46 protein-coding genes, 1 tRNA gene and 1 pseudogene (1 of these 48 running past the window's edge) are annotated in these 57,671 nt (G+C 61.5%); 23 read left to right on the plus strand and 25 right to left on the minus strand.

Going from position 1 to position 57,671, the window contains the following annotated elements:
- Nucleotides 1–158 precede the first annotated feature (158 nt).
- The 4 genes from HDE72_RS25795 to HDE72_RS25810 are packed head-to-tail and all read right to left on the minus strand — an operon-like array spanning nt 159 to nt 4,881.
- The gene (locus HDE72_RS25795) at nt 159–1,310 is read right to left on the minus strand and encodes an ABC transporter permease (protein WP_183748052.1); all 1,152 of its coding nucleotides are present in this window, start codon (nt 1,308–1,310) and stop codon (nt 159–161) included.
- Nucleotides 1,307–2,485, minus strand: coding sequence for an ABC transporter permease (locus HDE72_RS25800; protein WP_183748054.1), 1,179 nt, complete (start codon nt 2,483–2,485; stop codon nt 1,307–1,309). Before HDE72_RS25800 ends, HDE72_RS25795 begins: the two co-directional genes overlap by 4 nt.
- Nucleotides 2,486–2,491: 6 nt before the next feature.
- Nucleotides 2,492–3,469, minus strand: coding sequence for an HlyD family secretion protein (locus HDE72_RS25805; RefSeq protein WP_183748056.1), 978 nt, complete (start codon nt 3,467–3,469; stop codon nt 2,492–2,494).
- Complete coding sequence (locus tag HDE72_RS25810) at nt 3,466–4,881, minus strand: TolC family protein (RefSeq protein ID WP_183748058.1); 1,416 nt, start codon at nt 4,879–4,881, stop codon at nt 3,466–3,468. The genes HDE72_RS25805 and HDE72_RS25810 overlap by 4 nt, the downstream gene beginning before the upstream one ends.
- Nucleotides 4,882–5,143: 262 nt before the next feature.
- On the opposite strand from HDE72_RS25810, the gene HDE72_RS25815 reads away from it, so the two are divergent.
- A complete protein-coding gene (locus HDE72_RS25815) occupies nt 5,144–6,025 on the plus strand; it encodes a chitosanase (RefSeq protein ID WP_311735287.1) in 882 nt (293 codons plus the stop codon).
- Between the two features lie 15 nt (nt 6,026–6,040).
- Here HDE72_RS25815 and HDE72_RS25820 read toward each other — a convergent pair whose 3' ends face one another.
- The 4 genes from HDE72_RS25820 to HDE72_RS25835 all read right to left on the minus strand — a co-directional run bounded on the left by HDE72_RS25820 (nt 6,041) and on the right by HDE72_RS25835 (nt 12,275).
- Nucleotides 6,041–7,696 carry a bifunctional aspartate transaminase/aspartate 4-decarboxylase gene (locus HDE72_RS25820; RefSeq protein WP_183748060.1) on the minus strand — a complete coding sequence of 552 codons (1,656 nt, stop codon included), beginning with the start codon at nt 7,694–7,696 and terminating at the stop codon, nt 6,041–6,043.
- Between the two features lie 63 nt (nt 7,697–7,759).
- On the minus strand, nt 7,760–9,448 hold the full coding sequence (gene aspT, locus HDE72_RS25825) for an aspartate-alanine antiporter (RefSeq protein ID WP_183748062.1): 1,689 nt from the start codon (nt 9,446–9,448) through the stop codon (nt 7,760–7,762).
- Between the two features lie 38 nt (nt 9,449–9,486).
- A complete protein-coding gene (gene aspT, locus HDE72_RS25830; RefSeq protein ID WP_311735288.1) occupies nt 9,487–11,172 on the minus strand; it encodes an aspartate-alanine antiporter in 1,686 nt (561 codons plus the stop codon).
- 215 nt (nt 11,173–11,387) lie between these two features.
- Entirely contained in the window at nt 11,388–12,275 is an 888-nt protein-coding gene (locus HDE72_RS25835) for a substrate-binding periplasmic protein (protein ID WP_183748064.1), read from the minus strand.
- A 248-nt stretch (nt 12,276–12,523) separates the two neighbouring features.
- Between HDE72_RS25835 and HDE72_RS25840 the strand changes: the two genes are divergently transcribed.
- The 7 genes from HDE72_RS25840 (at nt 12,524) to HDE72_RS25870 (ending at nt 19,973) form a co-directional block, all read left to right on the plus strand.
- Complete coding sequence (locus HDE72_RS25840; protein WP_183748066.1) at nt 12,524–12,751, plus strand: heavy-metal-associated domain-containing protein; 228 nt, start codon at nt 12,524–12,526, stop codon at nt 12,749–12,751.
- A gap of 101 nt (nt 12,752–12,852) precedes the next feature.
- The gene (locus HDE72_RS25845) at nt 12,853–13,275 is read left to right on the plus strand and encodes a hypothetical protein (RefSeq protein ID WP_183759341.1); all 423 of its coding nucleotides are present in this window, start codon (nt 12,853–12,855) and stop codon (nt 13,273–13,275) included.
- Between the two features lie 252 nt (nt 13,276–13,527).
- On the plus strand, nt 13,528–17,586 hold the full coding sequence (locus HDE72_RS25850) for a Pls/PosA family non-ribosomal peptide synthetase (RefSeq protein ID WP_183748070.1): 4,059 nt from the start codon (nt 13,528–13,530) through the stop codon (nt 17,584–17,586).
- A complete protein-coding gene (locus HDE72_RS25855; RefSeq protein WP_183748072.1) occupies nt 17,586–18,113 on the plus strand; it encodes a 4'-phosphopantetheinyl transferase family protein in 528 nt (175 codons plus the stop codon). The genes HDE72_RS25850 and HDE72_RS25855 overlap by 1 nt, the downstream gene beginning before the upstream one ends.
- 198 nt (nt 18,114–18,311) lie before the next feature.
- The gene (locus HDE72_RS25860) at nt 18,312–19,217 is read left to right on the plus strand and encodes a LysR family transcriptional regulator (RefSeq protein ID WP_183748074.1); all 906 of its coding nucleotides are present in this window, start codon (nt 18,312–18,314) and stop codon (nt 19,215–19,217) included.
- 61 nt (nt 19,218–19,278) lie between these two features.
- On the plus strand, nt 19,279–19,506 hold the full coding sequence (locus tag HDE72_RS25865; RefSeq protein WP_183748076.1) for a protein L: 228 nt from the start codon (nt 19,279–19,281) through the stop codon (nt 19,504–19,506).
- A gap of 62 nt (nt 19,507–19,568) precedes the next feature.
- Entirely contained in the window at nt 19,569–19,973 is a 405-nt protein-coding gene (locus HDE72_RS25870) for a hypothetical protein (RefSeq protein ID WP_183748078.1), read from the plus strand.
- Nucleotides 19,974–20,045: 72 nt separating this feature from the next.
- Here the strand turns inward: HDE72_RS25870 and HDE72_RS25875 are convergent, their stop codons facing one another.
- From HDE72_RS25875 to HDE72_RS25900, 6 genes are all read right to left on the minus strand, one after another.
- A complete protein-coding gene (locus HDE72_RS25875; protein WP_183748080.1) occupies nt 20,046–21,074 on the minus strand; it encodes an RNA methyltransferase in 1,029 nt (342 codons plus the stop codon).
- A gap of 17 nt (nt 21,075–21,091) precedes the next feature.
- Entirely contained in the window at nt 21,092–21,433 is a 342-nt protein-coding gene (locus tag HDE72_RS25880; protein ID WP_183748082.1) for a zinc ribbon domain-containing protein YjdM, read from the minus strand.
- Nucleotides 21,434–21,553: 120 nt separating this feature from the next.
- Entirely contained in the window at nt 21,554–22,516 is a 963-nt protein-coding gene (gene dmeF, locus HDE72_RS25885) for a CDF family Co(II)/Ni(II) efflux transporter DmeF (protein WP_183748091.1), read from the minus strand.
- A gap of 14 nt (nt 22,517–22,530) precedes the next feature.
- On the minus strand, nt 22,531–22,809 hold the full coding sequence (locus HDE72_RS25890; protein ID WP_183748093.1) for a metal/formaldehyde-sensitive transcriptional repressor: 279 nt from the start codon (nt 22,807–22,809) through the stop codon (nt 22,531–22,533).
- Nucleotides 22,810–22,936: 127 nt separating this feature from the next.
- The gene (locus HDE72_RS25895; RefSeq protein ID WP_183748095.1) at nt 22,937–23,305 is read right to left on the minus strand and encodes a YXWGXW repeat-containing protein; all 369 of its coding nucleotides are present in this window, start codon (nt 23,303–23,305) and stop codon (nt 22,937–22,939) included.
- Between the two features lie 180 nt (nt 23,306–23,485).
- Nucleotides 23,486–24,196, minus strand: coding sequence for a DUF2325 domain-containing protein (locus HDE72_RS25900; protein ID WP_183748097.1), 711 nt, complete (start codon nt 24,194–24,196; stop codon nt 23,486–23,488).
- Nucleotides 24,197–24,393: 197 nt separating this feature from the next.
- Between HDE72_RS25900 and HDE72_RS25905 the strand changes: the two genes are divergently transcribed.
- Together HDE72_RS25905 and HDE72_RS25910 are read left to right on the plus strand one after the other, a co-directional pair.
- Nucleotides 24,394–26,637 (plus strand): protein kinase domain-containing protein, encoded by a 2,244-nt coding sequence (locus HDE72_RS25905; RefSeq protein ID WP_183748099.1) that lies wholly within the window; start codon nt 24,394–24,396, stop codon nt 26,635–26,637.
- Nucleotides 26,634–27,227 (plus strand): hypothetical protein, encoded by a 594-nt coding sequence (locus HDE72_RS25910; protein WP_183748101.1) that lies wholly within the window; start codon nt 26,634–26,636, stop codon nt 27,225–27,227. The genes HDE72_RS25905 and HDE72_RS25910 overlap by 4 nt, the downstream gene beginning before the upstream one ends.
- 36 nt (nt 27,228–27,263) lie before the next feature.
- Here HDE72_RS25910 and HDE72_RS25915 read toward each other — a convergent pair whose 3' ends face one another.
- The 3 genes and pseudogenes from HDE72_RS25915 to HDE72_RS25925 form a co-directional block, all read right to left on the minus strand.
- The gene (locus HDE72_RS25915) at nt 27,264–28,790 is read right to left on the minus strand and encodes a sigma 54-interacting transcriptional regulator (RefSeq protein ID WP_183748103.1); all 1,527 of its coding nucleotides are present in this window, start codon (nt 28,788–28,790) and stop codon (nt 27,264–27,266) included.
- A 257-nt stretch (nt 28,791–29,047) separates the two neighbouring features.
- Nucleotides 29,048–30,269 (minus strand): annotated as a pseudogene (locus HDE72_RS25920) (YbfB/YjiJ family MFS transporter).
- A gap of 89 nt (nt 30,270–30,358) precedes the next feature.
- Nucleotides 30,359–31,273: a LysR family transcriptional regulator gene (locus HDE72_RS25925; protein WP_183748105.1), complete on the minus strand. Its 915-nt coding sequence runs from the start codon at nt 31,271–31,273 to the stop codon at nt 30,359–30,361.
- 96 nt (nt 31,274–31,369) lie between these two features.
- Here HDE72_RS25925 and HDE72_RS25930 point away from each other — a divergent pair, with 96 nt between their 5' ends.
- A complete protein-coding gene (locus tag HDE72_RS25930; protein WP_183748107.1) occupies nt 31,370–32,335 on the plus strand; it encodes an NmrA/HSCARG family protein in 966 nt (321 codons plus the stop codon).
- A 112-nt stretch (nt 32,336–32,447) separates the two neighbouring features.
- Here HDE72_RS25930 and HDE72_RS25935 read toward each other — a convergent pair whose 3' ends face one another.
- The 7 genes from HDE72_RS25935 to cysS form a co-directional block, all read right to left on the minus strand.
- A complete protein-coding gene (locus HDE72_RS25935) occupies nt 32,448–32,816 on the minus strand; it encodes a hypothetical protein (protein ID WP_183748109.1) in 369 nt (122 codons plus the stop codon).
- Nucleotides 32,817–33,167: 351 nt separating this feature from the next.
- Nucleotides 33,168–33,260: transfer RNA gene (locus HDE72_RS25940), tRNA-Ser, on the minus strand.
- A 110-nt stretch (nt 33,261–33,370) separates the two neighbouring features.
- Nucleotides 33,371–34,618: an aspartate kinase gene (locus HDE72_RS25945; protein ID WP_183748111.1), complete on the minus strand. Its 1,248-nt coding sequence runs from the start codon at nt 34,616–34,618 to the stop codon at nt 33,371–33,373.
- Nucleotides 34,619–34,825: 207 nt separating this feature from the next.
- Nucleotides 34,826–36,259 (minus strand): tRNA lysidine(34) synthetase TilS, encoded by a 1,434-nt coding sequence (tilS, locus tag HDE72_RS25950; RefSeq protein WP_183748119.1) that lies wholly within the window; start codon nt 36,257–36,259, stop codon nt 34,826–34,828.
- A gap of 151 nt (nt 36,260–36,410) precedes the next feature.
- A complete protein-coding gene (locus HDE72_RS25955) occupies nt 36,411–37,385 on the minus strand; it encodes an acetyl-CoA carboxylase carboxyltransferase subunit alpha (RefSeq protein WP_183748121.1) in 975 nt (324 codons plus the stop codon).
- A gap of 53 nt (nt 37,386–37,438) precedes the next feature.
- Nucleotides 37,439–38,152, minus strand: a complete 714-nt coding sequence (locus HDE72_RS25960; RefSeq protein WP_409254986.1) for a DNA-3-methyladenine glycosylase family protein — start codon at nt 38,150–38,152, stop codon at nt 37,439–37,441.
- A complete protein-coding gene (gene cysS / locus HDE72_RS25965) occupies nt 38,149–39,546 on the minus strand; it encodes a cysteine--tRNA ligase (RefSeq protein WP_183748123.1) in 1,398 nt (465 codons plus the stop codon). The genes HDE72_RS25960 and cysS overlap by 4 nt, the downstream gene beginning before the upstream one ends.
- Before the next feature lie 310 nt (nt 39,547–39,856).
- Between cysS and HDE72_RS25970 the strand changes: the two genes are divergently transcribed.
- The 5 genes from HDE72_RS25970 (at nt 39,857) to HDE72_RS25990 (ending at nt 43,231) form a co-directional block, all read left to right on the plus strand.
- A complete protein-coding gene (locus tag HDE72_RS25970; protein ID WP_260176961.1) occupies nt 39,857–40,450 on the plus strand; it encodes a peptidylprolyl isomerase in 594 nt (197 codons plus the stop codon).
- 70 nt (nt 40,451–40,520) lie between these two features.
- The gene (locus HDE72_RS25975) at nt 40,521–41,012 is read left to right on the plus strand and encodes a peptidylprolyl isomerase (RefSeq protein ID WP_183748127.1); all 492 of its coding nucleotides are present in this window, start codon (nt 40,521–40,523) and stop codon (nt 41,010–41,012) included.
- Nucleotides 41,013–41,099: 87 nt separating this feature from the next.
- Nucleotides 41,100–41,846: a UDP-2,3-diacylglucosamine diphosphatase gene (locus tag HDE72_RS25980; RefSeq protein WP_183748155.1), complete on the plus strand. Its 747-nt coding sequence runs from the start codon at nt 41,100–41,102 to the stop codon at nt 41,844–41,846.
- A 68-nt stretch (nt 41,847–41,914) separates the two neighbouring features.
- On the plus strand, nt 41,915–42,637 hold the full coding sequence (locus tag HDE72_RS25985; RefSeq protein ID WP_183748129.1) for a DUF72 domain-containing protein: 723 nt from the start codon (nt 41,915–41,917) through the stop codon (nt 42,635–42,637).
- A gap of 63 nt (nt 42,638–42,700) precedes the next feature.
- Entirely contained in the window at nt 42,701–43,231 is a 531-nt protein-coding gene (locus HDE72_RS25990; protein WP_183748131.1) for a DUF3455 domain-containing protein, read from the plus strand.
- On the opposite strand, the gene HDE72_RS25995 is transcribed toward HDE72_RS25990, so the two are convergent.
- Complete coding sequence (locus HDE72_RS25995) at nt 43,228–45,480, minus strand: NHL repeat-containing protein (RefSeq protein ID WP_183748133.1); 2,253 nt, start codon at nt 45,478–45,480, stop codon at nt 43,228–43,230. The two genes, HDE72_RS25990 and HDE72_RS25995, sit on opposite strands and share 4 nt — an antisense overlap.
- A gap of 225 nt (nt 45,481–45,705) precedes the next feature.
- Here HDE72_RS25995 and HDE72_RS26000 point away from each other — a divergent pair, with 225 nt between their 5' ends.
- The 7 genes from HDE72_RS26000 to HDE72_RS26030 all read left to right on the plus strand — a co-directional run.
- Entirely contained in the window at nt 45,706–46,071 is a 366-nt protein-coding gene (locus HDE72_RS26000; protein WP_183748135.1) for a GntR family transcriptional regulator, read from the plus strand.
- Entirely contained in the window at nt 46,068–46,943 is an 876-nt protein-coding gene (locus tag HDE72_RS26005) for an ABC transporter ATP-binding protein (protein ID WP_183748137.1), read from the plus strand. Before HDE72_RS26000 ends, HDE72_RS26005 begins: the two co-directional genes overlap by 4 nt.
- Nucleotides 46,940–47,959, plus strand: coding sequence for a hypothetical protein (locus HDE72_RS26010; protein ID WP_183748139.1), 1,020 nt, complete (start codon nt 46,940–46,942; stop codon nt 47,957–47,959). Before HDE72_RS26005 ends, HDE72_RS26010 begins: the two co-directional genes overlap by 4 nt.
- A 401-nt stretch (nt 47,960–48,360) precedes the next feature.
- A complete protein-coding gene (locus tag HDE72_RS26015; RefSeq protein ID WP_183748141.1) occupies nt 48,361–48,528 on the plus strand; it encodes a hypothetical protein in 168 nt (55 codons plus the stop codon).
- Nucleotides 48,529–48,736: 208 nt separating this feature from the next.
- Nucleotides 48,737–55,891, plus strand: a complete 7,155-nt coding sequence (locus HDE72_RS26020) for a hypothetical protein (protein WP_183748143.1) — start codon at nt 48,737–48,739, stop codon at nt 55,889–55,891.
- Between the two features lie 145 nt (nt 55,892–56,036).
- Nucleotides 56,037–57,353 carry a TolC family protein gene (locus HDE72_RS26025; protein ID WP_183748145.1) on the plus strand — a complete coding sequence of 439 codons (1,317 nt, stop codon included), beginning with the start codon at nt 56,037–56,039 and terminating at the stop codon, nt 57,351–57,353.
- A 28-nt stretch (nt 57,354–57,381) separates the two neighbouring features.
- On the plus strand, nt 57,382–57,671 hold the beginning of the coding sequence (locus HDE72_RS26030) for an ATP-binding cassette domain-containing protein (protein WP_221291409.1). The gene runs 1,840 nt beyond the window's last position; 290 of the gene's 2,130 nt are visible here — the first part of the coding sequence; its start codon is at nt 57,382–57,384; its stop codon lies off the right edge, out of view.

The following is a 57,671-nucleotide window of genomic DNA, read 5'->3' on the forward strand; positions in this document are numbered from 1 at the left end:
CAAATCAACTTGCGCGATTCGCCGTAAAATGGTGCTTCGATGTGTAACCTATGTCTCCCGACAAAGTGTTACCCATGTCTCCCGACTAAACACCCTGAGGGTCCGACCCCAGCCTTTCGCTGGGGTTACGAAAACGAAATTATTGCATACCGTCTCTGTTACACCTTGTTCAAATCGACAAGCGGCGGCGCCATCCTGGACCAGCGCCAGCAGCCCAGCGCCACGCAAGCAACCAGCAAGGCCAGCAGCCCCGCTACTTCATGGCGGATTTCATACAGCGACGCACCCAGCTGGTTCAAGGCGATAAAGCCCTGGATGCCGGCCGTCGATGGCAGCAGCCAGCGCAGCCACTGCAGCACGATGGGCATCGATGAGACAGGCCAGGTCAGGCCGGCCAGGAACAAGATCGGCATCGAGGTGGCGATCATCAACTGCGTGCCCCGCTCTCGCGTGCGGAACAACATGCCCAGCAGCATGCCGAACGCCGCTACGGCGAGCGAAAACAGTAGTAACAACAACAGCAAACCACCAAAATTGCCGCCACGCGGGTAATCCTGGAACCAGAATACGAAACCAAAGAAATAGCAGCAGTTCAGCAAAGCCACGGAAGCAAACGCCAGCAGCATGCCAGCATAGCCGCCCACCGTGCGCGGCCCTGCCAGCGGAAAACGCTTGCGCTGATACCAGGTACCGAACAGCATGGTCATGCCGATCAGCAAGGTCTGCTGCACGATCAGGGTCGCCACGCCGGGCACGACATACGCGCCATAGCCTTCCGTGACGTTGAACAGGGGCACGGCCTCAAAGACTATCGGCGAGCGCTGCTGGCCCGCCTGGATGGCCGATGGCGTGACCGCACCCAGGCGTTTGAGTTCGATGCCGGCCGACACCGTGCCCACCACTTCCGCCAAGCCGTTCAAGGCCGCCTTGTTCAGCATCAAGTACAAGCCATTGCCTGCCACTTGCGCGTGGGCGGCGCGGCCCGCCAGCACATCGGTCTGCAAGCCTTCGGGAATGATCAGCACACCCATCACCTGATTACTCCACAACAAATCCTGCGCCACAGGCAATTCGGGCGTGATGGCCACCACGTGCAAAGACGGATGGGCCATGGCAAAACGGGTCAGCTGGCGCGACATGGCGCTGCGGTCCTGGTCCACCACAGCCACCGGCACGCGCTGGACGATTTCCTTGGCATAGGGCAGCGGATAAAAGAAGGAGTACAGCACGCCACCCACGAACAGCAGGGTCAACGCGCCCTTGTCCGTCAGCATGGCGCGCCAGGTGGCAAAAAAGGCTGTCCAGATCATGTGCGTCCCCAGGCGGCGGGCAAGTTGGCGCGGCGGGCCAGCAGCAACAGACCCAAAGCGCCGCAGACTATGGCGAACGCAGCCAGTATCAGCATTTGCTGCAGACCATAGTGCCACGGCGCACCGGCCAGCCAGTATTTGCTTTGCAACTGCAGATAATGCGTGAGCGGCAAGGCTTCGGCCCAGGCGCGCGCTGGCGCCGGCATGGCCATCAGGGGAAAGGCCTGGCCAGCAAACGCGAAAGCCGGTGCCGTGATAAAGGCAGCGCCCGACAGCGACAATCTTAACGACAAAGTCGCGGCAATCAGCAGCAAGGCCAGGGCGCAATAGGCTAGCACCAGCAAGAACATGCTCATGAGCAGCCCCACCAGACTGCCCGCCACGGCCCAGCCGCGCCCCAGGCTAAAGAACAGCAAGTACAGCAGCGCCAGCAAGGTGTAGGCCATCAAGGGGAAAACCAGCTTGGCGGCCACGGCGCGCAGCCAACTGCCCTTGGCGGAAATCAACCATTGCGGCACCGTGCCATCGCGCAACTCGCGGCCTATGGTGGTGACGACGGCGATCACGATAAAGATTTGCAGCATGGATGGCATCAGCGCCAGGGTCAAAAACGCTTCATAGCTGATGTTCTCGTTGTACAAGCTATTTAATTGCGTGCGTATCGGTTCGAACTGGGCCGCTGCCTGGATGGTGGAAACGCCCTGCTTGGCCCGCGCCGTCATCTCTATACCTGCCGACAAGGTGGTCGTCACCGTGCGCACATCGCGCGACAAGGCGCCCGCATGCGAGGAAAACTGCGCGTTGTACAGCCATTGCACGGTGGCTTGCCGGCCACCCAGCAATTGCTTTTCAAAATCACCGGGTATCACCAGGTAGCCAAATACGCTGCGCTCGCGCAGCAAATGCAAGGCTTGCCCGCTCGATGCCAGCTGCTCGTGTACCTCGATACCGGGCGAGGCGTCCAGCCAGCGCGTCAGCTGGCGCGACAGTGCGGAGTTATCCTTGTCGATCACGGCAATCGGCAAGTCGCGCGCGATGCCGGCGGAAAAGATCAGCCACAAGATACCGCACAGCAGCACGGGTATCCAGCTGAGCATGCCCAGATCCCAGAAGTCGGCACGCAGGCGTGCCCACTCCCGCGTGATCGCCCCTGGCTGCTGTGGTGTCTCAGGCATGGGGTATCAGAGCGGCGGAAACACAACCGACATGCCGGGGCGCAAACCATCGACCTTGATGGCCGGGCGCAAGCGGATTTCAAACGTGCGCAAGTCGGTGCCGCCCGGACGCGCCGCGCGCCAGGTGGCAAAGTCGGGCATCACGGCCACCGAACTGACCTTGAAACTCAGTTGCTGTTTTAATGCCGGCACATTGGCCGTGTGCGTGCTGCCCATGGTAAACGCGCTCATTTCATCCTCGCGCACCTGCAGCACGACCCAGGCATCATCGAGGTTGACCAGGGTAATCACGGGGAAACCCTGCGGCGCCAGCTCGCCCGGCTGTATCTGGATCTTGCTGACCTGGCCCGTGACGGGCGCGGCAATCTTCGTTTCCGACAAGGCGATCTGCGCTTCCGTCAGCACGGCACCCACCTGGCGCGCCTGGGCGGCGGCGGCCGTCCTGTCTTCCGGACGGGCGCCCTTGTTGGCCATATCGTACTGGGCGCGGGCCGCCTGGGCCAGCTGATCGGCCGCCTGCCATTGCGCCTGTGCCTCGTCGCGTTTCTGGCGCGCAATCACGCCTTCAAGAAACATATTATTGACCCTTTCATAGGTCGTCCTGGCAATGACCGCACCCGTCTGCGCGCGTTCCCAGTTGGCTTTCGCGGCGCGGATTTCCTCGGGGCGGGCGCCCGCTTCGGCCTTTTTGGCCACCGCGTCGGCTGCCTGTGAGGCGGCGGTAGCCTGGACGATCTTGGCGTCCACTTCAGGGCTGGTCAGCTGGAACAGCAGCTGCCCTTTCGGCACTGTCTGGCCGAGCTTGACGTAGAGTTCGCCCACCCGGCCCGGCACTTTCGACGAGACATTGACTTCCTGCGCATCCATCTGGCCCTGCAAGGGCAGCCGCTGTGGCTGAAAAGCCTGGTACAAGCCCCAGCCCACGAAAGCCAGCACAACAATGCCTGTAATGAGCAACAAAGGTTTTTTAGAGGATGTACTCATGGCGTGCTGTCCAGTGGTAATTGAATATCGGCCGCTGCCGCCAGGCTGCCCAGGCGTTGCGTCTCGCCCGTGGCTTCCAGCAGTTGCGCCAGGCCCATCACATAGTTGTAAGCCGTTTGCGCGCGCTGGGTCTCGATCCTGGCCAGGTTCAAACGCGCATCGATCACTTCCAGCGACGTCACCTGCCCTTGCTTGAAAGCCACCGATTGCAAACGGATATTTTCACGCGCCAGTTCCACCGACGAGGCCGTGGACAAGAACTGAATGCGCGCATTTTCCAGCGCGCGCCAGTTCTTTTCGATCAGGGTGGGAATATCGCGCTCGGCCTGGCGCGCCGTCACTTCCACCCTCTCCTGGTCCAGCTTGGCGGCCGAGATCATCTTGCCGGTGTTGATGCGGTGCACCAGCGGCACCGCCACCACCACACCGACCGCCCAGTTCGAGCGCACCAGTTTTTCGCTACCCCGGTTCAGGTTGTAGTTACCAACGGCAAATACGGTGGGGCTGTATTCCTTGCCATGCAGACGCAAAGCCTGTTCCGTCTGGAAACGCTTGCTATCGATCTTTTTCCAGGCCGCATTCTCGCGCATGCCCGTGCTGATAAACGATTGCAAGGTACCCACTGGCAAGCTGTTCACGAACAGCGGCGTGCCAGGCCGCACTTGCACGCGTGCATCGAGCAAACGGTCGAGTGCCACCTGGGCCACTTCTTCATCGCTGCGTGCCTGGGCCTCATCGCTGCGGGCGCCGTCCAGCGCCACATCGGCGCGCAAGCGTTCGGCGCGCGAAATCAGACCGCCCTTTTCCAGCTTGGCCGCGTCGCGCTGGTGTTCCGTCACACCGGCCGTCACCTCGGCCCGCACGGCCACCACGCGCTTGGCCAGCAATAACTGGAAATAGCGCTGCGCCACCAGGGTAGCGAGCTTTTCTTCCGCCTCGATGCGTTCGGCTTCCGCTTCCCTGGTCATGCCGGACGCCAGGCCTTTCACGGCGTCGAGCCGCCCGCCCGTGTAGACGGGCCACATGCCGACCAGGCCGAAGGAGGTCAGGTTGGTGACCACTTCGCGGTTCAGGGAATTGGGTATCTCGGGAATCGGCAAGCCCGGCAGCGCCGACTCGATGCCGCCGGCCACGCCTGACAAACGGCTGGTATCGATATTCAAGTCGGTCGACAGGCGGCCGCGAAACGCCGTCAAGTCGACGGAAGGACCATCGATATTCGACAGCGCTTCCGCCTTCAGGGTCTTGGCGCGCACATCGAGCACCGCGCCCTGCACCTGACCTGAAGCGGAGGCCGCCTGCTGCAGCGCTTCATTAAAGGTCAGCGGCATGCCGGCCTGGGCCTGCCCTTGTGCGACGGCAGGCAACACTAGAGTCAGCAGCAATATGATTGCGCGTGGCGCTACATCCATGGGGTGTCCTGTCTATACATGAGGGGAAAGCACGGCAGACCTGTTGCACTTTCGCAATGGCAATTATAGCCACGGATATCCGCGGCGGCCTGCACTGTTGGAATGCGGACACACGCGTCACGGCTGCGCTGAAGCTGAAGAAAAATTCTTTTGGGAAATTGTTTCCTATGATATTAAAATCGGCAATGGCGTACCAAAACGAGCGCAGGCCAAGCTTAGCTGGCAAAACGAGACGCCACTCAACCACCATAGGGTATTGATCATGCAAAAATTCGCAGCACATCCTGGCCTGCCCCGTGCAGCCGTATTACTTGCCATAATGACATTAAGCGCTTGCGGCGGCGGAGAACAGCCCGGCGGCGATGCCGGCAATGTCTTGATTTCCAGCACAGTCGCGAGCCAGACAGATGCAAACGCCGCTGCGGCGGACGGCTTGAGCGCGCCGGCAAAAAAAGAAATCGCCATGCAACTGGTCTCGAGTTCAGAAAATTCCTCGCTGGACTGGAAGGCCCAATACGCCTATATCGAAGACATCGGCGATGGCCGGGGTTATACGGGCGGCATCATCGGCTTTACCTCGGGCACCAGCGACATGCTGGAACTGGTCACGGCTTATGACAAGATCAAGCCGGGCAATCTGCTGAGTCCATATCTGCCGGCATTGCGCAAGGTCAATGGCAGTGCATCGCATGCGGGACTCGATCCGAATTTCGTCAGCGATTGGCAGAAGGCGGCCCAAGACCCGGTGTTCCAGCAAAGCCAGAACACCCTGCGCGACAATGAATACTTCAATCCGGCCGTCAGCCTGGCCAAGCAGGATGGCTTGCGCACCCTGGGCCAATTCATTTATTACGACGCCATCGTCATGCATGGCCCCGGTGCCGATAGCCAGAGTAATAGTTTCCAGGGCATCCGCGCCCAGGCCCAGTTGAAAGCATTGCCGCCATCCAGGGGAGGCAATGAAACAGCCTATCTGAACGCCTTCCTCGACGTGCGGCGCGCACTGATGCAAAGCGAACCTGACCATGCTGGCAACCTCGACCGCCTCGATACCCAGCAGCGGCTGTTCCTGCAAAACGGCAACCTGGACTTGAATACGCCGCTGAACTGGAAGGTCAACGGCGATTCCTACCAGATCCGCTAAGCAGTCTGGCCGGCGTCAGCCTTTCTTGCCGCCGGCTTTCACTGCCTTCGCTGGCTTGGCTTTCGCCGGCTTGGCAGCCACCTTGCCCCCCTTCTCCTTCTCGAACACGGCAAAAAATTCCGAGGCCATGCCACGGATGGCGCGGCCGATATTGGCGTAATCGTATTCGTTCAGGTTGGCCAGCGACACCCTGCCCGACGGGTGGGTCGTGCCAAAACCTTTGCCCGGCAGCAGGATCACGCCCGTTTCTTCGGCCAGGCGGAACAGCGCCTCGTTCGGTTTCAGCTTTTTCAGCAGCCACTGCGAGAATTCCACGCCATGCATTTGTGCAGACAAGGATTCCATGTCCAGCAAATGGTAGTAGCGCACCGAATTGACGTCATGCACCATCGGCAAGCCCAGTTCACGGTATAGCGCTTCCTTGCGGCGCAGCACGATACGCTGCATGGACTGCTTGTATTTCTGCTCTTCATCCATCAGCGAAAACAGCGAGAACAAGGTCATCTGCGCCTGCACGGGCGTGGACAGGCCGGCCGTGTGGTTCAGCGCCACGGTGCGGCTGTCGGCCACCAGGCGGTCGATGAACTTGAGCTTGCGCGGCTCGGTGGTGATCGAGTGGTAGCGCGCATCGAGCTGCTTGCGCACGGTTTCCGGCAGCTTGGCGATCTTGTCGTCGAGCACGTTGGTTTCATGCGTGGCCACCACGCCCATGCGCCAGCCGGTCGCGCCGAAATATTTCGAGAAGGAATACACGAGGATGGTGTTGTACGGACACATGGCAAACAGCGACACGAAGTTGTCGGCAAAGGTGCCATACACGTCATCGGTCAAAATGATCAGGTCCGGGCGCTGCTTGACGATGCCGGCGATATAGTCCAGCGTTTCATCGTCGATCTTGACGGACGGCGGATTGCTGGGGTTGACCAGGAAGAAAGCCTTGACCTTGGGGTCGAGCAGCTTGTCCAGTTCCTTGCGCGTGAATTGCCAGTTGTTCGATTGCGGCGCATCAATATAAACAGTGTTGAGCTTGTAGTCGTTCAACTGCGGAATCTCGATATACGGCGTAAAGATGGGCATGCCCAGCGCGATCGTATCGCCTTCCTGGATGATATGGTTCGATTTCAGGCTGGCAAACAGATAGGTCATGGCGGCCGTGCCCCCTTCGACGGCGTACATGTCGAAGTGACCCACGAAAGGATGGTCGCCCACCATTTCGCGGTGGATATACTGGCCGACGATTTTCTCTGACAATCGCAGCATGCGGTCGGGCACGGGATAGTTACAACCCAGTATCGCTTCGCACATTTCGTAGATAAAATCGCCGGCGCTCAAGCCCAGCTGGTCACGCACATAGGACACGGCCGCCTCGATGAAATGCACGCCCGGCGTGCCTGCATGCTGGCGCACGAAAATCTCGAAGCGCGCCTCGATGCCCTCACGCGTGGGGAAGCCGCCCACGTCTTCCATGTAGACGTAGGAACGTTCGGCTTCCGTCATGGCGAACTGGCCGAACTGGAAAAAGCCGTGGCGCGGTGTGGTCGCCAGGAAATTCGGGTTGCCGCGACCTGCATTGAGCATCAGCCGGTTGCTTTGCTGGGCCGTCTGTATCAGCGCATCCTTCAATTCAAATGGGCTCAACAGGGCAAGTTTGGCTGGGTTACTGAAATCCATGGAAACAACTCCTTATCAACATCGTTGGTGAACGCTCCCGGAGGGAGGCGGGATAGAGCAAACTCAGACAAAGGCCACCACGAGCGGGCCCAGCAAGGTAAGGAAAACATTGGCCAGCGCATAGGTAATGGCGAAGGGCACGGTGGGAATCGAGTTTTGCGCCGCGTTCAATACCTCACCAAAGGCCGGATTGGCGCTGCGCGAACCGGACAAGGCACCCGCGAAGATGGCCACGTTGTCGTAGCGCAAAATGTAGCGGCCGATCAGCATGGTCAAGATCATCGGCAAGATGGTCACCACCACGCCCACGCCAAACAGGGTCAGGCCGTGTTCGCGCACGGTTTGCACGGCTTGCAGACCGGAAGTGAGGCCCACCACGGCAACAAAACCGGCCAGGCCCAGGTCTTTCAGTATCTGCACGGCGCCATTCGGCATCCAGCCAAAACTCTGGCGCTTGGCGCGGAACCAGCCGAAGACCAGGCCAGACAGCAGCACGCCGCCGCCACTGCCCAAGGTCAGCGGTATCGAGCCGATACGGGCAACCAGCAAGCCCAGCAGCAAACCGACGACCAGGCCGGCGCCCATGTAGACGAAGTCCGTCTTGGCGCTGGGCACGATCATATAGCCGACTTCGGCCGCCACCCGCTTGACGTCTTGCTCGGCGCCATAAATCGTCACCACGTCACCCGTCTGCACCACGGTGTCTGGCTGGAGCGGCAATACTTTCCCCATACGGCTCAGTTGCACGACAAAAATGCCGTGACGCACGCCAGGCGCCGTGCCGCTGCGAATTTCGCCCACCGTCTTGTTGTGATAAGCCTTGTTGGTCAGCACCATCTCGCGCCGCTGCATCACCAGCTCCATGCCTTCCTCGGCATGCACTTCGCGGCCCAGTTGCGAAGACACGCTGAGCATGGCTTCGCGCCGGCCCACCAGCAGCACGATATCGTCGGCCGCCAGCACCAGGTCGGGACTCACATCGATGATCTGCCCGTTGCGCTTGACTCTTTCTATCGTGATCGCTGCCGCAGGGTTGGCGCTTTCAATCTCGCTGACCGTACGGCCCGCGCCGCCACCGACCAAATAGATACGGCCTATCAAATCAGGCGCGGCCGGCGTCTGGCCCGGCCCCAGCACTTGCACGCCCGCTTGCAGCGCCGTTTCCGCCTTGATCGCATCTTCGCGTATGCTGCGCCCCATCAGTTTAGGCAGGATATTCATGCACACGATGATGGCGCCAAACGAACCGAAGACATAGGTGACGGCATAACCGACCGCCACATTGCCTTGCAGGCGAGCCACTTCATCGGCCGCCAGGCCCAGCTTGGCAATCGCGTCGCCGGCCGTGCCGATGATGGCCGACTGCGTCAAGCCGCCCGCCGCCACGCCGGCCGCCAGGCCCTTGTCTAGGCCAAAAATCTTTGCCATGATGACCACCGTCAACAGGGCAGTCACCGCCAGCACCACCGCCAGGACGATTTCGCGCACCGACTGGCGGCCCAGGGAATTGAAGAACTGCGGCCCGCTTTCATAACCGACCGCGTAGATAAATAGCGCAAACAGCACCGATTTGACGCCAGGGTCGATCTCCACGCCCACCTGGCTGATCAGCACGGCCACCAGCAGGGAACCGGCGACACCGCCCAGCTGGAACTTACCGAATTGAATCTTGCCGATGTAATAACCCACCGCCAGCGACAGAAACAAGGCAATTTCAGGCGACTTCTTGAATAGTTCGTGCAGCCAATCCATGCCAACCACCTTTCGTTTTAAAAAACTCTTTGATCCAGCTAAGAGACATGCACGGAGCCCGCCAGGGCCACGATCAAGGGCCCCATCAGAGGCAACACCACATTGGAAATCGCGTACGTAATCGTGTAGCCCAGCAAGGGCGTGGAATTGCCGGCTGCGTTTTGCACGGCCGACAATGCCGGCGTGCTGCATTGCTGGCCGGCGATGGCGCCCAGCAAGATCGGCGCCTCCAGCTTCAGCAGAAAGTGTCCTACCAACAGCGAGATCGAGGCGGGTATGACGGCGATCAGCACCCCCATCAATGGCAAGGACACGCCGTACTGGCGTATCAGGTCGATCGCCTGCGGCCCCGAGGCCAGGCCCACGCAGGCGATGAAGGTCGCCAGGCCGATATCCTTGAGCATGTCGAGCGCGCTTGGATGAATGCCGGGCAGCCCCGGCTTTTTCGATTGGTACCAGCCAAACACCAGGCCCGTCAGCAAGGCGCCGCCACCGGTGCCCAGCGAAAACGGTATGCCGCCCAGCTTGGCGGCAAAACTACCGATATACACGCCGAGCACGATGCCGATGCTGGCATACACGATGTTGCTGCGGTCGCCAGTGGGCACGCGCTTGCCGATGGCGGCGATGGCGCTATTCAATTCCTGGCCCTCGTTGGCGCCATACAGGCGCAGCACGTCATTGTTTTGCAGCGGCAAGTCCGGCAGGGGCGGCATGCTGTGTTCACCGCGCACCACGGCCGCCACATGCACGCCATGCGGCAAGGCCAGCTGGCGCAAGGGCTGGCCCACCATGGCTGCTTGCTGCAGCACCACTTCGATGGCGGAAACAGCCATGTTCAAGCCATTGGTGTCGGCAAATTCCTGGCCCAGGATCGCCTCGGCCGCCACCAGCGCGGGCCGGTGGCCGATCACCAGTACTTCATCGTTATTGCGCAAACGCAGGTCCGGCGTCAAAGGCAAGGCCTTGCCATGGCGGCGCACGCGCGTGATGCTGGCGCGGCCCGCGAAGATGTGTTGCAAGGAATCGAGGCGGCGCCCTGCCCCTGTACTGATACGGTAAGCGCGGCCGACCATTTCCGGCGTTGCCTGCAAGCCGTCGGCATCCGCGTCGGCGCCGCCCATTTGCGCCCACAATTTGTCTGCCTCTTCGCGCAGGTTGATGCGCAGCAGCAAGGGAAATATCTGGCTGGTGACGATCACGATGGCGATCAGGCCAAAGATATAGGTGATGGAATACGCCGTCACCACGTTCGCCTGCAAAGTGTGTATGCGTTCGGGCGACAGCGCCAGCTTGGAAATGGCGTCCGTGGCGGTGCCGACGACAGCCGATTCGGTCGCCGCCCCGGCCATCATGCCGGCTGCCGTGCCCTGGTCCAGCCCCAGAAAATAGGTAGCGAGCAATACCAGCGCCAGCACGGTCACCACTTCGATCAGACACAAGATGCCCAGGCGCAAGCCCTTGGCATTCAGGTTGGCAAAGAACTGGGGACCGCCCGCGTAGCCGAGCGCAAAGATGAACAGCATGAAAAACACGTTCTTGACGCTGGCGTCGAGGGTGACACCCAGTTGCCCGATCAGCAGCGCCACGATCAGGGTGCCGCACACACCGCCCAGCTGGATGGGACCAAAACGTATCTGACCGACCGCGTAGCCCAGGCCCAGGGCCAGGAACAAGGCCAATTCCGGCACCTGATGCAATACCGCCGCGATCATATCAAGCATACGCACCTTTTAGACAAGGTCAGGCAAAAGGCCACATACGGGGGGAACAGGGGTACCGTACAGCTCAGAAGAGAGAGTACCAAGGTGGGAGCATGTTCAATTAAAATTTTCCACGTGTCAACACATGTTCTGTTGAACTCGTATTGCGTTTGATCAATGCTGGTGCGGGTATTTACATCGAAGATTTGAGCCGCATCAATAGTTTTACAGGCAGACTAAAAATGGGAAGGGTTAAACCATAGTTCTTTTCGGTGCAAAGGCGTTTCCGGTGGCAAACCGGCATTGCGCAACTCCAGCACGCGGCGTTGTCCCAGGTTCAGGTGCTGGACGACTTTTCCGAAGTGCTGCAGGAATAATTGCTGGAAACTGCCGTCGGCCAGCGCCTTTTCCAGGCCCGTTTCCAGGTCGCGCGCCAGTTGCGGACGCTGCTTGCTAACAAAGAAATACATGGCCGCAGGGTAACGCATCACCAGATAGGCATCGATCGCCAGCGGCAAGTGCGCATGGCTGGCCAGTTCCTGCCCGGCCTCGATCACGGAGCGGGGGAAATAATCGATGCGCCCTATCGCCAGTTGCTGGAACAAGCCTTCATAATTGCTCGACGTCTCCACCCGCAAGCCATTGTCTTGCAAGATGGCCGTGTCGGGCCAGTCGCGCATCTGCCCCGCCGACAGCGTGCGCAGGTCGGCCAGGGTGCGCGCCTGGCGCAGCAGTTGCGGCTGCGCGGCGCCCACCAGCGCCACCCGCCAGCCCAGCAGCCCCCGGTCGAGCGGGATGCGCACCGGCAGCAATTGCGCCTCGCGCAGGCGGTTGGTCATGGTCCAGACGATATCGACACTGCCCGTGCCCAATTCAATTTCGCGTATGGCACGCGTTTGCACCATGCGCTGATCGGAACTGCGCAAGGCATAGGCCTTGCCCGAGCGCAGCAAAGCCAGCTGCAGCAAGGCCAGCACATACTCCAGATGGGGATCGTCTTCGCCCTGATGGCGCGGATAAATCAGGGTATTGGCACGCCCCGGCGACACGGCTGGCATGCGCGTGCCAGCGCCGGCCAGCATGGGCCAGGTGCAGCACAGCGCAAGGAAGGGACGGCGCAGCATCAGACGGTTTCCTGTTCCAGTGTCGTCAGAATTATCAGAAAGACATTATCTCGCAGCCCGCTCAACTTGTCGAATGGAATGTGAAAACCTGCTGCGCGATCCCTGGCCCCGCTTTACGCATGCGATGGAACGTACAAATGGATCTGCATCAAGAAAGCGTGAAATAGTAAAAAAATACCGTGCACGGCTGGACGGCATGCCCCAGCCTCGCCTACACTGCTTTTTTATATAAAAAGCAAGGAGAAACGATGCAAACAGCACGACTGAGTATTAGCGGCATGGATCACGAAGGCTGCGCCGACACCCTGACGGGCGTCCTGGAAGCGATCGATGGCGTACGCACTGTCAGCGTCTCGCTGGCGCACAACGACGCCACCGTGCAATACGACGAGCAGTTGGCCACGCAAGAACACTTGTTGTCGGCCGTCAATGACGCAGGTTTTATCGGCGAAGTGCAGCTGGAAGCCACCGTCTGAGCTGATGCCTGGCAAGGCGGAGCAAGTTAACTGCGGCGGACATGCGATTGCGCCATCCGCTGTAAAATGCGCCACCGCTATCGTTGGACACCCGCACCGCCATGACCCGCACGCCGCTACTGATTTTCCTGCTGACACTTTTCCTCACCACCCTGCAAGTGCAGTGGGCCAGTCCCGGCGACAGCTATGGCTACGATGCGGGCACGCTGGGCGTGCTGTCGCCGGAAGTGCTGGGCGCTTATCCTGGCGTATTGCTATTGTTCCTGCTGGCCGTCTTCGCACGCCGGCACATGCCGCTGCTGCGCCAGGCAGCCATCGGCACGGGCTTGCTGGCCGTCTACTGGCTGCTGGCAAATTACATCACGTTTGACGCGCGCGTGGCCAGTTGGAGCACTTATACGCCGTTCGAAATCTGGGGCCAGGTACTGCCCGCTTCCCTCTTCAGCATCGCCGTCTGCGGTCTGGCCCATTTCAGCGCCAGCTGGCTGATTTTGCGTCAAACGCGCGGCAAGAAAAATCACTGAATCTCACACTCAACGTCACTCTGTATCGCGGGTTTTACATACTGTCATCAGTGCGGCGGGTCCGGCACTGGCAATTCGACAAAAAAATTATCCAAAAGCCATATAAATCCCGTGTTTCGCCACGCGAATCCGTGCAGACCAGCCCTCGCTTGCTGTAAGGTATAGCTTGCGCTGGAGACACGCGACGACACCGTACGCAACACTTGGCGCAAGCAGCCCGATTCCTTTTAGCGACACCAATAAGCATCACCCATGAACGATTCCAACCCAGCCAGCCCAGCTTCTGCCTCGCCCACCCACGCGGACATCCTGTACGGTCCACCGCGGCCCGACCTGCTGCGCGACGAAGTGCTGGCTGATTTGCTGGAGGCGACGGCCCGCCGCTGCCCCGAACACATCGCCCTGATCGACGGCGAGCGCCGCCTCACTTACGCCGAACTCGATGCACAGGCCGGACTGGCAGCGAGCCGCCTGGTCGCCGCCGGCGTGCGGCCCGGCGATATCGTGGGGCTGTGGCTGCCGCGCGGCGCCCATCTGCTGCTGATGCAGGCGGCGATTGCCAAGGCAGGCGCCGCCTGGCTGCCGGTCGATGAAGACACGCCCGTCGAGCGCCTGCAAGTATGCCTCGATGACGCCAATGGCGCTGGCGTGGTCAGCTGCGCCGCATTCGCCTCGCGCCTGGCCGATGCCGGCGTCCAACGCCCCGTATGGACGGCGGAAAAGCTGCTGGCGCCTGCCGCGCCTGGCGAAGACTTGCCACTGCGCGGCGAGGTGCGCCCCGAACACCCGGCCTATGTAATCTACACCTCCGGTTCCACCGGCAAGCCGAAAGGCATCCTGATCAGCCAGCGCAGCATCTGCCACTTCCTGCGCAGCGAAAATGCGGTGCTGGAAGTGCGCCAGGACGACACCGTCTACCAGGGCTTTTCGGTCGCCTTCGACATGTCGTTCGAGGAAATCTGGATCGCCTATCTGGTGGGCGCCACCCTGTGGCTGGGCCCCAAGGAAATCTCGGGCGACCCGGAAGCGCTACCGCGCGCACTGGCCGCAAACCAGGTCACCGTGCTGCACGCCGTGCCGACCTTGCTGGCCCTGTTCGCCGAAGAGGTGCCCAGCCTGCGCCTGATCAACCTGGGCGGCGAGATGTGCCCGGAGTCTTTGGTCGAGCGCTGGTCGCGCCCGGACCGGGCCATGTTCAATACCTATGGCCCCACGGAAGCGACCGTGTCGTGCAGCCTGGCGCGCTTGCAGCCGGGCCAGACGGTCACCATCGGCACGCCGCTGCCCAATTATGGCTTGCTGGTAATCGCCGTCACCGAACCGGGTGAAGTGCGCCCATTGAGCTTGCTTCCACGCGGCGAGACGGGCGAGCTGTGCATCATCGGCCCCGGCCTGGCCGAAGGCTATCTGGGCCGCCCTGACCTGACGCTGGAAAAATTCCTGCCCAATCCCTGGAGTGTGGGCGATGATGATGCGCGTCTGTACCGCACGGGCGACCTGGCCCGCATCGATGCCGACGGCCAGGTGCTGTGCCTGGGCCGCGCCGACGACCAGGTCAAGATCCGCGGTTTCCGCGTGGAGCTAGGCGAAATCGAAGCCGTGCTGGCGCAGCAGGCCGGCGTGGGCACGGTGGCCGTCCTGCTGCGCAAGGATGACGGCATCGACCAGCTGGTGGCCTATATCGTCGCTAGCGACGAAGCGACCGGCGACGCCCTGGCGGCCAGGACCCTGCGCGCGGCGCTGAACCTGCATCTGCCGCCGTATATGGTGCCGGGCCGCTTTGAACTGCTGCCGCTGATGCCGCGCCTCACATCCGGCAAGATCGACCGGAAGGCCTTAAAAGCCATGGCGCTGTCGGCCCCGCCGGCTGGCCAGGCAGGCGAATCGGATTTACCGGAAACGCCGGCCGAAGCGGCCCTGTTCGCGGCGCTGGCGCAGCTCTTCCCTGGCCAGCCGATACTGCGCCATGCCGATTTCTTTACGGACCTGGGCGGCCACTCCTTCCTGGCTGCGCGCCTGGCGTCCAGCCTGCGCGCCAACCCGGCCTATGCGCACGTGACGGTGCGCGATATTTATCATAACCGCCAGATCGGCAAGATCGCCGCCGTGCTGGGTGTAGCGCCAGCTCTGGCCACGCCGGAAGCCGACTGGACGCCGCCATCAAACACCAGGCGCTGGATCTGCGGCGCCGCGCAAGCGGCCGCCGTACCGCTGCTGGTGACACTGCGCATGGCGCAATGGATGGCGCCCTTCTTCACCTATCACTTTTTCACGGGCGACCCTGGCGACACGGTGGCGCGCGCCATCGCCGCCTCGATCGGCGTGTTTTTGCTCGCTACCCTGGCCGAATTTGCCATAGCCATCGGCGGCAAATGGCTGATCGCCGGCCGATTGAAACCGGGCAATTATCCGCTGTGGGGGCTGACCTATTACCGCTGGTGGCTGGCCGACCGCCTGGTTGAATCGGCGCCCGCTTATCTGCTGAGCGGCTCCTCCCTCAATAGCTGGTGGCTGCGCGCACTGGGCGCCAAAGTGGGCAAGGAAGTGGTGATCGGCTCGATGACCTTGCGCGCGCACGATTTGCTGGAAATCGGCGACAACGTCAGCGTGGGCAATGCCGTCAATTTTGAAAACGCCCGCGTCGAACGGGGCCGTCTGCTGCTGGGGAAAATCGTCATCGGCAACGATGCCAGCATCAGTTCCTACGCCATCATGGAAGGCAATACCAGCATAGGCGCTTACGGCCACCTGGAAGGCCAGTCGGCGCTGGCCGATGGCGCCAGCGTGCCGGATGGCCGCATCTACACGGGTTCGCCCGCGCGCGACGCCGGCGCCTTCGATATCGCCGGCCAGCGGCCGCGCCCCGCCGTCTCGCGCTTGCGCCTGACGGGCGAAGCCGTGTTCTTTTGCTTCGGCATGATCTTGATCGCCGTGCTGTTCTTCATGCCCGTGTTCCCGACTTTTGTCTTGATCGACTGGTTCGACGAGCGCGAAATGATGCCCTGGCTGCAGGGCCGCGACGTGACGACGCAGCTGGCGCGCTACTTCCTGCTGTCCTTCCCCGCCAGCGGCGTGCTGATCATCCTCACGGCCCTGCTGTCGGCCGCCATCCGCTGGGGCGCCATGCCGCGCCTGAAGCCGGGCAGCTCGCCCGTGCACAGCAATGTGTATTGCGCCAAGTGGCTGGTCAGCCATATCCAGGAATCGAGCCTGAACGTCTTGCATGGCATTTACGCCACCGTGTTTGCACCGTACTGGTACCGTTTGCTGGGCGCCAAAGTCGGCAAGGGTGCCGAGATTTCCACCGCGCTGGGCGTGGTGCCCGACATGCTGACCCTGGGCGACGACACCTTCATCGCCGACGCCGTCATGCTGGGCGATGAACACATCGATGGCGGCTGGATGACCATGCGCGCCACCGTGATTTCGCACCGCAGCTTTGTCGGCAATGGCAGTTATATCCCGGACGGCACGGTGCTGCCCGAACACGTGCTGATCGGCGTGCACACGCTCGCGCCGCGCAATGATCAGATGAAGAGCGGCGACACCTGGCTGGGCTCCCCGCCGATGCACCTGCCCGCGCGCGAGCAGGTCAGCGGTTATGCCGAACACCTGACCTTCAAGCCGTCGCCGCTGCGCCGCCTGGGCCGCAGCCTGATCGAAGCCTTCCGCATCATCTCGCCGCACGCGGTGGTGATCGCCGTCGGCTACACCTTGGTGCTCGACATCATGCCGATGGCGGGCGCCGGCCGCTGGGGCGAAGTGGTAGCCGACCTGGCAATTGCCGGTGTCGCTTACGGCATCGGCAATTTCCTCGTCGTCGTGCTGTTCAAATGGCTGCTGATGGGACGCTACCGCAAGCATGCGGCGCCCATGTGGACGCCCTTCGTATGGGTCTCGGAAGGCGTGACGAATCTGTACGAAGGCATCGCCGTGCCGAACTTCATGCGCTATCTGCGCGGCACGCCATGGCTGCCGCTGGCCTTCCGCCTGCTGGGCTGCAAGATCGGCCGTGGCGTCTACATGGACACCACCGATATCACCGAATTCGATTGCGTGCATATCGGCGACTACAGCGAATTGAACGCGCTGACCTGCCCGCAAACGCATCTGTTCGAAGACCGCGTGATGAAGATCGACCACGTGGAAATCGGCAAGCGCGTCTACATGGGCCCGCGCAGCTCCGTGCTGTACAGCGCCAAAGTGGGCGACAACGCCCGCCTGGGCCCCTTGACCCTGGTGATGAAGGGCGAACACATCCCCGCCGGCAGCAACTGGGCCGGCTGCCCTGCGGCGCCGCTGCGCAGCTGATGGCGTTCAGCATCGTCTGGTCGGCAGATGGCGTGCTGGTGATCGCCATCGCCGCCCCGCCCTCCCGCCCGGAAGCGCGCACAGCGCTACGATCGGCTGTACGCCAGGCGGCGGCGCAATGGCTGTCGATCGATATCGACAGCATTTCAGTAGAGTCCAGCCCCGGCCAGGCACCCAGTCTGCTGCTGGCCGGCGACACGGTGGGCCTGTCGATCAGCCACGACGAAGGACTGTCGCTGGCCGCCATCCATTTGCATGGCAAGGTGGGGCTCGATGTGATGCGGGTGGTGCAGATTCCCGACTGGGAAATAGTGGCCCGCGATTATCTGGGACCGTCGGTCGCTGCCAGCCTGGCAGCCTGTTCGGCCATCGAACGCCCATTGGCGCTGGCGCAGGCATGGACGGCACGTGAGGCGACGCTCAAGTACGCAGGCTTGCAGCTGGCGGAATGGTCCGATGCGATCTTCGATTGCCGCTTGCAGACGCTGCCCGTGGCGCTACCCTACGTCGCCACCCTGGCTTGTTAATCTTCCCGCCCTTCGTCAGCGCATCCGATCTGGACGAAAATCAGTTTTGCGATAATACTGACGAGCACTCCCAATATTGCTATCAATTCCAGCATGGTCTTTCCTTTGCAGTGATGGCGAACGAAGCCACTGTAACGTGGACGTCATTGCAAAGCTAATATCAAATAAGGCGGTCAACGATCTCGAAATGGCATACGAATGATCTCCATCAAACAGTTCCGGTATTTTGTCGAAATCGTCGATGCGGGCAGTTATTCGCGGGCGGCGGAAAAACTGTATGTCGCCCAGTCGGCGCTGAGCCGGCAAATCAAGGAACTTGAAAACGCAGTGCAAGCACTGCTGCTGACACGCGATGCGCGCCATATCGAGCTGACGCCGGCCGGCCAGGTATTTTATGAACGCAGCAAGCGTATTCTGGAGGATATCGATGAAACGGTGCGCCAGACACGCCACGTGGGCCAGGGCGCACAAGGCATCATCCGTTTTTTGCATTCCAGTTCCGTGACGCTGACGCCCGCCATCGGCGCCCTGCTCAATCGATTGCTGGCGCAGTTTCCCGGCGTGTCGCTCGACATCTCGAAAGACTCGTCGGAAAACCAGGCGCTCGACATCGAGGAAGGCCGGGCCGACCTGGGCCTGGTGCGCCTGCCCACCTTGCGCAAGCATGCCAATATCATCGTGCGCGAACTGTACCAGGAAAAACTGGTGCTGGCCGTGTCGCAGGATTCGCCATTGGCGGCCCAAACCCGCACCAGCATCGCCGCCCTGCGCGATCAAGCCTTCGTCTCGATTCCGCACAAGGACCGCGGCGGCCTGAGCTATCTGGTGGCAGGCATGTGTCTGGCCCAGGGATTTTTTCCAAAAGCGGCGCGCGCCCTGTCGCGCAAGACCACGCAGCTGCACCTGATCGAGGCTAACCTGGGCATCGCCATCGTGCCCGACAGCATGCGCCTGGTCGCGCCACCCGGCGTGCGTTTTCTCGACCTGCCCGAAGAAGAATCGCCATCGACCGTGGCCCTGATCTCGCCGCGCGCAGCCAGCGGCATGGTGGCGGCTTTTGCCGATGCGTTTGTGCGCGAGATGGCGGCTGGCGCCAGCCTCTAGCGGACGCGGGTACGGGGCGTTGTATGCCAGAATGAGGCTCCGTTCACTACCAGAGGAAGCCATGGCCGATTACAAGAATCCCAGCTTTGTGGCACGCTCCATGCATCCCCGTTTCGATGAACTGACCTCGCCCGGCGAAGCCGTGCCCTATTCCGGCATCTACCGCTGCGACGGCTGTGCGCATGAAATCGTCTCGACGGAAGGCCACGTCATGCCGCCTCAAAACCACCACCAGCACACGAGCGACCAGGGAGCGATACGCTGGCGCCTGATCGTTTGCCCGCGCTGATTGACAGCGTGCGCGCACCGGCCGATACTTGACTGACATTCAATGGCCAGTGGAAGTCCCGCATGCCCGTGCCCGATTTTGAAATCCGCAAGGAGTGCCCGCCGCAGCTGTGCGATTGCGCGCGCGACGAGCTGCTGGGCGATCCACAGGCGAATATCGCCATCCTGCGCCTGACGCAGATGGAAGAAAAGCGCTTGCTGGTGCATATCGAGGGCATCGCCAGCCATGCGCAATTGAAGATGCTGCAGCAGCGGCTGCAGCAAAACCTGGGCGTGGTGTTGCAGATTACGCCGGGCGGCAATGAAGTGCGCACCATGCGCGGCTTTCAGATTGAGCTGCTGGAGCAGCCCGGCCTGTGCCGCAAGACGCGCGCGGCGATACCCGCCGCCGTGCGCCGCTGCCTGGCGGCGCACCCGGAAATTGCGTTTGCGATTTTGAATGAAAACGATTTGCTGGGTGGTGGTTAACCCAACGGCAAAGGCTGGGGTCGGACCCTCAGGGTCCGACCCCGGGGTTTGATTCTGGGGCTAGAGCGCACATTAAACCCCACGAATTTCAATCACCTTCCGCCCCTTGGCCGCCCGCGCCCGCAACTGCCCGCAGCCGCCTTCCACGTCCTGCCCGGCCGAATCGCGCAGCTTGGTCAGCACGCCACGCTCGTGCAGGGCGCTAGCAATCGCGCGCGCCTTGTCCCAGCTGGGACGCTGGAACGGCAGGTCGTCGATGGTGTTATACGGGATCATATTGAGCACGGCGTACTTGCCCTTCAGGAGCGCGACGATGCCATCCATCTCGTCCTCGCCATCGTTGACGCCTTCCATCAAGGTCCATTGATACTGCACCGGATAGCCGGTCAGGCGCGCATAGCTGTCGCCGAAATCGACCAGTTCCTGCGGGCTCAAACGGGGTGCGCGCGGCAGCAGCTGTTCGCGCAGTTCGCGCTTGGTGGTGTGCAAGGAGAGGGCCAGCGCCGGCTTGACCCGGCCTTGCGGCAAACGCTCGAAGGCGCGTGGGTCGCCGACAGTGGAAAACACCAGGTTCTTGTGGCCGATATTGCCTTCCGTACCCAGCAAGTCGATCGCTTCCATCACATTGTTCAGGTTATGCGCCGGTTCGCCCATGCCCATGAAAACGACTTTTTTCACGGGTCGCATGGTACGCGCCAGCACCACCTGGGCCACGATTTCGCCGCTGGTGACTTGCCGTATCAAGCCGTCACGGCCCGTCATGCAAAACTGGCAGCCGACGGCGCACCCCACCTGGCTCGAGACGCACAGGCCGTCGCGTGGCAGCAGCACGCTTTCCACCGTCTGGCCATCGTGCAAACCGACCAGCAAACGCGCCGAACCATCGGCGCCGGGATGGGTGCTGAGCAATTTCAGCATGCCCTGCAATTCGGCGTCCAGCGCCGGCAACGCCTCGCGCACCTGCAGCGGCAAAAAGTCTTCGGCGCGGCGCCGGCCCTGGTCATGCGATTGGGCCTGTATCCAGTCGCGCAGCACGCGCTGCTCGTGCAGCGGCTTGGCGCCCAGTGCGCGCAGGCGCTGGCGCAGGTGATCGATTTGCATGGGGATAGGTGAAAGGCTTAAACCTTCTTGACGAACTCGGTCTTCAGGCTCATCGAGCCGAAACCGTCGATCTTGCAGTCAATATCATGGTCGGCATCGACCAGGCGGATGTTCTTGACCTTGGTGCCCATCTTGACGACACCGCCGCCGCCCTTCAGCTTCAAGTCCTTGATGACGCTGACCGTGTCGCCATCCTGCAGGAGATTGCCGGCCGCATCGCGGTAGACCCTGGCGCCCTCTTCCACCGCTTCGCCCGCCGTGGCAGACCATTCATGCGCGCATTCCGGGCATACCAGCTGATTACCGTCCTCATAGGTGAATTCGGAGTTGCATTGCGGGCATGGTGGTAATGTGCTCATGGTTGTTTCTGTTCTCAGTCTGGTGAACGGCGCCTGGCCGTAAAAGGCGACAGTATACTGCCTACGCCGGGCATCAGCGGGCTTTTTTACCCGCAGATACCCGGCGCTTCTTCACCGCGATCAAGAACGGCGCACTATCTCTATCGTGCTGTGGACGATTTCTTCATGGATGGCGATGCGCGCGCGCAGCTCGCCCGCCGTCAAGCCTGGATCGCGGCTGACCACGGACAGCGCACATGAATACAGCTGTTTGCCCACCCGCCAGACGTGCAGGTCGACGATGCGTGGCGTGTCGCCGCCCTTGTCCACTTCCACCGCCTCGCGGATTTCTGCCACTACCGGGTGGTCCATCTCGCGGTCCAGCAAGACCTTGGCCGTATCCCGCATCAGCTTTTTCGCCCACAGCGCCACCAGCACGGCGCCCAGTATGCCCATCACGGGATCGAGCCAGTTCCAGCCATAAGCCCAGGCGCCGGCCAGCGCCACGATGGCCAGCACCGAGGTAGCAGCATCGGCCAGCACATGCACATAGGCCGCCTTCATGTTCAGGTCTTCGCCATGCCCCGCGTGCGCATGGTGGTCGTGATGATCATGATCATGGCCGTGCTCATGATCGTGCTTCCCGCCCAGCAGCAGCGCGCACACCAGGTTGACAGCCAGGCCGAAGGCAGCCACCGCCATCGCTTGCGGATAATGAATCGGCTGCGGCGAAAACAGGCGTTCCAGCGACGCGGCCACCATCAGCACGGCCACCACTGCCAGTAAAATGGCGCTGGTGTAGCCAGCCAGAATCTCGATCTTCCAGGTGCCGAAGGCAAAGCGCGGGTCGCGTGCATAACGGCGTGCGGCGGCGTAGGCAAAGGCAGTCAGGCCGATTGCCACGGCGTGTGAACTCATATGCCAGCCGTCGGCCTGCAGCGCCATCGAGTTGTACCACCAGCCGGCGACGATTTCCAGCACCATGGTGGCCAGCGTAATCCACATGACGATGCGCGCGCGGCTTTCCGCCTTGACGCTGGCGCCGCCAAACACATGTTCGTGCTGCCAGGCGGAGAGGTCTTCCCTGCTTGCGTGATATTGCATGATAACTCCCGGTTTTATTTTAAATAAGTACGCAGGATGCCGACGATTTCATCGGCTCCCCTGGCCCGCTGCGCATCGCTGGCGATGTCGGGACTGGCCACGTGTTCGCGCAAATGCTCTTCGATGACTTCCGCCATCAGGCCATTGACTGCCCCGCGCACGGCCGCGATCAGCTGCAGCACCTCGCCGCATTCACGCCCCTCGTCCAGCCCCCGCGCAATGCCTTCCACCTGCCCCTGGATACGCTTGACCCGGTTCAGCAGCTTGGTCTTGTTCTTGGCTGTATGCCCCATATCGCCCTCCGATAAATACTATAGGGGGGTATACTATCAGGAAAAATCAGGACGGTGTAAACATGAAAAAAGCCGCACATCACGATGATGTGCGGCTTCAATTTGCAGCGATCCCGTGAACCCGGTGTTAGCGTTCCCAGTGGCCGTGCGACCATTCCCATTCATTGTGCGCCCAGCGCCAGTGTCCCGGCACCCAATAGTGAGCCGGGCTGGGGGCGACCGTAATCTGCTCGACGATCACCGCCGGCATCGGACGCGCAACGCCCTGGTACCAATGACCGGGCTGCCATTGCCAGCCATGGTCGCGCCACGCCCAGTGGCCCTGTATCCACGCGTAGCCCGAAGCCGGCGCTGGCGGGATCACTTCCTGGATCAGCGCTGGCGCCTGGCGCACCACCGGCGGATGGTCATGCACCACCACTCTTTCCTTGACCACGGTGGTGCAGCCACTTAAGGCGATGGCAAACGCCGCCGCATAGATTAATTTATGTTTCATTTTAGATATCCTTGAACTCGGCGTTATGGAAAATCAAACAGATTTCCCCGATAGGCGGCGGTGCGGGAGCAAGCCTCCCTGCCGCCTCATGCCATTAACGGTTTAGTTCGCAGATGAGCTGTATGCAAGGCGTTTCTACTGTAAGCAGATGTAACTGCAACAGCACTTTGTTCTGGAGTATCAGGAAACCAATGTTTCCTTGCGCACAAAATGCATGGCTTGCGGCTGGTCCACCAGCACGCATTGCTTGCCGGTGCGCTTGCAATGGTCGTGTACGCGCCAATACGCGTCGTGGCTGACGCAGCCCGTCTGGCAAATCACCAGGTCGGCCGCCACCAGGCTGGCCTCCAGGGCGGCGGCATCTTCGGCGCCATCGCCAGCGCCCGCATGATGCAGGAAGCGGCCACCGGCATGCTCGATGGCCTGCTGCGCGACATACACGCCGCCGGCAGCCTGGCCCAGGTCCTGGCCCACGCAGAGTACCGACTTTTCGCGCAATTGCGCCAGCAGCTCGGGCTGCAAGGGCGCTGCTGACCTTGACGGCTGTGGCAGGGCCGATGGCGCCGGCACCCACTGCAAACGCAGCAGTTCGCGCATCAAGTCCTGCACCCGCTCGCTGAGCCACTCGACCCGCCGCGCCAGTCTCACGCGCGTGGGCAAGCCTGGCGCCGCTGCGCCCAAGGCCGCCAGCTCTTCACGCACCAGCGCCAGCTGCGTGTCGCGCATGACAACCTTGGCCTGCGTGCGCATCAGTTGCGCTTCCAGCTGCGTGATACGCGCCGCCTGTTCGGCCAGTTGCGCGCTGCAACGCGCTTGCGCCCGCCCATAGGCATCGAGCAGCACACGGTGCTCATGCGCAATCAATGCCTCGTTATCTGCCAGACTGCTCATCGTACCCTCCTCTGTCACGCCAAACGCCGCAACTCGCCTGTTACACCTCGCCTGTTACACCTCGCTGATAGATATTATAAATGGGAATCATTACTATTTGTGTATGGTCCGTGCAGGCTGTGTGGGTATAAAGGCAGGGCAGGTCTGTGAGTTTGCTCCCATGTCCCTGTCAATAATATTTATAAACGAAAATATTATTGACATTGTTAAATTTGAAATTGATAATCATTCGCTATTTGACTTACGTGGGCTACGCACGGTTTCGTCAACCATCCAGGAGGGACAGTGCCTTGAAGCAGTCCACTGCAGCCAATGAGTTTGCCATTCAGTTGGAACATTACCGGCTAGACAAATTGCTGGGCGAAGGTGGATACGGTCACGTCTATGAAGCCTGGGACCTCAAACTGCAGCGCAGCGTCGCCATCAAACGTCTGAAAACGGCGCCGGTGGCCGGACAATCCAAGCTGATCAATGAGGCGCGACATGCCGCATCGCTGGGCCATCACGCATTTGTCAAGATTTTCACCTACGAAGATGATGGACAATCACAATCCATCGTCATGGAACTGGTTCGTGGCCATACCTTGGGACCGTGCCTGCCCGATATCGCCAGGCATCAGGATCAGGCGCTCGATATCATCTCCCAGATCGCCGCCGCCATGGCCGACGCCCACGCAGCGGGCATGGTACATGGCGATCTGAAGCCTGGTAACCTGATGCTTGAGCCCGACGGTACAGTACGCATTCTGGACTTTGGCCTGGCGCGCTACGCAGATCCGCTGGCCACTCAATCATTGACGCCGACTGCCCCACTGGGAACAATCGCCTATATGGCGCCGGAACGTCTCACCGGTAGTCCGCTCCAGCCCAGCAGCGATATCTATGCACTGGGTGTCTTGCTGTACGAAATGGTGACTGGCGAGCGGCCACTGGCCAGCCTGCACGGGCTGGCGCTGGCCGCAGTACAACTACAGACCAGTTCGGATCAATGGACATTCCCGGACAATATCAGCCAGCCCTTGATCGCTCTGATCCGTGCAATGACAGCACGCGATCTGCAGCAACGCATGCCTTCCATGTCCAGCGTACTCGACCACGTCACGCGCATTCGTGCCGGAAAAGTGCCGATGCTGTTGCCTCCGTCCGTACGGAAACACTGGCAGCACTACCGGCGCTGGCTCATTGCTGGCGGACTGCTCATCGCCTGCACGCTCGGCGTGGCTGGCGCGAAATGGCTACCGGGAGACTATCGGGAGCGGCTCACTCCTTATTCCGAAGCTGATGCCATGCAAGCCGGTTTGCAGGCGCTAAGCATGGCAGACCGTGACGGTGAACTCGATACCGCCAGCACCCAGTTCAATCGGATACTGAAGCGTGAGCCACATCACGCAGCGGCTGCAGCAGGGATGTCATTAACTTATAGCATGCGCTACATCGGCGACGGCCGCGATGAGAATTGGCTGCAAAAGGCTGCTGCCGGTGCCCAAATGGCATTGCAGGAAAATGATCAGCTGGCACTGGCCCATACGGCCCAAGCCTGGGTGCTGGCCTTGCAGGGCCATGGGGAAGCCGCACTGAGAACGGTCGAGCGTGCATTGCTGCTCGATCCCCGCGACCTGCTGGCGCTGAACGCCAAGGCCAACATCTTGCTGCGCATGCGCCGCAATGATGCCGTCCAGCAGCTAATCAACGATGCCGCGCTGCGCTTTCCCGGTGAGCGCATGTTTGCCGACCTCGCCGGTATACTACTGTTCCAACGCGGCGACTATGCCGGCGCGGAACGGGAATTTCGCCGCAGTTTGCAACTCGAAAGCGACACGCCGCAAGCGTATGCCAATCTGAGCGCGGCGCTACTGCGGCAAAACCGCAGCGATGAAGCCTTGCAGGTGCTGCAACGTGGTCTGCAAGTACGCTCCAGTGGAATGCTCTACAGCAACCTGGGCACGGCGCTGTTTGCGCGCGGCGACTATGCCGGAGCCGCAAGCGCTTTCAAGCATGCTGTATCGGCCAACAAGGGCGGACCGCAAGATTATCTGCGCTGGGCCAATCTGGCGGATACCTTGCGCTGGCTACCAGGCAAAGAACACGACGCACGTCAGGCTTATCAACGCGCCATACAGCTGCTCAAACCTATCCTGGAACGGCAGCCGGACGACCCAACCTATATTACACGCATGGCAATATATGCTGCACATGTCGGCGAAAAGGATGCGGCCGACCGCGCCGACCATGGCGCCAGCCTGGCGCCCGACAATCCAGATGTGCACTTCCGTGCCGCGCTGGCCAATGAATTGAGTGGCCGCCGCCAGCCGGCGCTGGTCCATCTGGCGCGTGCCCATGCATTGGGCTACCCCACCGCACTGATAGCGTCGGAACCCGATTTGATGGCGCTACGCCGTGACCCTCGTTACATTTCCCTCACCATGGAGTACTCAAGATGACCGCTGTTACCGTGTTACCTCTTCCCGCCCCTAACCAACTATTATTGAAAATCAGTTTTGATGCCGATCAGGGGAGTTCACAACTCGACTACGAACTATCGCCAGTGCTGCACGCCCATTCCGAACCGGAGCTGGGACAGGGCCTCGGTACGGGCAGCGGGTCGATTTATTTTTCGCCAGGCGAAGAGGTCGGCCTGCAGATCATTTGCAGCGGCGATAGCGATAACCATTTCCAGTCGTTCCAGATAGTCGACTGCACCTTTATTACGCAGCCGCAAGTGGTACAGCGCGGCACAGGGCTGAAAACCTGGTTCGCCGCACCCTCGCCGTTCCTGCAGGCGCGCAGCGCCGTGCATTCCCTGCCCCTCGAGTTTCGCGCCTCGGTTGTCGATAACGGGGAATCGAACCGCCGCGCCGTCATCATGGATTGGAAAAATACGCTGAACATCGGCTACAACCCCGGCTTCTGGGCAATGTCGTTCGTGATGACAGTACGTATCATGCGCACTGCCGGTATGGTGGAAGAAGTGCGCGTGCTATCGTTCGATCCGGAAAGCGAGGTTGGGAACACCGGCACCATGAAACTCTGATTGTCGATTACCCCTGAACAGATCGATGCAACGCGCTCATGCGAGCATGCCGTGCTCGCGTAAATGGCGCCGCAACGCTTCGCTGGGGGTTTTCAAGACAGCCGCGCAACGCGCAAGATCAGCACCATGGCTAGCCAGTGTATTGCGCAGTTCCGCTTCAGGAATGGCAGCAGCTACGCGCACCAAAGGGTGATTTTCCAGCAGCTTGTACATCGATGGCCGGGACACACCCAGTGCCCCGGCTGCGGCACTGATACGCCAGCCATGTGCATCCATCGCCGCCAACACCGCATTCTGGTCCAGTTCGGCCAGCTTGATACGGCGCCCCCCACCTTCAGCGCCAAGCATGGAAGACGAAGGCGGCAAATGCGACGGCAAGCTGGCAGAGAGTGCCGCAGACGGCAGTAGTTCGGCCAGCGATGGCGCCTGGCCAGACTGTACTGCTAAAAAGGCACGCCTTAGCACATGCCCCAGTTGGCGGACGTTCCCCGGCCAGTCGTAACGGCACAGCGCCGACACCAGAGCAAAAGGCAAGGTAAGCGGTACATTAGCAGTACGCTCCTGCTCTTTCATCAAATGCACGATCAACAAACCAATATCCTCGCGGCGGCGGCGCAACGGCGGCATGGCGATGACGAAAGCCTCCAGGCGGCGCAATAGCGGTTGGTTAAAATCAGTGGCGCCCAGATCCGCGTCGGTGGCGGCGATCAATCGTACGTCGGTGCGTACCGTACCGACCGCGCCCAATTGCCGGTATTCCCCACTTTCCAGTACCCGCAACAACATAGGCTGGACAGTAACAGCTGTATTCGCTATTTCATCGAGAAACAATGTGCCGCCTGCCGCTTCGGCAAACAGGCCCGGACGCGCCTGCTGGGCACCTGTATAAGCGCCACGCTGCGCGCCAAACAGGTCGGCCGGCGCCAGTGATTCACTGAGCGTCGCCATATTGACCGCCACCAGCGGACCACCATGGCGACGGCTGGCAAGATGGATGGCGCGCGCCGCCAGTTCCTTACCCGTGCCGGTTTCGCCCAGCAGCAGCACCGGTAACTCAGTGGCAGCCACCTGCCGTATCAATTCCTGTACCCGTAACATGGCACTACCGGCGCCCAGCAGTGTCGCGCTCGGGTTCAGGCGTGGCAAGCTATCGGTCCAGTGCACGCACAGCAATACCGTCCCGCCCAGTGCCATCACGACACCAGCCTCGACGCGTGCTGCTGGTAGCACAACCGGAGCGGACAGCGGAACACCGTCCAGTTCCACGCTCATGCGGCTGTCGGGTGGGGAAAAACGCAAGCTGTCGTCAATGCCACGCTGCAGTTGCAATGCATCACGCGTGATGCTGCGCTCCCCCAGAGGCAATAGGGAGCCACCAGGCCGGGCGAACATCGGCGCGTACCGATTCAACGTCACCAGCAACGTTGACGGCGCCACCACGAACTGCTCCCCGACCCGGCTGCGATCCGGATGCCAGAGCACAGTCAAGGCCAATAGCCGCGCCAAGCCTGGTCCGTTTGCCGACAGCGCCGACGTCAACGTGGACTCCATATCAATCGACAAAACAGACTCCCGCGAAGTGACATAATTCGCATTATGGCAGGGCGGGCATGCGACTGCAATCGGCAGTTTTTCACCTACTAACTGGCAAGCGCATCGACGTAAAAATCCGCGAACATGGCGCTTTTTTCACAAGAAATGGCCAATTCCAGCCTGACGCAAGCTCAGCAGCGACCTGCAAGTGGGCGCAAAAATCAACCTCAGCCTGTTCGGCATCTTCTCAAAGGCTGGCACCGGCCGCCAGACTGGCAGCGTGACAGTCACATGCGGCCCGCCGCAAGCAAGTGACTAACAAGCAGCGCCTTTTGCCGCGATGCCAGCACGGCGCCGATCAGCAAGGCAGCAGCCGACACCATCAAGCCCCGCTCCAGGCCGGCCGGACCATCGGCGATCGCCCCGACCACGATGGGGCCGGCGATCTGGCCGAGTGCAAACACGGTGGTAAAGGCGCTGATACCAGCCGACCAGGATGCGGGTGGCAGATTATGGCGCACCAGGGCCGTGGTCGACGCCACGACGGACAGGAACACGGCGCCAAACACCAGGCCCGAGATGAAGACGATGGGCGCGGCGCGGCTCAAGGCTGGCAGGATGACGGCGACGGCCAGCAAGGCATTCAGGATCGCCAGCGACTGGCCGCCATGGTAAAGATCGAGCAAACGCGCCCAGATGCGCGCAGAGGCCACCACGGCCAGGCCCAGCATCAGGTAGAACACGGTAATCAGGCCGGCACTCATGCCCTGCTGCTTCAGCAAGGCGACCACAAAAGTCATGTAGCCGATATAGCCGACACCGAACATGCCGTAGCCAGCCAGGCCAAACACAAAATCTTTGATGGCAAAGCCCCGCGCCGCGCCGTGCACGGGCCGCTCCTCGCCTATCGCCTTTGCCGGCCACGCCATGAAGGCAGTGGCCAGCAGGCAAGCGATACCGAGCGCCAGCCAGGCCCATTGCCACGCATGGGACACGCCATGGGCGTGCGCGGTGGCCAGCGCGGCCGGCACCAGCAGCGCCGACAGCGCGATGCCCAGGCCCGTGCCGCCGTAATACAGGCCGATATAAAAACCGGCACGCTCGCTATGCAGGGAACCGAGCCGCGCCGCCAACACGCCACCGGCGATAAAAATACAGGCGCTGGCCAGGCCCGCGCCCACGCGCAGCACGAACAGCGCCGTGGTAGCGCTGACCAGCGCCCGATGCCAGCATGAACAGCGCCGCCAGCAGCGATGCGGCCACCAGCAGGCGCCACACACCCACACGCCGCATCAGCAAGGGCGTCACCAGGGCGCCCAGGAAATAGCCTAACGCATTGTAGGTATTCATGGACCCGGCCAGCAGATACGTCCAGCCCAGATCGTCGCGCATCGACGGCAGCAGCAAACCATAGGAAAAGCGCGTCAGGCCCAGGGCGATGGCGGCGGCCAGCGAGAGGGCCAAAGCGGTGGCCAGGGGATGGGGTAGCGGATGGTCTTGCGTGGGCATAGGGTTCTCTGCAAGTCGTCACGCCGCAAGCAGCGCTGCGCACATGCGCGGGTAGACATTCATTCTACCTTGATTAAGTTATCACCCAATCATGCCCTACGCATTGTCGAACCATTGAGTTCCACTATCACATCCCTTATCCAGCGATGGCCTGCATGGCCATGGCTGCGCTCGTGCCAGACCAGGCTGACCTCGAATTGTTCGGCCAGCCATGGCAGCTCGACGACCGAGAGCCGGGCAGATTCCCCCTGCAGCAATCGCCGCGGCACCAGCGCCACCAGGTCGCTGCTTGCGACGATGCGGGGCAGCAACAAAAAGGAAGCGGCCGACATCACCACTTTGCGCTGATGGCCGAAGGCCGCCAGAGCCTCGTCTATCGGTGTCGTGAAGCTGCCGCCGGACGGCGATACGATCACATGCTCCAGCTGCACGACATCTTCCATGCTGACATTGCCTTGCAAGGATGGATGGCCGTGCCGCCCGATCAGCACATAGCCTTCATCAAACAAATGGCGGCTTCTCAGATGTCCGTGACCGGCGCCGGGCGTGACCAGGGCGATATCGACTTCGCCGCTTTGCAGCTGCTGTTCCAGCTGCGCTGGCTGATAGTGACGCACTGCGATGCGCAGACCAGGCGCCCTTGACCGCAAGGCCAGCACCAGCGGCGCGACAATCGCCGCCTCGATGTAGTCGGTGCAAGCGATGGCGACCGTCATTTGAGCCTGTTCCGGATAGAAATCCCGATGGCTCTGCATGGTCTGGCGCAACTGATCCAAGGAAACACGCAAAGGCGCCAGCAAGTCCAGCGCCTTGGCCGTGGGCGTCATGCCCCGGCGGCCAGGCATCAGCAAAGGATCGTCGAACAGCTCGCGCAGCCGGTTCAGCTGCGCGCTGACAGCGGGCTGGCTCAGATGCAAGCGCAGCGCCGCCTTGGTCACATTGCGTTCCGACAGCAAGGCTTCCAGGGTCAGCAGCAGGTTCAAATCCACTCTTATGGTATCCATCTGATGGATTCCTTCATATAAAACATTCGATTTCAGTTATTCCTGGCCCCTGATCATAATCCAGATTCCCATCCATGTATCAGCAGGAGCATTCAAATGTCATTAACTACCAAACCCTTGATCACCGTTGTCGGCGCCACCAGCAAACAAGGGCGCAGCGTGGTGCGCAGCTTGCTGGCAAGCCAGCGCTACCGCGTGCGCGCCCTGACCCGCCGCACCGACTCCCCTGCAGCACAGGAACTGGCGCGGCAGGGAGCGGAACTGATGAGCGTGCCTTTGGTGCTGGGGCACCAGCAAGACTTCATCCAGGCATTCACAGGATCGCATGGCGTGTTCCTGATGACGCCGCCGATCACGCCCGACGCCGACCATAGCGAAACCCAGGAAACCGCCCTGGGCAAAGAGCTGGCCGATGCCGCCGTCGCAGCCGGCGTGCAGCATATCGTGTTCAGCAGCCTGGAAAACGTGGAAAAAATTACGGAAGGAAAAAAATGGGTGCCGCACTTCAGCGACAAGGCCAGGGTCGAGGACTATATCCGCACATTGCCAGTGACCAGCTCGTTTATCCAGATGGCATTTTTCTACACCAATCTGCTCGAGTACTACCAGCCGCGCCAGCAAGGCGACACTTTGGTGTTCCCCATTTACTTGCCAGAGGATTTCCGCGCCCCGTTTGTCGATCCATTGACGGCGACCGGCCCTGCCGTGCTGGAAATGTTTGACCACCCGGACGCCTATGCTGGCCGCACATTGCCCGTGATCGGCGACATTATTTCCCCCCGTGAAATGGTAGAGACATTTACCAGGGTGACAGGCAAGAAAGCCGTCTACAGCTCGGCCTATACGCGCGAGCAATTGCTGGCCCACTTCCCCGCGTTTGCCAAGATGGGAGGCTTTGTGGATGAAGCGACAGGCATGGTCGAGTATGCGGTGGAATATGGCTACTTTGGCCAGGGGCGTGATTTGTTGTGGAGCAGGGAAATCAATCCGGGCAGTTTGACGTGGGAACAGTTTTTGCGGGCGACTGGGTGGCGGGGGGAGGCGGTGACGTTTGGGGGCTGATTTGCGCCTTTCCATTTAACGCTTGCCGCTACTGCCTGAGATAAGTTACTGGCGTTGCTACACTTCATCACTATCACATGAGCAAAGATCAGAAGCAGGAGCGAGTACAGCATCAGCAAACGGAGCCGCCTATGCTTTTTCCTGAGCCGAGATCAAAGCCAAAATCGCACTGGTAACCATCGGATGGACGATAGCGGCATGCGACACGCTCTTTTTCACGCACGCGTCCGCCCTTCTCGATGCCGCACTCGCTCTTCCGATCCGGCCCTATCGCGTCAAACATTTCCTTGGCTGCCGATCCCCGCACATAAAACGCGATGCGCATATCGCCTTTGCCTGGCGCATGGGCATCGCCCAGATCGCCGCCATAGATGATATATTTTGCTGTCAGGAGTCGCGGCATCCAATTCCATGGTTCGACAGCATGGGCCAAGATGGTGGCAGCGAGTGTCAGCAGCAGAGGTGGCAGGTAGCGGGTCATGGCATTGCTAGCCTTTCAATGCCATTGTTATCAAATCCACGTTGGCTCTCCTTGTCGGGATCAAACTGTATCGATTTTCTATGACAGGCTGCTGCCTGATGTACGTGTAGATCAAGCTCCTGGCTGTTCGAAGTGATGGCAGCCCGCAATGGGGGCGCTGGTGACGCTGGCCGCTAGTGCCCGAGATGAGTTGAGGCCTTGGCCGCTGCGCGGCCAAGGGGCCGCGCGGAGCGCGGTAGATGGGCGATTCGGAGTGCCTCGCGCCCTGCAGGGCGCTCCGTCTTCGAATCCCACCGTTCCGTCCAGACAAATAAAAAAGCCTCCCGCAGGGGAGGCTTTTTTATTTGATTCTGGCGGAGACGGTGGGATTCGAACCCACGATACAGGTATAAGCCGTATGCATCCTTAGCAGGGATGTGCCTTCGGCCACTCGGCCACGTCTCCTAGCTGACTAATCAACTATGTCGCTTTAGTAAGTTGCGCTGCAGCGACGAACGTCATAATATCGACTGCCCCCCCTTTGGTCAAGGGCATGGGGCAATATTTTTACATTTTCAGGCTTTTTCCAGTTCGAACGCCTTATGCAGCGCGCGTACGGCCAGTTCCATGTACTTTTCATCGATCAAGACAGAGATCTTGATTTCGGAAGTCGAGATCATCATGATGTTGATGCCCTCTTCCGACAGGGTGCGGAACATTTGCGATGCGACACCGACATGGCTGCGCATGCCCACGCCGACCACCGACAGTTTCGACACTTTGGCGTCGCCCGTGATGCTGGCCGCGCCCAGTGATTCACGGTTCGATTCCAGCACGGCCAGCGCGCGCGTGTATTCGCCGCGCGAGACGGTGAAGGTGAAGTCCGTTTTACCGTCTACCGACTGATTCTGTATGATCATGTCGACTTCGATATTGGCATCGGCCACCGGTCCCAGGATGTGGTAAGCCACGCCTGGACGGTCGGGCACGCCGAGTACGGTGATTTTGGCTTCATCGCGGTTGAAAGCGATGCCGGAGATGACTGCTTGTTCCATGTTGGTATCTTCCTCAAACGAAATCAGGGTGCCTGAATTGGCTTCTACATCCAGCGGCAGCATCGGGTCGGTCAGCGACGACAGCACGCGCGTGGGGACGCGGTAATTGCCGGCGAATTCCACCGAACGGGTCTGCAGCACTTTGGAGCCCAGCGACGCCAGTTCCAGCATTTCTTCAAAAGTGATGGTCTTCAGGCGGCGCGCTTCGGACACCACCCGCGGGTCGGTCGTGTAGACGCCATCGACGTCGGTGAAGATCAGGCATTCGGCCGCCTTCATGGCGGCGGCAATCGCCACGGCCGAGGTGTCGGAACCGCCGCGGCCCAGGGTCGCGATATTGTCGTTCTCGTCGACGCCCTGGAAACCGGTAATGATGACGATCTTGCCCGCATCGAGGTCGCGTTTGACTTTTTCGTCATCGATAGACTGGATGCGTGCCTTGGTAAAGGCGGAATCGGTCTTGATCGCGACTTGCCAGCCAGCATAGGATACGGCTTGTTTGCCGATCGCCAGCAGTGCCATCGACAATAGGCCGACGGACACTTGTTCGCCTGTCGAGGCGATCATGTCAAGTTCACGGGGATCGGGTTGATCCATGATTTCCCTGGCCAGTCCAATCAGGCGGTTCGTTTCACCCGACATGGCGGATGGCACCACCACGATTTGATGCCCTGCGTCATGCCACTTGGCAACGCGCTTGGCGACGTTCTTGATACGGTCAGTCGAGCCCATCGACGTACCGCCATATTTGTGGACGATTAAAGCCATAAGAGTGAAATTTCCGCTCAAGAAGAATAAAAAAGAGGGCTTTACTCTACATGCCGCAATGCAAAATAACAAGCTAAAAAGCGCATGAGCTCATACCAATTATGCATATGCAAATACGCCGTTGATATAGTCCAGTTCGCATTGAAGAGCGCATGGCAGGCTGCCCCTGGCGTCTTCGGCAAACGGCCAGGGCTGCGGCGCTTACGCTCAGCAGGAAAGCCAGCGCAGGGCGATGCGGGGACTATCCAGCAAGCTCAGGCTATGGCAATCGTGACCAATACCAGCGGCAAACAGCAATTGTTGCGATGCACAGACCAGTGGCAGTCTTTCACGTTCCCAGGCAGGCACATCGAAGGCCTGATAATGGTATTTCAAACCCTTGGTGGGACGGTTCAAGGCCAGCTTCAGGCGCTCGCCGCCCTGGCGGAAATCGATGGTCAAGGTCTGCGCTTGCAGCCAAGCAACATCGATGCCCTGCCCGCCTTCTTCCACGGCATCGAAAAACAGCACGCCGCCATACGCGGGAAAGGCGATATTCGCTTCGCCCTTCCATTGAAATTCCTGTCCCGATTTTTCCAGGCCGGGAATATACACATCGTCGCGGTCGATCTTTTCACGCATGCCGGCCAGCTCGGCCAGTTTCGGTGTCAGATACAAACGGTCGCGGTAGCGGCGCACATGGCAATCGGGGTGGGTCACCAGCAATTGCGCATCGGCCCGCGCTTCCAGCAATTGCGCCAGCATTTCCACCAGCCACGCCGTCGATGGCATGCGCAAGTTGCGCGTGCCGAACCAGTGGCGCAGCAGGTTGTAGCAGCGGTCGCTGCTCAAGGCGCGCAGCCTGGATAAATCGAGGCAATCGCCATCGAGACTGGCCGCCAGATCTTGCGTGGCCAGTTCCGTCAATAAACGCTGCGCCGATTGCGCATGCTGGGCACTGCGCGCAAAACGCTCCTGGAAACCGGGAAACGCCTGCGCCAGCACCGGCATCACCTGGTGCCGCAAGGCATTGCGGGCAAAGCGGGGATCATCATTCGATTCATCGTGGATATGCACCACGCCATGCTTGGCCACATAGGCTTCCAGTTGCTTGCGCGACACCGGCAGCAAGGGGCGCGCCATCACCAGGTGCGGATTGGCCAGCAGCTCGGGCGCGCTATTGGCGCCATCCATGCCCGACAAACCCGCCGTGCCTGAGCCGCGCAGCAATTGCAGCAGCACCGTTTCGGCCTGGTCATCCTGATGGTGGGCCGTCAGCAGCAGGCGCACGCCATGCGCGGCGCACAGCTCGCCCAGGGCCGCGTAACGGCGCTTGCGGGCCGCCTCTTCCAGGCCCGTCTTGGCGTTCTTTTCCACCGTGACATGACTGGCCTCGAAGGCGACACCCATGCTGACGCACAACTGCGCGCAATGGGCCAGCCAGGCATCGGCATGCGGGCTCAGGCCGTGATGCACGTGAAACGCGTGCAGGCTCACGCCCTGCTCTTGCGCCCAGGCATGCGCCAGGTGCAGCAGAGCCGAGGAATCGAGGCCACCGCTGAGCGCAATGCCGATGACGCTGCCGGCTTGCTGCGTCTGCTGACAGGCGTCCAGCGCGCGGGCGAAGATATCCGCCACGCTGGCGGTTTGTTGCTTTTTCATAAGACTCCGGGAATGCAAAGAGGGACAGTCAGCTAAACGGATGATTTCGTTTAGCTGACTGTCCCTGGTATTGTTTTAACCCAAGACCTTGAAAAGCCGGGGTCAGACCCTGAGGGTCTGACCCCAGACTCTGCCGTTGGGTTTAAATAAATTACTCGCTCGGCGTAGTTTCCTTGAACTTGCCGTAGCTCAGCAACTTTTCATGGCGTGCTTGCAGCAGGTCCTTGGTTTTCATGCCCTGGAACTGGCGCAGGGTGTCGGCCAGTGCGCGTTTGAGCAAGGTCGCCATCTGTTTCGGATCGCGGTGGGCGCCGCCCAGCGGTTCATTGATGATCTTGTCGATCAGGCCCATGGCTTTCAGGCGGTGCGCCGTCAGGCCCAGCGCTTCGGCCGCGTCGGCGGCGCGCTCGGCGCTCTTCCACAGGATAGAGGCGCAGCCTTCCGGCGAAATCACGGCATAGGTCGAATATTGCAGCATCAACACGGCGTCGCCCACAGCAATCGCCAGCGCGCCGCCGGAACCGCCTTCACCGATGATGGTGGCGATCAGCGGCACTTTCAGTTCCGCCATCACGTACAGATTGTGGCCGATCGCTTCCGACTGGCCGCGCTCTTCGGCATCGATGCCGGGGAAAGCGCCTGGCGTATCGACAAAGGTGAAAATCGGCAGGTTGAACTTTTCAGCCACTTTCATCAGGCGCATGGCCTTGCGGTAGCCTTCCGGTTTCGGCATGCCGAAATTGCGCAGCGCGCGCTCTTTGGTGTCGCGGCCCTTTTGATGGCCGATCACCATGCAAGGCTGGCCGTTGAAGCGGGCCAGGCCGCCTACCACGGACAAATCGTCGGCGTAGCTGCGGTCGCCATGCAGTTCGTGGAAATCGGTAAAGATTTCATTCACGTAATCCATGGTGTAAGGGCGCTGTGGATGGCGCGCAATCTGCGCCACTTGCCAAGGGGTCAGCTTGGCATAAATATCTTTGGTCAGTTGCTGGCTCTTCTTGGCCAGGCGGTCGATCTCTTCCGAGATGTCGACGGCCGAATCATCTTGCACGAAACGCAACTCTTCGATCTTGGAATCGAGTTCCGCGATCGGCTGTTCAAAATTGAGGAAAGTCGTTTTAGTCATTGTACCTCCAGGTTTTACCGGCCACGGCGTCAGGGCGCGCGGCATATCTATGTTTATTTTACCGTACCGGCTGGTGCGCCGGGGGTTGCATCGGATGCGATGGTGGCCGCAGCAGGGTCCAGACTGCGCCACAAATACCATGTTGCCACGGTGCGCCACGGTTCCCAATTGGCGGAAACTTCACGCGCATCACTACGGGAAACGGGTTCGCCCGAAAAATAATTGACGCTGATGCCCTGGATCAAACCGGGATCATCGAGCGGCAATACATTCGGCCTTAACAAATTGAAAATCAAGAACATTTCCGCCGTCCAACGACCAATGCCACGAATTTGCACCAGTTCGGCGATGACGGCTTCGTCATCCATCTGGTCCCATTGGCTGGCATGCACGCGCTTGGCCTTGAAATGGTCGGCCAGGTCGAGAATATATTCGGTCTTGCGTTTGGACAAGCCGCACGCCGCCAACTGCTCGGCGCCGGCCTTCAACACTTGCGTGGGCGTGCATTTCGGGCACACCAGCAGCAGCTTTTTCCAGGCGGTATCGGCTGCCTTGGGCGTGATCTGCTGCCCCACCAGCGAACGGGCCAGGGTGGTAAACGGGTCGCTATGGCCGACCAGATGCAGGTCGCCAAATTGCGGGATGAGCTTTTTCATGATGCGGTCGCGCTTCATCAGCTCGATCTTCGCCTCTTCCCAATAGGCCGGCACCTGTTTCACTGGCGCCTCCATAGGGGCTTCCCCGTTTTCCCTGGATGTAGGCATCATGCGCGGCGCCAGTTGGTCGAGCCGTCAGGCTTGTCTTCCAGGATGATGCCCGCCGCCAGCAATTCGGCGCGGATCTTGTCGGACTGGGCAAAATCGCGCGCCTTCTTGGCGGCGCTGCGGGCAGCGATGGCAGCTTCGATGCCAGCGGCTTCATCCTGGGCGCCGGCGGCAGTGCCGACGGTTGCTTGCAGGAATTGCTGTGGCGTACGCTCCAGCAAGCCCAGCACGCCAGCCAGCCCCTTCAATTGACGGGCCAGCGCGGGCGACTTGCTCTTGTTGACCTCGGTTGCCAGGTCGAACAGGGCGGCCACCGCCAGCGGCGTGTTGAAATCGTCATCCATGGCCTCGGCCACGCGCACGGCGTGGGCTTCGCTCCAGTCGATGCCGCCCTCTTCCACTACCACCTCGGCCAGCGCCGTGTACAAGCGCGTCAAGGACAGACGCGCATCGTCCAGATGCACGTCCGAATAATTCAAGGGGCTGCGGTAGTGGGCGCGCAAGATGAAGAAGCGCACCACTTCGGCGTCATACTTTTGCAGCACTTCGCGGATGGTGAAGAAATTGCCGAGCGACTTGGACATTTTTTCATTGTCCAGGCGCACGAAGCCGTTATGTATCCAGTAATTGACGCTGGTGTGGCCAAACGCGCCTTCCGACTGGGCAATCTCGTTTTCATGGTGCGGGAACTGCAAGTCCGCGCCGCCGCCATGGATGTCGAACTGTTCGCCGAGCAAGGCGCAGGACATGGCCGAGCACTCGATATGCCAGCCCGGACGTCCCGAACCCCATTTGGAATCCCATTTGACTTCGGCCGGTTCCGATTCCTTCGACGATTTCCACAACACGAAATCGAGCGGATCGCGCTTGCCCGTGTTCACGTCGACGCGCTCGCCGGCGCGCAGGTCGTCCAGCGACTTGCCCGACAGCTTGCCGTAGTTGGGGAAATTGCGCACGGCGTAATTGACGTCGCCGTCAGCCCCCTGATAGGCCAGGCCGTTCTGTTCCAGCTTTTCGATCAGGCTCAGCATTTGCGGCACGTAATCGGTGGCGCGCGGCGTATGGTCGGGCGTCAAAATGCCCAGGGCCGCCGTGTCTTCATCCATATAACGGGTAAAACGCGTGGTCAGCTGCGAGATCGTCTCGCCGTTTTCCACCGCGCGGCGGATGATCTTGTCATCGATGTCCGTAATGTTGCGCACATAGGTCACGTCCAGGCCGGACGCCTTGAGCCAGCGGTAGATCACATCGAAGGCCATCATCATGCGCGCGTGGCCGATATGGCAGTAATCGTAGATGGTCATGCCGCAGACGTACATGCGTACCTTGCCGGCTTCCATCGGGACGAATACCTGCTTTTCGCGAGCCAGGGTGTTGTAAATCTTTAGATTGCTCATCGTACTTTACTGGTGAAGCGGTTGCCATCTGGGCAAAACGACAGAAAGGCGCGGACACCAGCGGTGCCGCGCCACTGAACTACCGTGTGCGCCAAGAAGGGTCAACCAGCTATATTGTTGTTCTTGTTTGTTAGAATTGGGCCTTGTCGGTCAAGTATAACATTGATAAAAACCATACTGGCCCGATATGAATCAGGTTTTTACGAAGTTCAACCGATTTTTCACTTCTTTACAAGTAAAGCAAGTTTAGAGAAAAATAACGATGAAGGATGCCACCATGCAGGAAACCCCATCCAAGCGCACGCCCTTTCTGGCGCGCTTTTTCACCTTGTTCGCCGGCCTGACCTTGGGCAGCGCGGTCATCGCAGCCACGCCGGCAGCACTCGATCCCACACCCCATGTGGCCCTGAAAACCAATCTGGGCGAGATCGTGCTGGAACTGGACCAGGAGAAAGCACCAAAGAGTGTGGCCAACTTCTTGCAGTATGTCAAAAGCGGCTACTACAAGGGCACCGTGTTTCACCGCGTCATTGATGGCTTCATGATACAGGGCGGCGGCTTCGACAAGAACATGAAACAGAAAGCCACCAAGGCGCCGATCAAGAATGAAGCGCAGAATGGCTTGCAAAACGTCACCTATAGCGTCGCCATGGCGCGCACCGGCGACCCGAATTCGGCCACCGCGCAATTTTTCATCAACGTGGGCAATAATACCGCCCTCGACTACCCGGGCCGCGATGGCTTCGGCTACGCCGTGTTCGGCAAAGTGGTCAGTGGCATGGACGTGGTCGACAAGATCAAGGCCGTGCCGGTGACCAACAAGGGACCGTTCGAGAACGTGCCCGTCACGCCCATCGTGATCGAATCGGCGACTTTACTCAAAACAGCGCCCGCAAAACTGTAAAATAGCGTTTTTGCCGCCACGGCTAGCCGCAGGCGCAAATCATTTTTCATCTAATTTATTAAGGATCATCATGACCTCCGTCATCATCACCACCAATCTGGGCAAGATCACCGCTGAACTGGACGCTGAAAAAGCGCCGAAAACGGTTGCCAACTTCCTGGCCTACATGACTGCCGGCCACTACGACAACACGATTTTCCACCGCGTGATCGACGGCTTCATGATACAGGGTGGCGGTTTCGAGCCAGGCATGAAACAAAAGCCAGCCGACACCACCGTGGAAAACGAAGCCAAGAACGGCCTGAAAAACGATCCGTACACGCTGGCCATGGCCCGTACTTCGGACCCGCACTCGGCATCGGCCCAGTTCTTCATCAATATCAAGAACAACAGCTTCCTGGACTACCCAGGCCAGGACGGCTGGGGTTACGCCGTATTCGGTAAAGTTACCGAAGGCAAAGAAGTCGTCGACGCCATCCGCGCCGTGAAAACCTCGCGCGCCGGCATGTTTGCCGATGTGCCAGTAGCAGACGTCATCATCGAGAAGGTAGAAGCCGCTTAATTTCGGCTCTGGCATCATGAATCACAGGCATTGCAGCGTTTTCGCCTCTCCATGGACTTTACACTTAGGGAGCGTTGAACAATGACAATGCCTGCCGCACTCTTTATTTCCGACCTGCATCTGCAGAGCTCGCACCCGCGCACCAGTGCGGCCTTTCTTTCCTTCCTGGAACACCATGCGCAATATGCGCAAGCGCTGTATTTATTAGGCGACCTGTTCGAATACTGGGCGGGCGACGATGATCTGGAAGACCCGTTCAACGCACGCATGACAGCGGCCATCCGCGCCGTCAGCGATGCAGGCGTGCACGTGTACTGGATCGCCGGCAACCGCGATTTTCTGGTCGGCTCCGGTTTTGCCGCCGCCGCCGGCGCAACCTTGCTCAGCGAACCGCATGTGGCCACCATTGCCGGCCAGCGCGTCGTCTTGCTGCACGGCGACGCCGAATGCACGAACGACGTGCCATACATGGAGTTTCGCGCCATGGTGCGCCAGCCGGCCTGGCAAAAACAATTCCTGTCCATGCCATTGAGCCAGCGCAAGAGCATCATCGCTGGCCTGCGCAACCGCAGCCGCGAACACAATGGCGAAAAATCCTACGACATCATGGATGTCACGCCGGACGCCATCGCACAGGTATTCAGCGAGCAGGCCAGCACCGTGATGATCCACGGCCACACGCACCGCCCTGCCGTGCACACGGCTGGCGATACCTTGCGTTATGTCTTGCCGGACTGGGAATGCGATACCACCCCACAGCGCGGCGGCTGGATCGCCATCGATGGCCGCGGCAATATCACGCGCCATGAGCTCGACGGCAGCATCATTGAATAGGCCCAGGCCGACTCGGCCACGGGCAATCGTCCGATAACAAAGCATGCCCTTCTGCGCTGTAATGGCGCATGCACACAGTCCACATCGGCACGGCCGGCTGGAGCATTTCCAGCGCCGCCGCCCACCACTTCCCCATTGAAGGCAGCCATCTGCAGCGCTATGGCCGCATATTGAACTGCGTGGAAATCAACTCCTCGTTTTATCGTTCGCACCAGCCCGCCACCTACGCGCGCTGGGCCGATAGCGTGCCCGACACCTTCCGTTTCAGCATCAAGCTGCCACGCCGCATCACGCACGAGTTGCGCCTGCGGGACTGCTGGCAAGAACTGGACCGGTTCATGGAAGAAGTGGGCCAACTGAAAGACAAGCTGGGCTGCCTGCTGGTGCAACTGCCGCCCAGCCTGCGTTTTGACGATGCTGCCGCTGCGCAATTTTTCCTGCAGCTGCGACTGCGCGCACCGTGCATGCTCGCTTGCGAGGCGCGTCACGCCAGCTGGTTTGATGAAGCAGCCACGACGCTGCTACAAAAGCACGCGATCACGCGGGTACGCGCCGATCCGCCCGCTGGCCAGCCGGGGCCGCATATACCAACTACGGATTTGGCCTATCTCCGCCTGCACGGCAGTCCGAAGATTTATTACTCGGATTACCCCGCTGCATTTCTCGATACCCTGGCCACCGAACTGCGCGAACACGCCACGCCAGGCAGCTGGTGCATCTTCGACAACACGGCAGCCGGCGCAGCGCTGTTCAATACACTGGATCTCGTGGATAAAGTTGGTTTTCGTTAATTTGCGCTAGTATGTTAATTCGTACTGGAAATATTTAACAAAACCACATTAAAGACGCCATCCATGAATACGCACGCTTTTTTTGGCATTACCCTGTTGGCAGCCCTGACCGGCTGCGCCACCACCAGCCTGCCGCCACTGGCCGTACCGGACGCGCTGCAAGCGCCCGCCGGACAAAAACTGGTGCTGGACGCCCGCGCCACCGGCGTGCAGATCTATGTCTGCAGCGCGGCCAAGGCCGATCCGGCGCACACCGAATGGGCTTTCAAGGCGCCCGAGGCAACGCTGTTCGATGCGGAGGGTAACAGTGTCGCCAAACATTACGCCGGTCCCAGCTGGGAAAGCCCGGACGGCAGCAAGGTAGTCGGCGCCGTCAAGGCCAAACTGGACGATCCTGCCGGCAAGGCAATTGCGCAACTGCTGCTGTCGGCCAAGTCGGTCAGCGGCACCGGCCTCTTCAGCCAAGTGACTTACATCCAGCGCCTGGCCACCGACGCCGGCAATGCACCCGCCGACGGCTGCACGGCAGTGGAACTGGGCAAGCAAGCGCGCGTGCCATACACCGCGCGCTACCGCTTTTACGTCAGTGCTTAGGGCAACGGTGTCTGCATGACCGCCTGGGTCGTGAAGCCGTACAAAGTGCCATTACCGAAAGCAAGGATGCTGATGTCAGGATGACCCCATGCCAATGCCGGCGTCGAAATCACGCCAGCGGTATCGATCTTGCGGATCCAGCCCTGGCCGCTCAGGTACAGATTGTCGCCCGCATCGACGGCCAGGCTGGGGGCACCTGAAAACAGCAAGCCGCCCACGCCCGGTGCACCATCTCCGCCATTACCCTTGTTCAGGGTGCCGGCAAAAATATTGGCCTTGCCTGTGCGATCGGCCTTGAAGACGACTTGATGCTCAGCATCGTCAAAATACAGATTGCCCTTGCTGTCAAAAACCAGACTGGCAGGGTCGATGTATTCCCAGCTGTAGTCAGTGCTCCCCAGAGAGCGCATCAAGGATTCAAATGAAACAAACGCCGAGAACGTACCGCCGGGAGGACGGCGGAAAATGCCGTCTTTACCCCAACCCAGCCAGGCCATATAGCCATCCTTGTCGATCGCCAGCCGATAATCCAGGGGCTTGAGGGTGCTAATGGGCAAAGCTTCCTGCGTACTGACCTGGCCATCCTTGCTGATCTTGCGCAAGTTAAGCGCGCTGCCAGTGGCCGCTGCCTGGTCGGCAAAATACACGGCGCCATCCTGGTCGCAGGCGATTGCTACAGGCCCGCGCATGGTCGCACTGGCGCGCGGTCCGTCATTGCTGCCAGCCTGGCCAGCAATGCCTGCGTAGACACTCAAAGTTCCGTCCGGCGTCACGCGGCGCAATACCTTGTTGCCCATATCCAGCAGATAGACGTTGCCAGCAGGATCGCTGCACATACCAGAACTGCGCACATATCCTACGCGGGCGGCCGCTCCGACGCCTTCGCTCACGCCCATATTGCCCGGCATGAAAGGCATGGCGGACAATACCTTTGCCGTGTCAAATCGATTCAGGCGGTGCTTGCCGAGATCGTGGACTATCAGGCTGCCTGACGCTTCCAGCAACAAGGAATTGAGGGACGTCCAGTCGGCGGAAACGCCTGCCGCATCGGTCACCGTCCCGCCCACCAACGTCGTTACGTCACCATCCGGCGTGACGCGGCGCAGAGAAGCTACGTCGGCCAGCAACAGATTGCCGTCACGGTCGGCCACCATGCCGCGGATGTTACGAAAGCCGGCGGCGCTCCCCTTGCCGTCCGCGCTCACAGGCTTGTTGCCGCCCGCAACCAAGATGGCCACGCCCTGTTGCCAGCGAAATACCCGGAAACCAGCGCCCTCGCTGAAATAGATCTTGCCGCTGGCATCAACCGCCAGTTGTGATGCTGAAACCCGGAACCCCTTGCCATCGACCAGCTTCTCGGAACTGACGAGTCCTGCTGGCGTCACCCTGCGTATGACCTGGTTAGCGGCATCAGCCAGCAAGATATCGCCATTGCCATCTACGGCCATGCCTGTGGTCCAGCCTAGTTGCGCCTGCTCCCCTTGTCCATCGGCACTCACGGCGGCTGGCGCCGAGCTTTCGCACGCGGCGCGGCGCTGCCCCGCCACCGTGCTGACGACGCCAGCTGGCGTAATCTTGCGCAACAGGGCATTACAATTATCAGCAACATACAGATTCGCCGCGCGGTCGATTCCCAGGATCGAAATTCCGCTGCGCATGTAAAAAGTGGCTGCGCCAGCCGCGCCATCGTCCGCTCCCGGCTTGCCCGAGATGCCCGCATACACACTCAAGGCACCGGCAGGCGTGACTTTATGGATCACTTGTCGCACGGTATCGGCGATGTAATAGTTGCCGGCCGCATCTTGCACCATGCCGGAAACATTCTGGATTGTTTCCTGCACGCCAGCGAGCACCGTCGGCAGGCAGCGCACGGCCAGCGCACTGACATCGGCATTGCCGACTATTGCCGCGCCATGCGCGATGCTGCAACCCAATCCTGCGGAGGTGCTCTCTATCTTGCCTTCATAGCTGGCGCCGGCCGCCAGCTTGCTGGCAAAGCTGAACGCGCCATTCGCCGTCACGGTCAGCTTGTCCGTGCCATTGGACAAGACCACCTGGGCACCGGACACCAGTCCGTTGACCGTGCCGCCCACCAGATAACGGGGCGCTTCCGCGACAGGCGCAGGGCCAGCAGCACTGCCAGCTCCATTACCGGAACTGCCACCGCAGGCATTCAGCGCAGCAAGCACGGCGAGAGCACAGCCAGCGCGCAGGAATAACTGAAACTTATTTTCATGCATATCAGACATTATTTCTTTCATCAATATTAGCAACAACAGCAGAAAAGTTATCAAGTATATTTTTAAAACGAACAATATTATAGTTGCCATGTGGATACAAAATCATCATTAAATTGACAATTTATTTTTTACTGTTATAGTTCACTACAACACCAACTCAATATCAACTCGACACCAAGGAGCCCCGATGCCTGCACCGCACCATCCCGCCCTCCTCTTGCCGGAGCGCATACCATGAGCGCCGAATGGCATGACAACAGTCCGATCTACCGCCAGCTCAAGGCCAAGGTGGTCGGCATGATGCTCGATGGCGCGCTGCAGTCTGGCGACGCGCTGCCGTCGGTGCGCCAGGTGGCCGCCGACTATCAATTGAATCCCATCACCGTCTCGCGCGCCTACCAGGAACTGGTGGACGAGGGGCTGGTGGAAAAACGCAGAGGACTCGGTATGTACGTCTTGGAAGGCGCCAGCGACAAATTGCTGGCCAGCGAACGCGCGCGCTTCATGCGCGAAGAATGGCCCGCCATGCTCGAGCGCATCACCCGCCTGGGACTGGACCTGGAGCAATTGCTGCAGGCCAGCAAGGGAGGCAAGGCATGAGCGAAGCACTGAATAAAGACAGCGTCATCAGCGCGCGCGGCTTGCGCAAGCAGTACGGCAAGCAGGCGGCAGTCGATAGCATCAGTTTCGACATTGCCCCCGGCCGTATCGTCGGCTTGATCGGCCCCAACGGGTCGGGCAAGACCACCACCCTGAAAGCCATCCTGGGCCTGACCGGCTTCGAGGGCGAGCTGTCGGTGCTGGGCCGCGATCCGCGCACCCAGCGCGACGCCCTGATGGAAGACGTGTGCTTTATTGCCGACGTGGCCATCTTGCCGGGCTGGCTGCGGGTGCAGGACGCGGTCGATTTCGTCGCTGGCGTGCATACACGCTTCGACCGCAGCAAGGCCGAGCGCTACTTGGCCAACACCAAACTGCTGCCCAGGATGAAGGTCAAGAGCATGTCGAAAGGCATGATCGTGCAATTGCACCTGGCGCTGGTGATGGCCATTGACGCCAGACTGCTGGTGCTCGATGAACCGACGCTGGGGCTGGATATCCTGTACCGCAAGCAGTTTTACCAGAACTTGCTGGAAGACTATTTTGACGAAAACAAGACCATCGTCATCACCACGCACCAGATCGAAGAAGTCGAACACATCCTCAGCGACCTGATGTTCATTCGTGACGGCAACATCGTACTGGCCGCGACGATGGAAGAAGTGGGCGAGCGCTATACCGAGGTGATGGTGGGGCCGCAACATGTCAATCCCGCCCGCGCACTGCAGCCGATCAGCGAACGCAGCGTATTCGGCAAATCGGTGATGCTGTTTGACGGTGTGTCCAAGGAGCAATTGGCGGCGCTGGGCGACCTGCGCACGCCCAGTCTGGCGGATCTGTTTGTCGCGACCATGAAAGGATCGTATCTATGAGCACGAGCAATACAAGCATTCGCCCCCTGCGCAAGATGCAATGGCTGATCCGGCGCGAACTGTGGGAACACAAGGGCATGCTGCTGTGGACTCCGGTACTGATCGGCATCCTGATGACGGTGCTGGGTACCTTGCTCGCGGCAGCCACGGTCGCCAAGACCAAGGCACGCACGGCATTGACGATCAACGGCGAAGACGTCTCCTGGAGCAGCGTCCTCAACGCCAAGGCATTTGTACAGCGCAAGGCGGATCTCATCGAGGTTGTCACGAATAACTACACCTACACCGCCGCCCCGCTGTTCCTGGCGCTGGGTTTTCTGGTGTTCTTTTATTGCCTGAGCACCCTGTATGACGACCGCCGCGACCGCAGCGTGCTGTTCTGGAAGTCCTTGCCCGTCTCGGATCTGCAAACGGTGCTGTCGAAAGTGGCCATCGCCCTGCTCGTCACGCCCGTGATCGTGCTTGCCACCGCCAGCCTGACCTCGCTGGTGCTGCTGCTGATACTGGCAGGCATCCTGACAGCCCACGGCATCCATGTGTTTGCCGACCTGTTCGCGTCTCCCGGCCTGTATCTGAGTCCGTTGCAGTTGTGCGGTTTGTTGCCAGTGTATTGCCTGTGGGCCTTGCCTACCGTCGGCTGGCTATTGATGGTGTCGAGCTGGGCGCGCTCGAAAGTATTCATCTGGGCCGTAGGCCTGCCCTTGCTGCTGCTGGTGCTGGCTGCCTGGATGGGCAAGCTGTCGCAAATGGAAGACCAATTCCACTGGATACAACTGAACGTCATCGCCCGCAGCCTGCTGGGCACACTGCCGGGCAGCTGGTATATCTTTGAACCGTCCTTGCTGCCGGAAATGCGCGCCCAGGCCCTGGTGCATGGCACTACGATGGCCAATATGAGTATCTTCAACAATTCCTGGTCCAGCCTGGCATTGCCTGCCACCTGGCTGGGTTCGGCAACTGGCGCCGCCATGATCTACGCCGCCATCCGCCTGCGTGGCTGGCGCGAGGAAACTTAAGCGGAAGATACATCCGATGGTAGAGGTGCATTTATTGCCGCACGACCGAAACGCCCCGCATGCCGGGGCGTTTTTTATGCACAAAGCATTTTCGCGCCCCATTTCAATCACTATGTATTCGATAGTTATTCTCAGTGTCATCTGTGGAGATAATCAGACTATCGATTTAATATTCTCTATCCGATATTTAAATTGCAAATAATTATTTCTATCACATCCATCCATCAATAAAATTTGACAATAATTAGACTGAAAAGCAACAACTACACATTTGATAGCCAGTGGCTTTCAAAAAGAAAATCATGAAAACAAGACGTCCTTCCCCTTGATTCAAAAAAATAATCGCGCCTTCGTGACAATTCGTGATTATTTCTGTTCGCAAAGCTTGACAGAATATAGTCATGGAAAATGATCAAAATGAAATTGAAAGTTTCAAAAACGAAACTATCATCATAGTGAAGGCGCAAGATGACAATAGGAACAAAAGACGTCATGGCCAGGTAGCGGAAAGTGCAGCAGGCGTCTCGCACAGCAAAGAAAGGCGAGATCGGAAATTAATTCATAAATGATATTTTTATATTTTAAATCCGCTGTTCTTTTCATTCAGCGTTTTTTTTACAAATATGTTTTACTTGCCACTAAACACATCAGCAAGCTTGCAGTACCAGAAAACGGCCCAAGCCATGCCGGGAAATACCAGCAAACGAATTTATATTTAATTAATTTTTAATACATTTAAAATTCAACAAGACACCTGCCTCTATCGGAGATTCTCAAATGGCCACCACCCCTACACCAGCAGCAAGCCCTGTCAATCCAGCCAACGCAGGCACCACGGTGCAAGCTGGCAACACAACGGCGCGCGCTACGCAAAAAACAGACAAAACAAAACGTGGCGATGAAGAAGAACTGGTGCAAGGCTTCAACGCCGACCAGGCCATGCCTCCAGAAAACGTAGTCGAAGTTAACGGCGAAGCCGGTGCCGATGGCGCGGCTGCCGCCGCAGCGGCGCTTGCCGCGGCAGGCTTGGCCAGTGGCGGTAACGGTGTCGCGGGCCAGGCCAGCGGTGCAGCCGACCTTGGCACACCGCAAAGCGATAACAACACGGCTGCCGGGGCTGGGGCCGGCGTCGGAGCAGGTGCTGATGGCGCAGCCATACCAAGCGGCCATGTGGTTGACGTAGCCGGTGCAGGTGCAGGTGCAGGCGCTGGCGCTGCCGCCGGTGGCCTGACCGGGCTCGGTGGATTGGGTATCCTGGGCGGCCTGGGCCTGGTGGCCGCTGCCGCCGGTGGCGGTGGCGGCACGACAGCAGCTACCGGCGCAGGCGGCAGCGGCGGCGGATCCGGCACTGGCGGCACGGGAGGTACTGGTGGCGGCACCGGTGGCGGCACCGGAGGTACAGGCGGTGGCACAGGTGGCACAGGTGGCGGCACTGGCGGTACGGGCGGCACGGGCGGCTCGACAGGCGGCCAGGGCGACGGCAGTGGTACTGGCGGTACGGGTGGCACAGGCGGTACCGGGGGCACCGGAGGTACAGATCCAACACACACTTCCGTTGTCACCACGATTAGCGATGCGGCCGTGCTGGCTGCCGCCGCAGCCCTTGCTGCGGCCAACAGCGCGCTGGCAGACGATGCCGCTGCCGCCACGGCAGCCGCCCTCGCGGCAGCAGCGCAGGCAGCCGCCAATTCGGCAGTCACCGATGATCAACTGGCAGCGCAGGCACAAGCCGCCGCTGCCGCTGCACTGGCAGCAGCCAATTCAGCCGCCAACGACGACGCCCTCGCCGCTTCTGCCGCTGCCGCTGCCGCTGCCGCACAGGCGGCAGCAGTCGACGCGACCAATGCAGACAATGCGGCGGCCCAGGCCGCTGCTACGGCAGCGGCCTCGCTGGCCGCCACCACCTCGGCGCAAAACGACGATGCTGCGGCAGCCGCTGCGGCCCAGGCGGCGGCGCAGGCGCATGCGGACGCCGATGCCGCCAATGCCAAGGCCAATCTGACGGATGCGAATGCACTCGACGCCGTCGCCGCAGCGGCCGATGTCGCGGCAGCCGCCGCACAGACGCAAGCCAATCTGACAGATGCCGCCGCACTGGCGCTTATTTCCGATGCCGATGCCGCCAATGCAGCAACTGCTGCAGCTCTGGCTGCGGCCACCGACGCCGACGCCCTGAGTGTCGCACTGACCGCCGCCGTCCAGGCCTCCGCGGCAGCCACGGCGCAAGCCAACCTGACCGATGCGGCAGCGCTGACGGTCACTGCGAATGCAGATGCCGCCGCCGCCGCCGCGGCACAAGCCACCGCCGACGCGACCGATGCGAATGTGCTCGATGGCGTCGCCAACGCGGCGGTCATCCTCGCTGCCGACGCCGTCACGCTGGCCGACGCCACCGATGCCACCGCACTGGGCCTGGCGGCAACCACCGCCCAAAACGCCGCCGATGCGGCCAGCGCCCTGGCCGCGCAAACCGATGCCGTGGCGCTGACTGCCGCAGCCGATGCAGCCGCCGGCGTCGCCGCATGGGATGCCATGAACGCCAACGCCACCGACGCGGTGGCCTTGCAACTGGCTGCCGATGCGGCCACCACGGCAGCCACCGCTGCTGCCACAGTGGCGGCGGCGACCGACGCCACTGCCCTGGGCCAGGCCGATACCGCCGCGCAGCAGCTGGCCGCCGCCGCTGCAGCCAAGGCCGACCTGACGGATGCCGCTGCACTGGCGGCCGTTTCCGACACCGACGCCGCCGCCGCGCAAGCGGCTGCAACGCTGGCTGACGCCACCGACGCCAACGCGCTCGATGCGGCGGCAGCCACCGCCGCCGCCAATGCGGCAACGGCCGCCGCGCTGGCAGCCCAAACCGATGTCCCATCCCTGCAAGCGGCATACGACACGGCCGCTGCGAACTCGGCTGCTGCAACGACGCAAGCCAACCTCACCGACGCAGCAGCCCTGACGGCGCAGGCCAGTGCCGATGCCTCCGCCGCAGGGACGGCGCAAGCCACCGCCAACCTGACCGATGCCTCAGCCTTGGCAGCAGCGGCCGCCACCGCCGATACGAATGCCACCAATGCGCAAAACGTGGCCGACATGACGGACGCCACAGCCCTGGAAGCAGCCTATGACCAGGCCGTTATCAACGCGCAAAATGCGCACAACCAGCTCACCCTGCTCGATCTGAACGTGGCAATTGGCACCTCCAATAACGATGCCGCCGCCGCCGCGTTGGCTGTCAACGCTTCCGTCCTGGCGGGATTGGGCGCGACGCCCGATATCAGCCTGTTGCAATTGGCGGTCAACACGGCGCAAACGGCGGCCAACACTGCCGATGGCGCCGTACCGGTGAATGCGGCATTCCTGATCACCGATGCACTGGCAAAAGCTGCCACAGCGGCAGCGGCACAAGCCACTGCCGACCTGACCGACGCCACTGCCTTGCAAAATACGGCCACTCAAGCCACCAGCGCCGTCGCCAACTGGGCAATCAATGGCGCGGCACTGCTGGCCAGTGCATTGACGGATGTAACGACTGCGACTGGCGTGGCCAACCTGGCCAATGCCACGGCTGCACTGACCGATGCGGTCACCCTGGGTGCAGCATCCACGGCAGCAGCCACCGCCGCTGCCGCCGCACAAGCAGCAGCCGACCTGACCGATGCCAATGTGCTCGATGCCACCGTCACCAACGCCAGCAATGTGCTGGCCAGCGTGACCGCGACAGCCAACCTGACCGATGCCACGGCGCTGGGGCTGGCCTATAATCTGGCGGCCGCAGCGGCTACCGCTGCGACCACCGCCGCCAACGGGGTGGATGTGGCAGCGCTGACGGCCATCTCGAGCGCCGATGCACTGGCAGCTACCACAGCCGCCAATATCGCCAACCTGACCGATGCCACGGCGCTGGGCCTGGTGTCATCGGCCGATGCGCTGACGGCAGCTACCTTGCAGGCCACCGCCAACCTGACCGATGCCACCGTATTGAGCGCCGTTGCGACTGCAGCCACGGCCGCTGCCACAACCGCCGCTACTATCGCCAACCTGACCGACGCGGTAGCACTGGGCACGGTATCGAGCGCCGCCACGGCAGCCGCCAACGCGGCAGCCGCTACCGCCAACCTGACCGATGCCACCGCGCTGGGCCTGATCTCGACGGCGAATGCCGCCGCCGCCAGCACCTTGCAGGCAACCGCCGACCTGACTGACGCCGCCGCGCTGGGCATCATATCGGCTGCCGCCACCACGGCTGCCAATGCGGCTGCCGCTACCGCAGCCCTGACCGATGCCGTGGCCCTGGGCACCGTATCTACCGCCGCCACGCAAGCGGCCAATGTGGCTGCCGCCGCCGCCAACCTGACCGATGCCGTGGCCCTTGGCGTAGTCGCTACCACCAATGCCGCAGCTGCCACGGCAGCCCAGGCCACGGCCGACCTGACGGACGCGGTGGCCTTGGGAGTGACGGCCACCGCCAATGCAGCGGCCGCAACGGTAGCCGCCACGCTGGCTGGCCTGACCGACGCAGTCGCGCTGGGCACGCAACATACGCTGGACGTGACGGCTGCTACCGTGGCCGCGACCAAAGCCGCGCTGACCGACGCTGCCGCGCTGACGACGGTCGCCAACAACGATGCCGCGAACGCCGCCTCGCTGGCCGCTTATTCCGCCGCCCATCCGTTCGACCTGGTGGCGGCGCTGGCCTCCACCACGGCGGCCACTACCGCTTCGCTGTCGCACGCGGCGGCAGTATCGGCACAAAACGACGATGCGGTAGCGGCCTCGACCGCCGCCACGGCAGCCGCCTCGCTGGTGGCGCTGAACAACGCCCTCGCGGCCGACAGTGCCGCCACGGCGGCGGCCACCCTGGCCACCACCTCGCAAGCTGCCTATCTGGCGGCGCAGACTGCCGACGCGGCAGCGGCAACGGCACAGAATCTCGCCGCCACCTCACTGACAGCATACCAGGCAGCACAGGCTGCGGATGCAGCGGCAGCGTCGACCGCCGCCACGGCAGCCAATGCCCTGGCCGCACTGAATTCGGCGCTGGCAGCCGATGCCAATGCCGCCACCACCGCGCTCACGGCGCAAAATGCACTGGCGGCACTGAACTCGGCACTGGCCGATGATGCGGCGGCGGCAGCAGCGGCGATCGTTGCCGCCACATCGCTGGCGGCAACGCAAGCGGCGCAGGCAGCCGATGCAGCGGCAGCCAGCACCGCCGCCATCGCACAACAGGCATTGAATGCGCTGAACTCGGCGCTGGCAGACGACGCCAATGCTGCCAGTACAGCCATTACCGCCGCCAATGCACAGGCTGCCGCGGTGGCCGCCATTGCCGCCGATACGGCAGCGGCAGCCGCCGCAGCCACGGCCGCCATCTCGCTGGCCGCCACCCAGCACGCACAAGCCGACGATGCTGCTGCTGCCGCCGCTGCCGCCGTAGCAGCCACCTCGCTGGCCGCCACCAATGCGGCGCAAGGTCTGGTGACTGCCGCTACCAACGCAATTGCCGCCGCCAACACGGCGCTCAATAACTTTAACCATGCCGTGGCAGACGATGCGGCAGTAGTCACTGCCGCCGCCAACCTGGCTGCGGCACAAACTGCGGCAACGGCAGCACACGCTGCCGATGCTACCGCGGCGGCAGCCGCCGCCACCGCAGCGAGCGCGCTGGCAGCCTATCAGGCTGCGGTGAACGACGATACGGTCGCGCTGAATGCCAATAACATCCTCGCGGCCGCTAATGCCTACCTGGCGGCGTTGCAAAGCGGCGATCCGCTGGCTAGCCTGCAGGCAATTGCCACTGCGGCCCAGGCAGCTGCAAGCAACGCAGCCAATGATGACCTTGCTGCTGCAGCAGCTGTGGCAGCAGCACTGACCGCACAGGGCCTGGCGGCAGCGGCGCAAACAGCGCAGGCTGCCGCACAGACTGCCCATGCAGCACTGCAAGCAGCGGTAGATCATCTGAGTATCGGCCTGAACGTGGGCGCGACAGCGGCGACGGCACAAACTTCGCTGAACGCCGTCGTCAATATCCAGTTGCTCACCAATAACGCCGCGCAAGCCGACGCCGCCGCCGCCCAGGCGCTGGCAGCCTGGAATGCCGCCAAGGCAGACGACGCGGCGGCAGCCCAGGCGCATGCCAACGCGACGGCCGCCCATGCTGCTGCGGCGCAGGCGCAGGCAGACGATGCCGCCGCCGCCCAGGCGGCCGCCACGGCCGCCGCATCGCAAGCCGCCGCACAAGCGGCTGCAGCGGACGACGCCCACGCCGCCCAGGCTGCCGCCACGGCCGCCGCGGCCCAGGCTGCCCTGCAGGCCGCGCAGGCCAACAATACGGCTGCAACTAGCGCAGCAGCGGCCGCAACAGCGGCGGCGCTGGCCGCCCAACAGGCCCATGCCGACGATACGGCAGCCGCTGCCGCCGCCACCAAGGCCGCCCTGTCGCTGGCCGCCACCCAGGCTGCGCAAGCAGACGATGCAGCGGCCACCGTGGCTGCCACCAACGCCGCCAATGCGCATGCCGCCTACCTGGCTGCCGTGGCCGACGACGCCAGTGCCGCCACCCTGGCGGCGGCAGCCCATGTGGCACAGGATGCAGCGACGGCGGCCCAGCAGGCCGATGCCACGGCTGCCGCTTCTGCTGCCGCCGCCGCCGTCGCCCAGGCGGCCGCCATCAGCGCGCAGCAGGATGACAACGCTGCCGCCGTCGCCGTCGCCAACGCCGCCAACGCCGCCGCAGCCTACCAGGCTGCGCTGGCCGCCGATGCCGCCGTCGCCACCACGGCTGCTGCCGCCACCGCTGCGCAGGCAGCGGCGCAAGCAGCGCACAACGACGACGCGGCCGCCGCCGCGGCTGCCGCCCAGGCGGCAACCTCGCTGGCAGCGGCGCAACATGCGCAAGCCGACGATGCAGCCGCCGCGCAAGCGGCCGCCAACGTCGTCACCGCGCAGACGGCCTACAACGCCGCCGTGGCAGCCGACAATGCAGCAGTAACAGCCGCCGCTGCCGCCGCTGCCTCGGCCGCGGCAACCCATGCGGCCCAGGCCGACGATGCGGCAGCCGCGCAAGCAGCAGCCCTGGCTGCGCAGGCACATGCGAATGCCGCCTCCGCCCATGCTGACGATGCGGCGGCTGCCCAGGCCACCGCTGCAGCGGCAGCAGCCGATGTAGCGGCAGCGCATGCCCAGGCGATTGCCGACCAGACCGATGCCCATGCACTGGGAGTGGTCTCGGATGCCGACGCCGCAGCAGCGGCCCACGCCCAGACGATTGCCGACCAGACCGACGCCCATGCGCTGGGCCTGGCCGCCGATGCGGCCGTGGCCGCTGCGGCAGCCGCCGCCCACACCGCCGACCTGACCGATGCCCATGCATTGAGCCTGGCCGCCGATGCGGCAGCGGCGGCAGCAGCCCAGGCGCAGGCGCATGCCGACCTGACCGACGCGCCTGCGCTGACAGTGACCGCCGATGCCGATGCAGCAGCGGCGGCGCATGCCCAGTTGATCGCCGACCAGACCGATGCTGCCCATTTGCTGGCATTGAGCCAGCAAGCGCTGAACAGCCCTCAGTTGCTCGATGGTTTCCATATCGGTGCGCCTGCCGCTGGCGGCGACGTGATCGATCTGTCCGGCATCGCCAACCTGACGCCTGCGGTAGCGGTCGGCGTGAACCTGCATACCGACTTTGGCGCCGACAACCTGTTCATCTTCGATAGCACGGCCGTCTCCATCCACGACGCCGCCTCTGCCATCGCAGCCGACAGCAGCGTCTTGTCGGGTCAGGGCTACATCGTCATCGCCGATGCGCAAAACAATGGCGCGGTTACCGTCTACCACTCCAGTGATCTCAGCAACGCCCATGCCATCGATACGGCGTTGGTGCTGTTGAGCGGAGTGAATATCACGCAGCTGACGGCGGCCAACTTCCATGTCTGACCATCTGGCCAGACATCGGTAAGCACGACGGCAATAGCTGGCAAGGGGAGCGTGTCAGAGGAGCGCGCTCCCCGGCCAGTACCAGGGATCGGCGCTGGCTGCCGACCATGAATGACCTGCAGGCCGCGAGGCCGGAAATGCACGGATGAGATTACGCAGTCTGCCAGCATTGCAACACTCCCGTACCGCCTGGTCCGGGTTCCTGCCATCGATCGCGGCCGTACTGGCGGCCGTGATGATGGTTTCTGCAGCACCCGCTGCGCGTGCCCAAGGCGCCACTGCCTGGACCTTCGACCAGGTCTTGCAGCAGGCGCTGCAAACCCATCCCACCATCCAGGGCAAGCGCTCGGCCCAGGCGGCCGCGCAAGCCGACCTGGAAGGCGCGCGCTGGCAGCGCTATCCCAGCGTATCGGCGGAAGTGCCGACCGGCTCGCCGGACGCGGGCGGCGTGGTGCGCGTCGAGCAGCCGCTATGGAGCGGCGGGCGCATCAACGCCGGTATCGACGCGGCAGGCAGCCGGCTCGATGCAGCCGGTTCGGCCATCGAGGAAGAGCGTTTGAGCCTGTCGCTGCGCGTGATCGCTGCGTACACGGAAGCGCTGCGCCAGACGGCGCGCATGCGTTCAGCCGAAGAAGGCCTGGCCGAACATCAGCGCCTGCTGGAGATGATCAAGCGCCGCGTGACGCAGTCGGTCAGTTCGCAAACCGACCAGCGCCTGGCCGAATCGCGCATGTACCAGGCCGCCAACGACGCTTCGAACGTGCGCCAGGCGCTGGAAAACGCGCTGGCGCAGCTGTCGCAACTGGTCGGCAAGCCCGTGCGCGTGGTGACCGGCACCGGCATCGGCGTGGCCGAGCCGCTGCCTGACGCCACGCTCGACCTGGTGCTGCGCCAGGCCGTCGCCTATTCCCCTACCCTGCGCCGGCTTGACTTTGAAGCCCAGGCGGCCGACTCGGATATCGCCGTGCAGCGCTCGGCCTATATGCCCAAGGTCTTGCTGCGGCTGGAAAAAACCACTGGCAGCATCAATACCGACAACCGTCCGCGCGCCATGCTGGTACTACAGGCGCAACCGGGCGCAGGCCTGTCGGCCAAAGCCGGCGTGGATGCCGCCGTGGCCAAGCGCGAAGGCGCGCGTTCGGCGCACGACGCGGCCGAACGCGACGTGCGCGAACGCTTCACGCTGGACTGGAACGAGGCCGAAGCGAGCCGCCAGCGCCTGGGCAATGCGGGCGAGGCAAGCACCACCTCGACCCAGGTTTTCGAATCGTATGCGCGCCAGTACGTGATCGGCCGCAAGACCTGGAACGATGTGCTCAATGCGGTGCGCGAAGCGACCCAGGCGCAGTTCGCGCTGGAAGACACGCGCGCCCAGGCCATCGCCGCCAGCCTGCGCCTGGCTGCCGAGACGGGCACCCTGGCCGGCCGCACCGCGCCCATCGGCACGGCACGCGGCAATTGACAGCAACGAAACAATTACAGGAGACAGCGTGGATACCTCCATCAAACATGGCTTGCTGACATTGATCGACCGGGCCGCGCGCCTGACAGGCCAGCACACGGCCGCCGCCCGCCTGGCCGACCTGCAGCGCCAGCTGGACGAAGTGAACGAAGACATCGGCCCCAGCGCCGTGCTGAGCACCCTATGGCTGGCCGCCGGCCTGGAAGGCACGGCGCGCACCTTGCACGACCCCACGCCGGGCGAACTGCCGTTTGCGATTTACAGCCCCAGCACCGGTTGGGGGCTGCTGCAGTCGCGCGGCGCGGACGGCGCCTGGCG

Source organism: Janthinobacterium saanense, assembly GCF_014200675.1.
In the GTDB taxonomy this organism is placed as follows: domain Bacteria; phylum Pseudomonadota; class Gammaproteobacteria; order Burkholderiales; family Burkholderiaceae_D; genus Janthinobacterium.

What these genes read in the sequence shown, in the direction of transcription:
- aspT (WP_311735288.1), bottom strand. Translation starts at nt 11,172, where the DNA reads ATGCTTGATATGATCGCGGCGGTATTGCATCAGGTGCCGGAATTGGCC.
- HDE72_RS25990 (WP_183748131.1), top strand. Translation starts at nt 42,701, where the DNA reads ATGAATACGCACGCTTTTTTTGGCATTACCCTGTTGGCAGCCCTGACC.
- HDE72_RS25995 (WP_183748133.1), bottom strand. Translation starts at nt 45,480, where the DNA reads ATGTCTGATATGCATGAAAATAAGTTTCAGTTATTCCTGCGCGCTGGC.
- HDE72_RS25800 (WP_183748054.1), bottom strand. Translation starts at nt 2,485, where the DNA reads ATGCCTGAGACACCACAGCAGCCAGGGGCGATCACGCGGGAGTGGGCA.
- HDE72_RS25860 (WP_183748074.1), top strand. Translation starts at nt 18,312, where the DNA reads ATGATCTCCATCAAACAGTTCCGGTATTTTGTCGAAATCGTCGATGCG.
- HDE72_RS25835 (WP_183748064.1), bottom strand. Translation starts at nt 12,275, where the DNA reads ATGCTGCGCCGTCCCTTCCTTGCGCTGTGCTGCACCTGGCCCATGCTG.
- HDE72_RS25820 (WP_183748060.1), bottom strand. Translation starts at nt 7,696, where the DNA reads ATGGATTTCAGTAACCCAGCCAAACTTGCCCTGTTGAGCCCATTTGAA.
- HDE72_RS25795 (WP_183748052.1), bottom strand. Translation starts at nt 1,310, where the DNA reads ATGATCTGGACAGCCTTTTTTGCCACCTGGCGCGCCATGCTGACGGAC.
- HDE72_RS26000 (WP_183748135.1), top strand. Translation starts at nt 45,706, where the DNA reads ATGAGCGCCGAATGGCATGACAACAGTCCGATCTACCGCCAGCTCAAG.
- cysS (WP_183748123.1), bottom strand. Translation starts at nt 39,546, where the DNA reads ATGAGCAATCTAAAGATTTACAACACCCTGGCTCGCGAAAAGCAGGTA.
- HDE72_RS25855 (WP_183748072.1), top strand. Translation starts at nt 17,586, where the DNA reads ATGGCGTTCAGCATCGTCTGGTCGGCAGATGGCGTGCTGGTGATCGCC.
- dmeF (WP_183748091.1), bottom strand. Translation starts at nt 22,516, where the DNA reads ATGCAATATCACGCAAGCAGGGAAGACCTCTCCGCCTGGCAGCACGAA.
- HDE72_RS25895 (WP_183748095.1), bottom strand. Translation starts at nt 23,305, where the DNA reads ATGAAACATAAATTAATCTATGCGGCGGCGTTTGCCATCGCCTTAAGT.
- HDE72_RS25930 (WP_183748107.1), top strand. Translation starts at nt 31,370, where the DNA reads ATGTCATTAACTACCAAACCCTTGATCACCGTTGTCGGCGCCACCAGC.
- HDE72_RS25980 (WP_183748155.1), top strand. Translation starts at nt 41,100, where the DNA reads ATGCCTGCCGCACTCTTTATTTCCGACCTGCATCTGCAGAGCTCGCAC.
- HDE72_RS26010 (WP_183748139.1), top strand. Translation starts at nt 46,940, where the DNA reads ATGAGCACGAGCAATACAAGCATTCGCCCCCTGCGCAAGATGCAATGG.
- HDE72_RS25935 (WP_183748109.1), bottom strand. Translation starts at nt 32,816, where the DNA reads ATGACCCGCTACCTGCCACCTCTGCTGCTGACACTCGCTGCCACCATC.
- HDE72_RS25880 (WP_183748082.1), bottom strand. Translation starts at nt 21,433, where the DNA reads ATGAGCACATTACCACCATGCCCGCAATGCAACTCCGAATTCACCTAT.
- HDE72_RS25875 (WP_183748080.1), bottom strand. Translation starts at nt 21,074, where the DNA reads ATGCAAATCGATCACCTGCGCCAGCGCCTGCGCGCACTGGGCGCCAAG.
- HDE72_RS25900 (WP_183748097.1), bottom strand. Translation starts at nt 24,196, where the DNA reads ATGAGCAGTCTGGCAGATAACGAGGCATTGATTGCGCATGAGCACCGT.
- HDE72_RS25945 (WP_183748111.1), bottom strand. Translation starts at nt 34,618, where the DNA reads ATGGCTTTAATCGTCCACAAATATGGCGGTACGTCGATGGGCTCGACT.
- HDE72_RS26005 (WP_183748137.1), top strand. Translation starts at nt 46,068, where the DNA reads ATGAGCGAAGCACTGAATAAAGACAGCGTCATCAGCGCGCGCGGCTTG.
- HDE72_RS25840 (WP_183748066.1), top strand. Translation starts at nt 12,524, where the DNA reads ATGCAAACAGCACGACTGAGTATTAGCGGCATGGATCACGAAGGCTGC.
- HDE72_RS25890 (WP_183748093.1), bottom strand. Translation starts at nt 22,809, where the DNA reads ATGGGGCATACAGCCAAGAACAAGACCAAGCTGCTGAACCGGGTCAAG.
- tilS (WP_183748119.1), bottom strand. Translation starts at nt 36,259, where the DNA reads ATGAAAAAGCAACAAACCGCCAGCGTGGCGGATATCTTCGCCCGCGCG.
- HDE72_RS25925 (WP_183748105.1), bottom strand. Translation starts at nt 31,273, where the DNA reads ATGGATACCATAAGAGTGGATTTGAACCTGCTGCTGACCCTGGAAGCC.
- aspT (WP_183748062.1), bottom strand. Translation starts at nt 9,448, where the DNA reads ATGGATTGGCTGCACGAACTATTCAAGAAGTCGCCTGAAATTGCCTTG.
- HDE72_RS25870 (WP_183748078.1), top strand. Translation starts at nt 19,569, where the DNA reads ATGCCCGTGCCCGATTTTGAAATCCGCAAGGAGTGCCCGCCGCAGCTG.
- HDE72_RS25810 (WP_183748058.1), bottom strand. Translation starts at nt 4,881, where the DNA reads ATGGATGTAGCGCCACGCGCAATCATATTGCTGCTGACTCTAGTGTTG.
- HDE72_RS26025 (WP_183748145.1), top strand. Translation starts at nt 56,037, where the DNA reads ATGAGATTACGCAGTCTGCCAGCATTGCAACACTCCCGTACCGCCTGG.
- HDE72_RS25815 (WP_311735287.1), top strand. Translation starts at nt 5,144, where the DNA reads ATGCAAAAATTCGCAGCACATCCTGGCCTGCCCCGTGCAGCCGTATTA.
- HDE72_RS25865 (WP_183748076.1), top strand. Translation starts at nt 19,279, where the DNA reads ATGGCCGATTACAAGAATCCCAGCTTTGTGGCACGCTCCATGCATCCC.
- HDE72_RS25955 (WP_183748121.1), bottom strand. Translation starts at nt 37,385, where the DNA reads ATGACTAAAACGACTTTCCTCAATTTTGAACAGCCGATCGCGGAACTC.
- HDE72_RS25850 (WP_183748070.1), top strand. Translation starts at nt 13,528, where the DNA reads ATGAACGATTCCAACCCAGCCAGCCCAGCTTCTGCCTCGCCCACCCAC.
- HDE72_RS26015 (WP_183748141.1), top strand. Translation starts at nt 48,361, where the DNA reads ATGGAAAATGATCAAAATGAAATTGAAAGTTTCAAAAACGAAACTATC.
- HDE72_RS25975 (WP_183748127.1), top strand. Translation starts at nt 40,521, where the DNA reads ATGACCTCCGTCATCATCACCACCAATCTGGGCAAGATCACCGCTGAA.
- HDE72_RS25960 (WP_409254986.1), bottom strand. Translation starts at nt 38,152, where the DNA reads ATGATGCCTACATCCAGGGAAAACGGGGAAGCCCCTATGGAGGCGCCA.
- HDE72_RS25985 (WP_183748129.1), top strand. Translation starts at nt 41,915, where the DNA reads ATGCACACAGTCCACATCGGCACGGCCGGCTGGAGCATTTCCAGCGCC.
- HDE72_RS25845 (WP_183759341.1), top strand. Translation starts at nt 12,853, where the DNA reads ATGACCCGCACGCCGCTACTGATTTTCCTGCTGACACTTTTCCTCACC.
- HDE72_RS25805 (WP_183748056.1), bottom strand. Translation starts at nt 3,469, where the DNA reads ATGAGTACATCCTCTAAAAAACCTTTGTTGCTCATTACAGGCATTGTT.
- HDE72_RS25910 (WP_183748101.1), top strand. Translation starts at nt 26,634, where the DNA reads ATGACCGCTGTTACCGTGTTACCTCTTCCCGCCCCTAACCAACTATTA.
- HDE72_RS26020 (WP_183748143.1), top strand. Translation starts at nt 48,737, where the DNA reads ATGGCCACCACCCCTACACCAGCAGCAAGCCCTGTCAATCCAGCCAAC.